At 71.2% G+C, this 57,432-nt stretch carries 46 protein-coding genes, 2 tRNA genes, 3 pseudogenes and 1 riboswitch (1 of these 52 cut by a window edge); of the genes and pseudogenes, 19 read left to right on the forward strand and 32 right to left on the reverse strand.

What is annotated here, in order from left to right:
• Both AB0O07_RS14720 and AB0O07_RS14725 read left to right on the forward strand, forming a co-directional pair.
• Positions 1-4,223 carry the 3' portion of a polymorphic toxin-type HINT domain-containing protein gene (locus AB0O07_RS14720; protein ID WP_365632041.1) on the forward strand. 2,314 nt of this gene lie to the left of the window's left edge, so 4,223 of the gene's 6,537 nt are visible here — the last part of the coding sequence; its start codon lies off the left edge, out of view; it ends in the stop codon at positions 4,221-4,223.
• Positions 4,220-4,573 carry a hypothetical protein gene (locus AB0O07_RS14725; RefSeq protein WP_365632044.1) on the forward strand — a complete coding sequence of 118 codons (354 nt, stop codon included), beginning with the start codon at positions 4,220-4,222 and terminating at the stop codon, positions 4,571-4,573. The genes AB0O07_RS14720 and AB0O07_RS14725 overlap by 4 nt, the downstream gene beginning before the upstream one ends.
• 98 nt (positions 4,574-4,671) lie before the next feature.
• Here the strand turns inward: AB0O07_RS14725 and AB0O07_RS14730 are convergent.
• The 5 genes and pseudogenes from AB0O07_RS14730 to AB0O07_RS14750 all read right to left on the reverse strand — a co-directional run.
• Positions 4,672-4,904 (reverse strand): annotated as a pseudogene (locus AB0O07_RS14730) (tyrosine-type recombinase/integrase); the annotation flags it as partial.
• A 211-nt stretch (positions 4,905-5,115) separates the two neighbouring features.
• Positions 5,116-6,729, reverse strand: coding sequence for a glycoside hydrolase family 3 protein (locus AB0O07_RS14735; RefSeq protein ID WP_365632046.1), 1,614 nt, complete (start codon positions 6,727-6,729; stop codon positions 5,116-5,118).
• Positions 6,730-6,735: 6 nt separating this feature from the next.
• The gene (locus AB0O07_RS14740; protein ID WP_365633039.1) at positions 6,736-7,539 is read right to left on the reverse strand and encodes a carbohydrate ABC transporter permease; all 804 of its coding nucleotides are present in this window, start codon (positions 7,537-7,539) and stop codon (positions 6,736-6,738) included.
• Positions 7,540-7,721: 182 nt separating this feature from the next.
• A complete protein-coding gene (locus AB0O07_RS14745) occupies positions 7,722-8,738 on the reverse strand; it encodes a sugar ABC transporter permease (RefSeq protein WP_365633042.1) in 1,017 nt (338 codons plus the stop codon).
• A 180-nt stretch (positions 8,739-8,918) separates the two neighbouring features.
• Positions 8,919-10,202 (reverse strand): extracellular solute-binding protein, encoded by a 1,284-nt coding sequence (locus AB0O07_RS14750; RefSeq protein ID WP_365632049.1) that lies wholly within the window; start codon positions 10,200-10,202, stop codon positions 8,919-8,921.
• Positions 10,203-10,451: 249 nt separating this feature from the next.
• Between AB0O07_RS14750 and AB0O07_RS14755 the strand changes: the two genes are divergently transcribed.
• The 3 genes from AB0O07_RS14755 to AB0O07_RS14765 all read left to right on the forward strand — a co-directional run bounded on the left by AB0O07_RS14755 (position 10,452) and on the right by AB0O07_RS14765 (position 13,927).
• Positions 10,452-11,216: a GntR family transcriptional regulator gene (locus AB0O07_RS14755; protein ID WP_365633045.1), complete on the forward strand. Its 765-nt coding sequence runs from the start codon at positions 10,452-10,454 to the stop codon at positions 11,214-11,216.
• Between the two features lie 294 nt (positions 11,217-11,510).
• Positions 11,511-13,715, forward strand: a complete 2,205-nt coding sequence (locus AB0O07_RS14760; protein WP_365632052.1) for a carbon starvation CstA family protein — start codon at positions 11,511-11,513, stop codon at positions 13,713-13,715.
• A complete protein-coding gene (locus tag AB0O07_RS14765) occupies positions 13,712-13,927 on the forward strand; it encodes a YbdD/YjiX family protein (RefSeq protein WP_365632055.1) in 216 nt (71 codons plus the stop codon). Before AB0O07_RS14760 ends, AB0O07_RS14765 begins: the two co-directional genes overlap by 4 nt.
• An 81-nt stretch (positions 13,928-14,008) precedes the next feature.
• Here the strand turns inward: AB0O07_RS14765 and AB0O07_RS14770 are convergent.
• A pseudogene (locus AB0O07_RS14770) lies at positions 14,009-14,604 on the reverse strand (Uma2 family endonuclease).
• A gap of 70 nt (positions 14,605-14,674) precedes the next feature.
• A riboswitch (cobalamin riboswitch) is annotated at positions 14,675-14,842 on the forward strand.
• A 148-nt stretch (positions 14,843-14,990) separates the two neighbouring features.
• On the opposite strand from AB0O07_RS14770, the gene AB0O07_RS14775 reads away from it, so the two are divergent.
• Positions 14,991-17,456 carry a ribonucleoside-diphosphate reductase subunit alpha gene (locus AB0O07_RS14775; RefSeq protein WP_365632058.1) on the forward strand — a complete coding sequence of 822 codons (2,466 nt, stop codon included), beginning with the start codon at positions 14,991-14,993 and terminating at the stop codon, positions 17,454-17,456.
• On the forward strand, positions 17,456-18,499 hold the full coding sequence (locus AB0O07_RS14780; RefSeq protein ID WP_365632061.1) for a ribonucleotide-diphosphate reductase subunit beta: 1,044 nt from the start codon (positions 17,456-17,458) through the stop codon (positions 18,497-18,499). Before AB0O07_RS14775 ends, AB0O07_RS14780 begins: the two co-directional genes overlap by 1 nt.
• Before the next feature lie 89 nt (positions 18,500-18,588).
• Here AB0O07_RS14780 and AB0O07_RS14785 read toward each other — a convergent pair whose 3' ends face one another.
• From AB0O07_RS14785 to prcB, 4 genes are all read right to left on the reverse strand, one after another.
• On the reverse strand, positions 18,589-19,338 hold the full coding sequence (locus AB0O07_RS14785; RefSeq protein ID WP_365632064.1) for an SDR family oxidoreductase: 750 nt from the start codon (positions 19,336-19,338) through the stop codon (positions 18,589-18,591).
• A gap of 92 nt (positions 19,339-19,430) precedes the next feature.
• Positions 19,431-20,036, reverse strand: a complete 606-nt coding sequence (locus AB0O07_RS14790; protein ID WP_365632067.1) for a TetR/AcrR family transcriptional regulator — start codon at positions 20,034-20,036, stop codon at positions 19,431-19,433.
• A 197-nt stretch (positions 20,037-20,233) separates the two neighbouring features.
• Positions 20,234-21,118 (reverse strand): alpha/beta hydrolase, encoded by an 885-nt coding sequence (locus AB0O07_RS14795; protein ID WP_365632070.1) that lies wholly within the window; start codon positions 21,116-21,118, stop codon positions 20,234-20,236.
• 164 nt (positions 21,119-21,282) lie between these two features.
• Entirely contained in the window at positions 21,283-22,158 is an 876-nt protein-coding gene (gene prcB / locus AB0O07_RS14800; protein WP_365632073.1) for a proteasome subunit beta, read from the reverse strand.
• 397 nt (positions 22,159-22,555) lie between these two features.
• Here prcB and AB0O07_RS14805 point away from each other — a divergent pair, with 397 nt between their 5' ends.
• Positions 22,556-23,521, forward strand: a complete 966-nt coding sequence (locus AB0O07_RS14805; protein WP_365632076.1) for a helix-turn-helix domain-containing protein — start codon at positions 22,556-22,558, stop codon at positions 23,519-23,521.
• 103 nt (positions 23,522-23,624) lie between these two features.
• Here the strand turns inward: AB0O07_RS14805 and def are convergent, their stop codons facing one another.
• From def to AB0O07_RS14845, 8 genes and pseudogenes are all read right to left on the reverse strand, one after another.
• Complete coding sequence (gene def / locus AB0O07_RS14810; RefSeq protein ID WP_365632079.1) at positions 23,625-24,287, reverse strand: peptide deformylase; 663 nt, start codon at positions 24,285-24,287, stop codon at positions 23,625-23,627.
• Between the two features lie 167 nt (positions 24,288-24,454).
• Positions 24,455-25,459, reverse strand: a complete 1,005-nt coding sequence (locus AB0O07_RS14815; protein ID WP_365632082.1) for a hypothetical protein — start codon at positions 25,457-25,459, stop codon at positions 24,455-24,457.
• Positions 25,460-25,554: 95 nt separating this feature from the next.
• Positions 25,555-26,850 carry an HD domain-containing protein gene (locus AB0O07_RS14820; RefSeq protein WP_365632085.1) on the reverse strand — a complete coding sequence of 432 codons (1,296 nt, stop codon included), beginning with the start codon at positions 26,848-26,850 and terminating at the stop codon, positions 25,555-25,557.
• 341 nt (positions 26,851-27,191) lie between these two features.
• Positions 27,192-28,505: pseudogene (locus tag AB0O07_RS14825) on the reverse strand (HD-GYP domain-containing protein); the annotation flags it as partial.
• 174 nt (positions 28,506-28,679) lie between these two features.
• Positions 28,680-28,979 (reverse strand): mycothiol system anti-sigma-R factor, encoded by a 300-nt coding sequence (rsrA, locus tag AB0O07_RS14830; RefSeq protein WP_365632088.1) that lies wholly within the window; start codon positions 28,977-28,979, stop codon positions 28,680-28,682.
• Positions 28,976-29,635 (reverse strand): sigma-70 family RNA polymerase sigma factor, encoded by a 660-nt coding sequence (locus tag AB0O07_RS14835; protein ID WP_365632091.1) that lies wholly within the window; start codon positions 29,633-29,635, stop codon positions 28,976-28,978. Before AB0O07_RS14835 ends, rsrA begins: the two co-directional genes overlap by 4 nt.
• A gap of 303 nt (positions 29,636-29,938) precedes the next feature.
• The gene (locus AB0O07_RS14840; protein WP_365633048.1) at positions 29,939-30,640 is read right to left on the reverse strand and encodes an alpha/beta family hydrolase; all 702 of its coding nucleotides are present in this window, start codon (positions 30,638-30,640) and stop codon (positions 29,939-29,941) included.
• A gap of 141 nt (positions 30,641-30,781) precedes the next feature.
• Positions 30,782-31,597: an SOS response-associated peptidase gene (locus tag AB0O07_RS14845; RefSeq protein WP_365633051.1), complete on the reverse strand. Its 816-nt coding sequence runs from the start codon at positions 31,595-31,597 to the stop codon at positions 30,782-30,784.
• Positions 31,598-31,786: 189 nt separating this feature from the next.
• On the opposite strand from AB0O07_RS14845, the gene AB0O07_RS14850 reads away from it, so the two are divergent.
• From AB0O07_RS14850 to AB0O07_RS14865, 4 genes are all read left to right on the forward strand, one after another.
• A complete protein-coding gene (locus AB0O07_RS14850) occupies positions 31,787-32,500 on the forward strand; it encodes a M50 family metallopeptidase (RefSeq protein WP_365633054.1) in 714 nt (237 codons plus the stop codon).
• A 141-nt stretch (positions 32,501-32,641) separates the two neighbouring features.
• Positions 32,642-33,994: a 3-phosphoshikimate 1-carboxyvinyltransferase gene (gene aroA / locus AB0O07_RS14855; RefSeq protein WP_365632094.1), complete on the forward strand. Its 1,353-nt coding sequence runs from the start codon at positions 32,642-32,644 to the stop codon at positions 33,992-33,994.
• A 4-nt stretch (positions 33,995-33,998) separates the two neighbouring features.
• On the forward strand, positions 33,999-35,009 hold the full coding sequence (rsgA, locus tag AB0O07_RS14860; RefSeq protein ID WP_365632097.1) for a ribosome small subunit-dependent GTPase A: 1,011 nt from the start codon (positions 33,999-34,001) through the stop codon (positions 35,007-35,009).
• 150 nt (positions 35,010-35,159) lie between these two features.
• Positions 35,160-35,483, forward strand: a complete 324-nt coding sequence (locus AB0O07_RS14865) for a multidrug efflux SMR transporter (protein ID WP_365632100.1) — start codon at positions 35,160-35,162, stop codon at positions 35,481-35,483.
• Here AB0O07_RS14865 and AB0O07_RS14870 read toward each other — a convergent pair.
• Positions 35,449-36,216 (reverse strand): TetR/AcrR family transcriptional regulator, encoded by a 768-nt coding sequence (locus AB0O07_RS14870; RefSeq protein ID WP_365632103.1) that lies wholly within the window; start codon positions 36,214-36,216, stop codon positions 35,449-35,451. The two genes, AB0O07_RS14865 and AB0O07_RS14870, sit on opposite strands and share 35 nt — an antisense overlap.
• 139 nt (positions 36,217-36,355) lie before the next feature.
• Between AB0O07_RS14870 and hisN the strand changes: the two genes are divergently transcribed.
• Together hisN and AB0O07_RS14880 are read left to right on the forward strand one after the other, a co-directional pair.
• Positions 36,356-37,156: a histidinol-phosphatase gene (gene hisN, locus AB0O07_RS14875; RefSeq protein ID WP_365632106.1), complete on the forward strand. Its 801-nt coding sequence runs from the start codon at positions 36,356-36,358 to the stop codon at positions 37,154-37,156.
• A gap of 251 nt (positions 37,157-37,407) precedes the next feature.
• Positions 37,408-37,809 carry a CBS domain-containing protein gene (locus AB0O07_RS14880; protein WP_365632109.1) on the forward strand — a complete coding sequence of 134 codons (402 nt, stop codon included), beginning with the start codon at positions 37,408-37,410 and terminating at the stop codon, positions 37,807-37,809.
• A 93-nt stretch (positions 37,810-37,902) separates the two neighbouring features.
• On the opposite strand, the gene AB0O07_RS14885 is transcribed toward AB0O07_RS14880, so the two are convergent.
• The 4 genes from AB0O07_RS14885 to AB0O07_RS14900 all read right to left on the reverse strand — a co-directional run bounded on the left by AB0O07_RS14885 (position 37,903) and on the right by AB0O07_RS14900 (position 43,544).
• Positions 37,903-37,976 (reverse strand) — tRNA-Met (locus AB0O07_RS14885).
• Between the two features lie 189 nt (positions 37,977-38,165).
• Complete coding sequence (locus AB0O07_RS14890; RefSeq protein ID WP_365632112.1) at positions 38,166-40,190, reverse strand: tetratricopeptide repeat protein; 2,025 nt, start codon at positions 40,188-40,190, stop codon at positions 38,166-38,168.
• Between the two features lie 193 nt (positions 40,191-40,383).
• A tRNA-Met gene (locus tag AB0O07_RS14895) sits at positions 40,384-40,457 on the reverse strand.
• A 42-nt stretch (positions 40,458-40,499) separates the two neighbouring features.
• Positions 40,500-43,544 carry a UPF0182 family protein gene (locus AB0O07_RS14900; RefSeq protein WP_365633057.1) on the reverse strand — a complete coding sequence of 1,015 codons (3,045 nt, stop codon included), beginning with the start codon at positions 43,542-43,544 and terminating at the stop codon, positions 40,500-40,502.
• Between the two features lie 135 nt (positions 43,545-43,679).
• On the opposite strand from AB0O07_RS14900, the gene AB0O07_RS14905 reads away from it, so the two are divergent.
• Entirely contained in the window at positions 43,680-44,240 is a 561-nt protein-coding gene (locus AB0O07_RS14905; protein WP_365632115.1) for a PPA1309 family protein, read from the forward strand.
• Positions 44,241-44,435: 195 nt separating this feature from the next.
• Here AB0O07_RS14905 and AB0O07_RS14910 read toward each other — a convergent pair whose 3' ends face one another.
• From AB0O07_RS14910 to AB0O07_RS14925, 4 genes are all read right to left on the reverse strand, one after another.
• The gene (locus tag AB0O07_RS14910) at positions 44,436-45,566 is read right to left on the reverse strand and encodes a PDZ domain-containing protein (RefSeq protein WP_365632118.1); all 1,131 of its coding nucleotides are present in this window, start codon (positions 45,564-45,566) and stop codon (positions 44,436-44,438) included.
• A 113-nt stretch (positions 45,567-45,679) separates the two neighbouring features.
• Positions 45,680-45,850 (reverse strand): hypothetical protein, encoded by a 171-nt coding sequence (locus AB0O07_RS14915; RefSeq protein WP_365632121.1) that lies wholly within the window; start codon positions 45,848-45,850, stop codon positions 45,680-45,682.
• Positions 45,851-46,091: 241 nt separating this feature from the next.
• Entirely contained in the window at positions 46,092-46,550 is a 459-nt protein-coding gene (locus AB0O07_RS14920) for a molybdenum cofactor biosynthesis protein MoaE (protein ID WP_365632123.1), read from the reverse strand.
• Positions 46,551-46,646: 96 nt separating this feature from the next.
• Complete coding sequence (locus AB0O07_RS14925; RefSeq protein ID WP_365632126.1) at positions 46,647-47,759, reverse strand: SDR family oxidoreductase; 1,113 nt, start codon at positions 47,757-47,759, stop codon at positions 46,647-46,649.
• Between the two features lie 252 nt (positions 47,760-48,011).
• Here AB0O07_RS14925 and AB0O07_RS14930 point away from each other — a divergent pair, with 252 nt between their 5' ends.
• Positions 48,012-49,475 carry a zinc-dependent metalloprotease gene (locus AB0O07_RS14930; protein WP_365632129.1) on the forward strand — a complete coding sequence of 488 codons (1,464 nt, stop codon included), beginning with the start codon at positions 48,012-48,014 and terminating at the stop codon, positions 49,473-49,475.
• Entirely contained in the window at positions 49,472-50,029 is a 558-nt protein-coding gene (locus AB0O07_RS14935; protein WP_365632132.1) for an NUDIX hydrolase, read from the forward strand. Before AB0O07_RS14930 ends, AB0O07_RS14935 begins: the two co-directional genes overlap by 4 nt.
• A gap of 7 nt (positions 50,030-50,036) precedes the next feature.
• On the opposite strand, the gene AB0O07_RS14940 is transcribed toward AB0O07_RS14935, so the two are convergent.
• Positions 50,037-50,687 (reverse strand): M48 family metallopeptidase, encoded by a 651-nt coding sequence (locus AB0O07_RS14940; protein WP_365632135.1) that lies wholly within the window; start codon positions 50,685-50,687, stop codon positions 50,037-50,039.
• A gap of 241 nt (positions 50,688-50,928) precedes the next feature.
• Here AB0O07_RS14940 and AB0O07_RS14945 point away from each other — a divergent pair, with 241 nt between their 5' ends.
• Positions 50,929-52,074: a ThiF family adenylyltransferase gene (locus tag AB0O07_RS14945; protein WP_365632138.1), complete on the forward strand. Its 1,146-nt coding sequence runs from the start codon at positions 50,929-50,931 to the stop codon at positions 52,072-52,074.
• An 87-nt stretch (positions 52,075-52,161) separates the two neighbouring features.
• Positions 52,162-53,547, forward strand: coding sequence for an AarF/ABC1/UbiB kinase family protein (locus AB0O07_RS14950; protein WP_365632141.1), 1,386 nt, complete (start codon positions 52,162-52,164; stop codon positions 53,545-53,547).
• Between the two features lie 68 nt (positions 53,548-53,615).
• Here the strand turns inward: AB0O07_RS14950 and AB0O07_RS14955 are convergent, their stop codons facing one another.
• From AB0O07_RS14955 to AB0O07_RS14970, 4 genes are all read right to left on the reverse strand, one after another.
• Complete coding sequence (locus tag AB0O07_RS14955) at positions 53,616-53,939, reverse strand: hypothetical protein (RefSeq protein WP_365632144.1); 324 nt, start codon at positions 53,937-53,939, stop codon at positions 53,616-53,618.
• Positions 53,936-54,304, reverse strand: a complete 369-nt coding sequence (locus tag AB0O07_RS14960) for a WhiB family transcriptional regulator (protein WP_365632147.1) — start codon at positions 54,302-54,304, stop codon at positions 53,936-53,938. Before AB0O07_RS14960 ends, AB0O07_RS14955 begins: the two co-directional genes overlap by 4 nt.
• A gap of 173 nt (positions 54,305-54,477) precedes the next feature.
• On the reverse strand, positions 54,478-54,831 hold the full coding sequence (locus AB0O07_RS14965) for a hypothetical protein (protein WP_365632150.1): 354 nt from the start codon (positions 54,829-54,831) through the stop codon (positions 54,478-54,480).
• A 209-nt stretch (positions 54,832-55,040) separates the two neighbouring features.
• Positions 55,041-57,272, reverse strand: coding sequence for an ATP-dependent DNA helicase UvrD2 (locus AB0O07_RS14970; RefSeq protein WP_365632153.1), 2,232 nt, complete (start codon positions 57,270-57,272; stop codon positions 55,041-55,043).
• Between the last annotated feature and the right edge of the window lie 160 nt (positions 57,273-57,432).

The raw sequence follows: 57,432 nt of genomic DNA on the forward strand, positions 1-57,432 counted from the left end.
CCGCCTCGTCGACCACGTACGACACCGTCGCGGGGCGCCCCGTCCGTACGGACGACTCCGGTGACCAGTCGACCCCCGCCGACGACCGGTGCACCACCATCGCGTACGCCACCAACACGGAAAAGAACATCCTGACTCTACCCTCTCGGGTGGAGGTGGTGGCCAAGCCGTGCACGGCGACGGCCGCCCGGCCCACCGATGTAATCTCCGATGTCAGGACCGCGTACGACGGTGGTGGCTACGACACGGCGCCGGCCAAGGGCGACGTGACGGCCACGGCCCAGTTGAAAACGTACGACGGCACCACCGCCGTCTACCTGGAGTCGGGCGCCACCTTCGACTCCTACGGCCGCGCGGCCACCAGCACCGATCTCACCGCGGACGTCTCCGTGACCGCGGCCGGCGTGGTGACGCGGACCACGCGCACCGATGGACGGACCACTGTCACCGCACGCACCCCCGCGACAGGCTTCGCCACCAGCGTCAAGGTGACGACCCCACCCGCCGTGGCCGGAGAAGCCTCGACGGCACAGACCTCGGTCACGGCCCATGAGATCCTGCGCGGTCAGCCGTTGTCCCAGACCGACACCAACGGTGGAGTGACGACCTTCGCCTACGACGCGCTGGGCCGCGCGACCAAGGTGTGGCTGGCCGACCAGCGTACGAGCCAGACGCCCGCCTACGAGTTCACGTACAGCATGGGCGAGGGTCAACCGGTCGTGGTCGGCACCAAACTGCTGGGCAACAGGGGCGTTCAGCGCACTTCCTACACGATCTTCGACGGGCTGCTGAGGGCACGACAGGCCCAGGAACCCGGCCCGGACGGCGGACGGGTCATCACGGACAACTTCTACGACGAGCGCGGACTGCTCGCCAAGACTTTCGCCCCCTATTACACGACCGGCAAACCTACCGCGGGAAAACCTTTCGAACCGGACAACGCGCTCTCCGTCGAGACACAGACCCGCACCACCTTCGACGGACTGGGGCGGCCGACCGAGACCCGTCAGATAGCCGGTAACGGCGACGGCGGCACTGTGCTGGCCACCACCAGGACGACGTACCGCGGCGACCGGGTCACAGTCGTCCCGCCGGTCGGGTCCGCCACCACGACCACTCTCCTGGACGCGCGGGGCAAGGCCACCGAGGTGCGCCGGCACCAGCAGCGGTCGGCGGACTCCGCCTATGACGCGCTGACCTACACCTATACCAACCGTGACGAACTGGCCCAGTTCACCGACGCCGCCGGCAACACGTGGACATACTCATACGACCTGCTCGGACGCCGGATCCAAAGCACCGACCCGGACACAGGTACCAGCAGCAGCACGTACGACGACCGCGGGCTGTTGACCTCCACCAAGGACGCGCGCAACACCACCCTGGCGTACGTGTACGACGGGCTGGGCCGCAAGACCGAACTGCGGGACGGGTCCGCCACCGGCGCCCTGCGCGCGAAGTGGACCTACGACACGGTCAGCGGCGCCAAGGGCCAGCCGTCGGAGTCGACCCGTTACGTCGGCGGCCAGGCGTACACCTCGAAGGTGGTCGCCTACGACCGGCTCTACCGGGTGCTCCGGTCCAGTACGACGATCCCCGCCTCGGAAGGGGTGCTGGGCGGCACGTATCTCTCGACGAGCTCGTACAACGTGGCCGGTGACATCGAAGGCATCGGCTATCCCAAGGCCGGAGCGCTGCCCGGGGCGACCGTCGCCTACACGTACGAGGACGACACTCAGCGGCCGGTCGCGACAACCGGCAGTCCTGAGGGCGTCAAGTCCGAGGTGAGTTACAGCTACACGGGAAAGCCGCTCCAGTACCGGTTCCCCGGTATCGCGGGCAAGCAGACTCAGGTGACCAACACGTACGAGTGGGGCACCCAGCGTCTGTCGACCGCCCGGGTGGACCGGCTGAACGTCGCAGGCGTCGATCAGTACAGCACCTTCCGCTACGACGAGGCGGGCAATGTCCTGTCCGTCTCCGACGTGGCCCGCGCGGGCAACGACACCCAGTGCTTCACCTATGACCATCTCCGGCGCATGACCGAGGCGTGGGCGCAGGGGAAGTCGGAGTGCGCCGTTCAGCCGAGCGGGAGTGGCCTCGGGGGGCCGTCGCCGTACTGGCACTCGTACAGCTACGACCAGGTGGGCAACCGCCGCACCGAAACCGTCCACGACACGACGGGAAACAGCGCCAAGGACATCAAGCGCGCCTACACCTACCCGGCTCCCGGAGCCGCGCAACCGCACACCCTGGCCTCCGTCACTTCCACCGGCCCCACAGGCACCGCCCAGGACACTTTCACCTACGACAAAGCAGGCAACACCGCCACCCGCACGCTCGGCGGTGACAAGCAGACCCTCACCTGGGACGCCGAAGGCAGGCTCACCAAGGTGACACAGCCGGTCGAGGGCGCTGCCGACAAGATCACCGAGTATCTCTACGACGCAGACGGCAACCGGCTCATCGGCCGCACCTCCGAGGGCACGACGCTCTACCTGGGCAATACCGAAGTTCTCCTGCCCAAGGGAGCCTCCACGGCCAAGGCCACGCGGTACTTCGACCTGGGCGGCGGCCACCAGGCCATCCAGGAGAACGACGGAAAGGTCACCCTCACCGTCGCGGACCATCACGGCACGGCGCAGCTCGCCATCGACGCGGCCTCCCACCAGCTCACCCAGCGCCGCACCCTGCCCTTCGGCGGAACCCGAGGCACCCAACCCACCGGCTGGCCCGGCACCAAGGGCTTCGTCGGTGGCACAGCCGACACCGCGACCGGTCTGACACACCTCGGCGCCCGCGAGTACGACCCCGCCACGGGCCGTTTCCTCTCCGCGGACCCGGTCATGGACCTCACCGACTCACAGCAGATCAACGGTTATGCCTACGCCGGCAACAACCCGCTGACCTGGTCGGACCCGACGGGCCTCTGCCCCGCGGACCTGTGCGGAATCGGCTATCCGATCGGCGGCACGGGGCAGGTGGAGGGCGACCCGACTCGCTATGTCACGGACGACTCGGGAGCCAAGGCCCGATACGAGGTCGGCAGTGGAGGTGGCGGCGGAAAGAAGAGCGGAGGTACCCGGGGCGGCGGCAAGAGTTCGACGAACAAGCAGGGCGCGGGCGGAGCGAAGACCCAGCAGCCGGTCATCGCCGGAGTACGGGTTCCCACACAGGAAGAACTCTTCGCCAGGGGCCATGGCCAGGCATATCCGGACACCTCGTACAGCGAATTGCTGGTGAGCTGGGCCGGAGAGCAGTGCCAGGACAAAATCGACAGCGCCCTCTGCTCCACGCTTCACGAACTGGGCTGGGTCAAGCCCACGGCGGACTTCCTCGAAGTCATCGGGGTCCGCGACGCACAGCGCTGCGCCAACGGCAGCGTCAGCGGATGCGTCTGGACCGTTGTCGGCCTCGTCCCGATCGGAAAAATCGGCAAGGCCGCCAAACTCCTCAAGCAGGGCGACCATGTCGCGGCGGCCAGACTTGGAACGTGCAACAGTTTCCTCCCTGAAACCGAGGTCCTACTGGCCGACGGGACACGAAAGAAGATCGCCGACATAAAAATCGGCGACCGAGTTCTGGCGACCGATCCCAGGACCGGAAAGACCGACGCGAAATCGGTGACAGCAGAAATCATCGGCACGGGACCCAAGAACCTCGTCAGAATCACCCTCGCCCTTGACGGGGAGAAGGAAAGCCGGACAGCCTCGATCACAGCAACATCCGGCCACCCCTTCTGGGTCTCGGAACTCGCCGAGTGGATCGACGCCACCGACCTCCGCGCGGGACAGCAGCTCCGTACGAGCGCGGGACGCGAGGTCCGGATCACGGAGATCGAGCGCTGGACCGAGTACAAGACGGTCCACAACCTCACCGTGTCGGATCTCCACACGTACTATGTGCTGGCGGAGGCGACGCCGGTCCTGGTTCACAATTCTGGCTCTTGCGATCCGCCTCTGAAGTCGTTGCACCCTGACAGCTCGCTCGATAAGAGTTCGCTGGACTTCTGGGGCAAGCAAGACACGGAAGATATCCTCTTTTCCTTGAGGCCAGGGGCGAAGGAGGCTCTGAGAGTGAAGCCGGACGGGACGATCGCGAATGGAAACACTCGGATCAAGGTCCTGCGGGATCGCGGATACGATGTCGATTCCTTGCCTCGCGAACCCTATGGCAGTAGCCGACCAATGACGGACGAGGATTTCTGGGACATGGATCAATGAATATTCGAGATCGAGTTCTTGCGGTCCTGGAGTCGGAGTCCAAGGAAGTGTTCCTGCTGGCCTTGGGGCACCGGCTGGGGATATCGGCGCGCTTCATTTTCTCGGAAGGAAGTTCGGATGCACTGCAACAAGCCCGAGCTTGCAACGAGATAATGATCGCCATCTGGCTGCAAGTGTGGGCTATGAAGGATGCTGAGGGAGATGGCTACCCGGATTCAGAATTCCTTCCGATCCTGCTGGGAAAGGCTGATGCAGGAAACGCGCGTCCGCATCTTCGTAATGCGATTGAGAGCGCCCTGTTTTCGGTCCACGACAATGGGGAATCAGGCCAGGGAGCTATAAGACCGTAAAGCGTCCCAATAAGAGATCTGAGGGAATCGAGGAGCCCCGTCGGAAGGAAATTCCGGCGGGGCTCCTGTGGCGTTTGACTGCAACGCTGACGGCAACGTCAGCGGACGACTGCTGCGGTGGGTGGGTCGTCACGGTCGCCGTCGGTCGGGCTGAGGGCGTTGCCCAGGACGTCGATGGCTTGGCGTTGCAGGCGGAGCCGTACGTGGGCATAGACGCCGCGGTGACGCCGATGTGGGCGTGGCCGAGGAATTCCTTGATCACGACGAGGTCAACGCCCTGTTCCAGGAGCAGGGTCGCAGTCGAGTGCCGAAGGTCATGGAAGCGGATGCGGCCTTGAACAGCGAGGATGACCACCGATCCTATACCTGGAGCCCCGTCAGATGTCTGACGGGGCTCCAGCGCGTTCTGGAGGAAATGGTTGATGAAGGGCCATCCGAGGGGGCCACAGCGGTCGGGGCGTCGTCGCCAGGCCGGCCGAATGGCCCACTCGCCGTGGTGCTCCTGGGCGCGGCCAGGCCCGGTCGGAGGCCCCGGCCGTGGATCACCCCCGGCCTGCGATGACCTCTGCGGCGGCCTGGGCGCAGACTCGGGCTGCGCCGTGGGTGGCGATGTGGAGGGGGCCCTGGGGCGGGGATTCGTTGAGGCCCATTTCTACGATCACCGTGTCGGGGCGTGCCGTCAGGAGGGTGTTGACGGTGGTGGCCATCCAGGGGTGGCGGTGGAGGTCTCGGACCACTGTGATCAGGGGGTGGGGGCCGGCCGCCGCCAGGATGCGGGAGGGCAGGTCCGGGGCGTCCTGGTAGGTGGCGGACTCCGTGCCCGGGAGGAGGCGGTCCAGTTCGGTGGCGAGGCCCCAGGGGGTTTCGGTGCCGACCGCGATGTTGGCGACCGGGGTCAGGGTCGCCACGTACGGGGGGCGGGTGAGGGGGGTGGGGGTGCCGGTGACCCGCAGGGCCCTGCGGGCCGCCAGCAGGCCGATCGGGGTGGCGGAATCCGGGCTCCCGGCGGGGCCCGCCGCCGCGCCGGGGCCTGCCGCCGCGCCAGAGCTCGTCGCCGGGTCCGTCGGGGGGGTGGGTGCGGTTCCGTTCTGTGTGGCCGTGGCCGGTGTCCCGGCCGGGTCGGGGGGTGCGGAGGACCGCCTGGCCCGGCGGGCCCAGTCGGCCAGGCCGCGCACCCGCGCGGCGGCGTCGGCCAGGCGTTCCTCGGGCAGTTCACCGGTGCGTACGGCGGTGACCAGGGCGTCCCGGAGCCGTCGTACGGTGTCCTCGTCCGCCAGGCCGCCGCCCACGCAGATGGCGTCGGCGCCCGCCGCGATCGCGAGGACGGAGCCGCGCTCGATCCCGTACACCGCGGCGATGGCCTGCATCTCCATGCCGTCGGTGACGATCGGGCCCTGGAAGCCGAGTTCCTCGCGGAGGAGCCCGGTCAGGATCCGCCTGCTCAGGGTCGCCGGGCGGGCCGGATCGAGCGCGGGGAGCAGGATATGCGCGCTCATGACCGACTGGGCACCCGCCGCGATGGCCGCGCGGAATGGCAGCAGCTCGCGGGCGTGCACGGTGTCCAGGTCCACATCGATACGGGGCAGCGCGTGGTGCGAGTCGACGGCCGTGTCGCCATGGCCCGGGAAGTGCTTGACGCAGGCGGCGACCCCGGCGGCCTGGAGCCCTTCGACGTACGCGACGGTGTGCCGCGCCACCAGCTCCGGGTCGGCGCCGAAGGACCGTACCCCGATGACTGGATTGTCCAGATTGGAGTTGACGTCGGCGGAGGGCGCCCAGTTGAGGTTGACCCCGCACGCGGCGAGCCGCCGCCCCAGCTCGTGGGCGACGTCGCGGGTCAGGCCGGGGTCGTCCACGGCGCCGAGCGCATGGTTGCCGGGGAAGGACGACCCCTCCCGGACTTCGAGGCGGGTGACGTCGCCGCCCTCCTCGTCGATCGCGACGAGGATGTCGTCCCGCTCGCGCCGCAGCGCGCCGGTGAGCGCGGCGAGCTGGCCGGGGCCGGCGACGTTACGGCCGAAGAGCCCGACCGAGGCGAGCCCTTCGCCGATTGTCCGCAGCAGCCAGTCGGGGGGCGTGGTCCCCACGAAGCCGGGCTGGAGGACGGCGAGGGCGTCGCGGGTGAGGGTGTCCGTCCCGGATACGGTGGTCGTCATCTGCTGCTAACCCTTCACTGCGCCGGCCGTCAGACCCGCTGCCATCTTGCGCTGGACGAGCAGGAACAGGATCACGATGGGGACGGCCATCATCGTGGAGCCGGCCATCATCGGTGCGAACTCGGTCCCGTGCTTGGTGGAGAAGTTCGAGAGCCAGACGGTCGCGGTCTGGTTCTGCTGGCTCATCAGCATGAGCGCGTACAGGTACTCGTTCCACGCCTGGATGAAGCCGTACACCGAGGTGGCCACCAGGCCGGGCGCGAGCAGCGGGAAGACCACCCGGACGAAGGCGCCGGTCCGGCCACAGCCGTCGACCATGGCCGCCTCCTCCAGCTCCTTCGGGATGTTGACGATGAAGCCGCGCAGCGTCCACACGGTGAAGGGGAGGATGAAGGTGAGGTACGTGATGACCAGGCCGGAGAGCTTGTCGTACTGCCCGAGGTCGTTGAGGAGCAGGAAGACAGGGATGATCATGGCGACGAGCGGGACCATCTGGACGGCGAGGATCCCGACGATCACGATCTTGCGCCCCCGAAACGCGAACCGTGAGATGGCGAGCGCCGCGAGCAGCCCGACCGCGATGCCGATGAGGACGACGACACCGGAGACGACCAACGAGCGCCCGACCGGGCCCCAGAAGTCGGCGATGTCCAGCGCCCGGCGGAAGTTGTCCAGGGTGACGGTACGGGGGATGAAGTGCGGGTCGGGGTCGATGGCGTCGCCGGCCGGCTTGAACGCCGTGTTCAGCATCCAGTAGACGGGGAAGCCGAGGACGACGAAGACCAGCAGGCCGAGGGCGTTCCAGCCGATACGCCCGCCGCGCCCCCGGTATCCCCTAGGGGTCTTACGGGCCCTAGGGGGTGTCGGGGTCTCAGGGGGCTTGGGTGACCTAGGGGCCTTACGGGCCTTACGGGCCGTACGGGACCCGAGGGCGCCAGGGGCCCCATCGGCTCCCCCCGTAGGGGGCGGCTCCGGGGCGGTCGCTGTCGCGGTCACTCCACCTCTCCGATCTTCAGCATCTGGCGCATGTAGACCGCGATCACGCCCAGCAGCAGCACGACCGTGAGCAGCGCGATCGCCGACCCCTGGGAGTAGTCGTTGACGACGAACGCCTTGTCGTACGAGTAGGTGGTCAGGAGCTGGAACTCCGCCTCGGGATGGCCGTTGCGCATCACGAACACCTGGGGGAAGACCCCCATGTCCCAGATGACCGAGAGCGTCGCGAGCATCACGATGACGGGCTTGAGAACCGGCACCGTGACATGGCGGAAGACCCCCCAGGAGCCCGCCCCGTCGAGCCGCGCGGCCTCCTCCAGCTCGGCGGGGACCTGGGTGAGCCCGGCGGAGAGGGTGATCGCGACGAACGGCACGGCGCCCCAGACCACCAGCAGCATGATCACGGAGAGCCCCTGGGGGCCGCTGGCGAACCAGTTGTGGCCCATGACGTCGACGCCGGGGATCCGGCTGAGCACCCAGTTGAGGACCCCGTAGTCGGTGTCGAACATCCACTTGAAGATGGTCACGGCGACCAGCACCGGCATGCCCCAGCTCGCCACCAGCGCGATGTTGATCAGGGTCTTCACCCAGCCCGAGACGCGCTGCTGGAGCAGGGCGATGAGCATGCCGAGCACCATGGTGAGGACGACCGCCCCGGCCGCGAAGACGATCGTACGGAGCACGACCGCCCAGAACTCCCCGTCGCCGAGGATCGCGGTGAAGTTGTCGAACCCGGCGGACTCGGGGGCCTGGAACCCCCAGAGCTGGGGCTGGCCGAACTTCTGGAAGGAGAGGGTGACCAGCCGCGTCAGCGGATACCCGAGCACCAGCGCGAGCACACCGAGACAGGGCGCGAGCAGCAGCCACGGCAGCGATCCCGCGCCCGCGCCCGCACCGGCGCCCGCTCTCTTCGCGGCCCCGCCGGCCCCCGGACCCCCGCCGCCCCGGGACCCGTCCGCCGGGCCCCCGGCCCCCGGGGACCCCGCCCCCGGCTCCGCTGCCCCCGGCCGCATCCCCGCGCCGCCGGGTGCGTCCGCCCGTACCACCGCATCGGCCATGGCCGGCGCCTTCCTACTCTCTCTGGCTCTGTGGCACTTTCCGTGCCCCGGACCGGCAGTCGCACCGCCCGCCCCGTCCGCACCGCCCGCCCCGTCGGACCGGACAGGGCGGGCGGACCAAGCGGCCCGCACAGGTCACTTGGTGTTGATGACCTTGTCGATGGCGGTGTCCGCCGCCTTCGCGGCCTCCTCCACCGACGCCTTCCCGGTCGCGATCGACTGGAGCATCGTCTGGAGCACCTGGGCCTTCTCGACCTGGCCCCACCCGGGCGCCATCGGGACGAACCAGCTCGACTCCGCCGCCGTCGCCGGGACCGCGGTCGCCGGATCGGCCTTCAGCGTGGCGAGGTCGGTCTTGTTGTTGGGCAGATTGCCCTTCTCCATCAGGCCCTTCTGCCCCTTGGCCCCGGTGAAGGCATCGATCCACTCGGCCGCCGCTGCCTGCTCCTTCGACTTGACCGGTACGGCGAGATCGGAGCCGCCGAGGAAGACCGGCATGGTGCCGCCGGAGGGACCCGGCATCACGAAGTTCTCCAGGTTGCCCTTGAGCTTGCCGGTCTTGTCGCTCTTCGGGTCCTCGGCGGTGGCGCCCTCCCACGCGGCGGCGAAGATCATGCCGGACTGGCCCTGGCCGTAGACGATGTAGCGGTCGGACTCGTCCTTGGTCTTGTCCGCGTGCATGTACGTGTCGAGGACCCTCTTGTACTCCTTGAGCCCCTTGAGGGACTCGGGCGAGGAGAGGTTCGCCGTGAACTTCCCGCCGCTCTCCTTCGCGATGGAGCCGCCCGCGTCGTACACGAAGGACATCGCCGCGTACCAGTCGCGCGAGGGCTGGTACCAGGCGGAGAACTTCTCGCCCTGCTTCTTCTGGATCTTGTCGAGCCCCGCGGTCAGTTCGGTGTACGTCTTCGGTACGGCGGTGACCCCGGCGTCCTTGGCCACGTCCTTGCGCCAGTTGGCGACGCGGCCCCCGGCGTAGTACGGGACGCCGTACGTCTTGCCGTCGTACGTGACCGATTCCTTGAGCCCGTCGAGCCAGGTGTCCGACTGCTCGAACTTCGCGGGGTCCAGCTCGGCGAAGGCGCCCTTGACGGTGTAGCCGAGCATCTCGGTGTTGCCCATCTCGACGACGTCGGGGGCCTTGTCGGTGGCGAGTACGGCGTCGAGCTTGGCGTTCTTGTCGGGCCAGCCGTAGTACTCGTGCTTGATCTTGATGCCCGGGTGCTTGGCGACCAGCGCGTCGTCCGCGGCCTTGACCAGCTCCGGCCAGTTGTTCTGGGCGTCGACCGTCAGCCAGACGGTGAGCTCCTTCGCCGAACCGCCCCCGGCGGAACCGCCGTCCGAGTCGCCGGAACCGCAGGCCGTGAGGCCGATCACCATGCCCGCGGCACCGATCGCCGCGATGAGCTTCCGCTTCACGCCACCCTCCTCAGGGACACTGCAACCCCCCTGGCCCGTTTAATGGTGTAGACCATTAGACCAGTTGAGGAGTGAGCTTGGCCTAGACCTTTAGGGGTGTCAAGGGTGTATAAGAAGGGCAGTGGTGTCCGTTATCGGACCGACACCTGAGAGAGGGCGACGCCCCATGGCCGGGCCGTGCCACCATGTGAGCCGCGACAGACGGAGGAGCCGGTGACGGCAGCAGCGCAGGAGTCGGGAAGGCAGGCCATGGCCACGGACGGGGGCAGCACGGAGACCGAGGGCGGGCCGACCACCCGTACCGCCCGCGTGCCCAAGTACTACCGTTTGAAACGTCATCTGCTGGACATGACGGAAACCCTGCCCCCCGGCACACCCGTCCCGCCGGAGCGCACCCTCGCCACCGAGTTCGACACCTCCCGTACCACCGTGCGCCAGGCGCTCCAGGAGCTGGTGGTCGAGGGGCGGCTGGAACGGATCCAGGGCAAGGGGACCTTCGTCGCCAAGCCCAAGGTCTCCCAGGCCCTCCAACTCACCTCGTACACCGAGGACATGCGCGCCCAGGGGCTCGAACCCACCTCCCAGCTCCTCGACATCGGCTATGTCACGGCCGATGACACCCTCGCCGGGCTGCTCGACATCACGGCCGGCGGGCGGGTGCTCCGCATCGAGCGGCTCCGGCTCGCCAGCGGGGAGCCGATGGCGATCGAGACCACGCATCTTTCGGCCAAGCGCTTCCCCGCGCTGCGCCGTTCGCTTGTCAAGTACACGTCCCTCTACACCGCGCTGGCCGAGGTGTACGACGTCCATCTCGCCGAGGCCGAGGAGACCATCGAGACCTCGCTCGCCACCCCGCGCGAGGCCGGGCTGCTCGGTACGGACGTGGGGCTGCCGATGCTGATGCTCTCGCGCCACTCGCTCGACGCGGCGGGGGAACCGGTCGAGTGGGTACGGTCCGTCTACCGCGGCGACCGGTACAAGTTCGTCGCCCGCCTCCAGCGCCCGCGCCCCTGACGCACGCCTCTGACGTACGCCCCTGAGCACGCCTCTGACGTACGCCCCCGACGCGCCCCCGAGCCCCCGAGCCCCGAACAGCCCCCTGGGGAACCCGTTCGGGGGCGGGGAAAACCCCACCACGCCGCCATAAACCCACCGTGTACGGGCAGTTGACGTACCGATATATGGCCTGGTGGTAGCGCGTCCCGGAAAGGTCCCCTAGATTTCCTGCGCGTGACGCATCAGGTAATGCGCGGGTGACCGGCGGCGGCCGACGGTGACCCGCGGCGACCAGTAAGGGGACGACTCACCATGCCAGAGCCCGCACCGACCGGCACCCCGAAGAGAACCCTGGGCGGCCTCACCCCGAAATCCGTCCTGATATGGACGGTGGTCGCCCTCGTGGGCGCGGCGGGGTGGGCGGTGCTCGCCCTCTCCCGGGGCGAGGAGGTCTCGGCGGCCTGGATGCTGGCCGCGGCCCTCGGATCGTACGCCATCGGCTACCGCTTCTACTCGCGCTTCATCGCGCACCGCGTCCTCAAGGTCGACAAGACGCGCGCCACCCCGGCCGAACGCCTCGACAACGGCGTCGACTTCCACCCCACCGACCGGCGGGTGCTCTTCGGCCACCACTTCGCGGCGATCGCGGGCGCGGGCCCGCTGGTCGGCCCCGTACTCGCCGCCCAGATGGGGTATCTGCCGGGCACCATCTGGATCGTCGCGGGCGTCATCTTCGCGGGCGCGGTCCAGGACATGGTGACGCTCTTCTTCTCCACGCGCCGCGACGGCCGTTCGCTCGGCCAGATCGCCCGTGAGGAGATCGGCCCGTTCGGCGGCGCCGCCGCGCTGATTGCCGTCTTCATGATCATGATCATCCTGCTGGCGGTGCTGGCGCTGGTCATCGTCAACGCGCTGGCGCACTCGCCGTGGGGCGTCTTCTCCATCGCCATGACCATCCCGATCGCCCTCTTCATGGGCGTCTACCTGCGGGTGCTGCGCCCGGGCCGGGTCACCGAGGTCTCGCTGATCGGGGTGGCGCTGCTGCTGCTCGCCATCGTGGCGGGCGGCTGGGTCGCCGACTCCTCGCTCGCCGACACCTTCACGCTGGAGGCCGGCACCCTGGTCATCTGGATGGTGGCGTACGGCTTCCTCGCCTCCGTGCTCCCGGTGTGGATGCTGCTGGCGCCGCGCGACTACCTGTCGACGTTCATGAAGGTCGGCACGATCGTGCTGCTCGCGCTGGGCGTGGCCGTCGCGCTGCCGACGCTGAAGATGGACGCGGTCACGGAGTTCGCGAGCCGGGGCGACGGGCCGGTCTTCGCCGGCTCCATGTTCCCGTTCGTCTTCATCACCATCGCGTGCGGCGCGCTCTCGGGTTTCCACTCGCTGATCTCCTCGGGCACGACGCCGAAGATGGTCCAGAAGGAGACCCAGATCCGGATGATCGGGTACGGCGCGATGCTGACCGAGTCGTTCGTCGCCATCATGGCGCTGATCGCCGCCTGCATCATCGACCCGGGCCTCTACTTCGCGGTCAACTCGCCGGCCGGCCTCATGGGCGGAACGGTCGATTCCGCGTCCCAGGCCGTCGCCAACCTGGGCTTCACCATCTCGCCCGACCAACTGGCGCAGGCCGCCAAGGATGTCGAGGAGACCAGCCTGCTCTCGCGGACCGGCGGCGCGCCGACCTTCGCGCTCGGCATGTCGGAGATCTTCTCGTCGGTCGTCGGCGGCACCGCGATGAAGGCGTTCTGGTATCACTTCGCGATCATGTTCGAGGCGCTCTTCATCCTGACCACGGTGGACGCGGGCACCCGTGTCGGGCGCTTCATGCTCCAGGACACGCTGGGCAACCTCTACAAGCCGATGCGCCAGGTGAGCTGGAAGCCGGGCGTCTGGTTCGCCAGCGCGGTCGTGGTCGGCGGCTGGGGGTACTTCCTCTGGGTCGGCGTGCACGACCCGCTGGGCGGCATCAACCAGCTCTTCCCGCTCTTCGGCATCGCCAACCAGCTCCTGGCCGCGGTGGCGCTCGCCGTCTGCACCACGCTGCTGGTCAAGTCCGGCCGGCTGAAGTGGGCGTGGGTGACGGGTGTCCCGCTCGCCTGGGACGCCGCCGTCACGCTCACCGCGAGCTGGCAGAAGATCTTCTCGGGCGATCCGCGCGTGGGATTCTTCACCCAGCGCGACGTCTACCAGTCGGCGATCGACCGGGGCGAGGTGCTGGCCCCGGCGAAGACGATGGACGACATGCACACGGTGGTGACCAACTCCACGGTGGACGGGGTGCTCTCGGCGGTCTTCGCCCTCCTGATCCTCGTCGTCATCGCGGACGCGGGCCGGGTCTGCCTCAAGGCGATCCGCGCCCCCGAGAGCGTCACGCTGTCGGAGACGCCCTACGTCGAGTCGAAGATCGTCGCCCCGGCCGGCCTGATCCCCACCCGCGAGGAGAAGGAGGAGCTGGCCGCCGCCGAGGCCGCCGCACGCGACTCCGTCCCCGCGGGAACGGCGACGTCATGACCGGGGCGGCCCCGGCAGCCCGGGTGCGCCATCTGGCCGGCCGGATCCGGTGGTACGTACGGGAACTGACCGGCGAGTCCGCGTACGAACGGTACGTCGCCCACACCCGGGCCTGCGACCCCGCCCGGGAGGTCATGACCCGGCGGGCCTTCGAACGGAGCCGTACGGACGCCCGCGAGGCCGACCCGCGCGAGGGCTTCCGCTGCTGCTGAGCCGCCATCGAGCCGGCCTGGACGCGGCACGGGCCGCCGGGCCTTCCCACGGGGAGGCCCGGCGGCCCGCCCGTTCTCACATCAGCGCACCCAGTCCTTGAGCTGCCCGGTCTCCAGCGTGATCCCGACCGGTGCGGGGAGAGTGATCTCCTTGCCGAACGGCACGGTGTGAATGATCTCGTACCGCCCCCCGTCCGGCTCGCTGTAGACGGTCACCTGGCAGTTCTCCCGGTCGATGAGCAGATAGACCGGGATGTCGGTCTGGGCGTAGGCGCGTGGCTTCTCCACCCGGTCACGGTCGTCGGTGTCTGAGTCGGTGTCGGAGTCGTACGAGGTGACCTCGACGACCATCAGGACCGGGGCCGGATCGGCCCACTCCCCTTGGCCGACGAAGGCGCCGCTCAGCGCGAGCGAGCCGTCCGGACGGGCTCGGCCCCTCCGGAACCCTGCACATGGATCCCCTGGTCGGGATGGAGCCAGAGCTCCGGACGGGACTGCATACAGATACGTGTCAGCCACTCGACGATGCGTCCGTGGTCCCCGTCCGGCACGACCCTGCTCCTGATCTTCCCGTCGATGAGTTCGAGCCGGATGCTCTGTATCGTCCGGGCGAGTATCCGGGCGGCCTCGTCGAACTCCTCGGGATGGATCTGGGACTCGTAGTCGATGGCCGTCATGGGCGTACCTCCTCCGTGTCCTCACGACGATAGCGGAGGGGTCCGACAAGACCGCCCGAAGCGACCCACGACACAACATCTGGGGGGTGGCGCGCCGCGCGCCCCCCAGATGTATGCTCGACCTCGCTGCCGACGCAGGGGAATCCGGTGTGAATCCGGAACTGTCCCGCAACGGTGTACTGTGGCGCGCTTTGTCGCGCCCTCAGTCCGAACACCTGCCGGCGGTGCGCCTGGTTCGACCGAACCCGGCGCCAGACGTCCGGGCCTCGTGGATGGGCCGGTGGACGCCGTACGGAGCGCTGCCCCGCCGACCGGGGCCGGGCGCCCCGTCCGTGCGCTTCCCCGTGCCTCCTCGCGGCCCCGAGCCGAGCGAGGGAGAGCACAGCGTGACCATCGCGCCAGCGGATCCGGTGACAGAGACGGCCGAGCGGCAGCCGGGAGCCGAGCGGAATCCGGGGACCGCCCAGCCCCCTGGACCCACCGCCCCCGGAACGGACGCGCCCGGCACCGACGCGCCCGGCACCGCGCTGCTGCGCACCCTGACCGAGCTCACCGCCGACCTGCCCGACGCCGACCCGGGCCGGATCGCCGCCGCCGCGCTGCGCGGCCGTAACGCGGCCTCGGACGAGGCGGAGCTGCGCGAACTCGCGACCGAGGCGGCGGCCGGGCAGATCTCCGAGGACCCGGCCTACTCCCGCCTCGCCGCCCGGCTCCTCACCCGTACGATCGCCGAAGAGGCGGCCTCGCAGGGCGCCGTGTCGTTCTCCGCGTCCATCGCCGCCGGCCACCGCGAGGGGCTGATCGCGGACCGTACGGCCGCCTTCGCCGCCCTCCACGCGGCCCGCCTGGACAGCCTGATCGACCCGGCCGCCGACGACCGCTTCGGCTACTTCGGGCTCCGCACCCTCTACAGCCGCTATCTCCTGCGCCACCCGCTGACCCGCAAGGTGATCGAGACCCCGCAGTTCTTCCTGCTGCGCGTGGCCGCCGGGCTCGCCGAGAACGACAGCGCCCAGGCGCTCGACGAGGTCGCCGCGCTCTACGGCCTGATGAGCCGGCTGGACTACCTCCCCTCCTCCCCCACGCTCTTCAACTCCGGCACCCGCCACCCGCAGATGTCCTCCTGCTACCTGCTGGACTCGCCGCTGGACGAGCTGGACTCCATCTACGACCGCTACCACCAGGTGGCGCGGCTCTCCAAGCACGCGGGCGGCATCGGCCTCTCGTACTCGCGCATCCGCTCGCGCGGTTCGCTGATCCGGGGCACCAACGGCCACTCCAACGGCATCGTCCCGTTCCTGCGGACCCTCGACTCCTCGGTCGCCGCCGTCAACCAGGGCGGCCGGCGCAAGGGAGCCGCCTGTGTCTACCTGGAGACCTGGCACGCGGACCTGGAGGAGTTCCTGGAGCTGCGCGACAACACCGGTGAGGAGGCCCGCCGTACGCACAACCTGAACCTCGCGCACTGGATCCCCGACGAGTTCATGCGCCGGGTCGAGGCGGACGGCGAGTGGTCGCTCTTCTCCCCCGCCGATGTGCCGGACCTGGTCGACCTCTGGGGCGACGCGTTCGACACCGCGTACCGCAAGGCGGAGGCCGACGGCCTCGCGCGCAAGACCATCAAGGCCAGGGAGCTGTACGGCCGGATGATGCGCACCCTCGCGCAGACCGGCAACGGCTGGATGACCTTCAAGGACGCGTCGAACCGTACGGCCAACCAGACCGCCGAGCCCGGCCACACCGTCCACTCCTCCAACCTCTGCACGGAGATCCTGGAGGTCACGGACGACGGCGAGACGGCCGTCTGCAACCTGGGCTCGGTCAACCTGGGCGCCTTCGTGGACGAGGCGACCGGCGAGATCGACTGGGAGCGGCTGGACCGCACCGTCGTCACCGCCGTGACCTTCCTCGACCGCGTCGTGGACATCAACTTCTACCCGACCGAGCAGGCGGGCCGCTCCAACGCCAAGTGGCGTCCGGTGGGCCTGGGCGCGATGGGCCTCCAGGACGTCTTCTTCAAGCTGCGCCTGCCCTTCGACTCCCCCGAGGCGGCGGCGCTCTCCACCCGGATCGCCGAAAGAATCATGCTGGCGGCGTACGAGGCCTCCTGCGACCTCGCCGAGCGGAACGGTCCGCTCCCCGCCTGGTCGAAGACGCGCGCCGCGCGCGGGGTGCTCCACCCCGACCACTACGACGTGGACCTGCACTGGCCCGAGCGGTGGGCGGCGCTGCGCGCCCGGGTCGCCGGGACCGGTATGCGGAACTCTCTCCTCCTCGCCATCGCGCCGACGGCGACCATCGCGTCCATCGCGGGCGTGTACGAGTGCATCGAGCCGCAGGTCTCGAACCTGTTCAAGCGCGAGACGCTCTCCGGGGAGTTCCTCCAGGTCAACTCGTACCTGGTGGACGAGTTGAAGCGGCTCGGCGTCTGGGACGCGCAGACCCGCGAGGCGCTGCGCGAGTCCAGCGGCTCGGTGGCGGGCTTCACCTGGATCCCGGCCGAGGTGCGCGAGCTGTTCCGTACGGCGTGGGAGATCCCGCAGCGCGGCCTGATCGACATGGCCGCCGCCCGTACGCCGTTCCTCGACCAGAGCCAGTCGCTCAACCTCTTCCTGGAGACGCCGACCATCGGGAAGCTCAGCTCGATGTACGCGTACGCCTGGAAGAAGGGCCTGAAGACCACGTACTACCTGCGCTCACGCCCGGCCACAAGGATCGCCCGCGCGGCCGGCTCGACCCCGTCCGCCGTCTCCGTCCCGGCCCCCTCCTCCGTACCGCCCCAGTCCACCCCCATGGAAGAGGCCATCGCCTGCTCCCTGGAGAACCCCGAGTCCTGCGAGGCCTGCCAGTAATGCCCACCTACGAACCCACCCCGTCCGGCTCCGTGTCCCAGGAGAAGAACCTCCTGGACCCGGGTTTCGAACTGACCCTCCGCCCGATGCGCTACCCGGACTTCTACGAGCGCTACCGGGACGCCATCAAGAACACGTGGACGGTGGAGGAGGTCGACCTCCACTCCGACGTGGCCGACCTCGCCAAGCTCTCGCCGGGCGAGCAGCACATGATCGGCCGGCTGGTCGCGTTCTTCGCGACGGGCGACTCGATCGTCTCCAACAACCTGGTGCTGACGCTCTACAAGCACATCAACTCCCCGGAGGCGCGGCTCTACCTCTCGCGCCAGCTCTTCGAGGAGGCCGTGCACGTCCAGTTCTATCTGACCCTGCTCGACACCTACCTGCCGGACCCCGAGGACCGCGCGGCGGCCTTCGACGCGGTCGAGGAGATCCCGTCGATCCGCGAGAAGGCGCAGTTCTGCTTCCGCTGGATGGACTCGGTCGAGAAGATCGAACGCCTGGAGACCCAGGCCGACCGCCGCCGCTTCCTCCTCAACCTGATCTGCTTCGCTGCCTGTATCGAGGGCCTGTTCTTCTACGGTGCCTTCGCCTACGTCTACTGGTTCCGCTCGCGCGGCCTGCTGCACGGCCTGGCCACCGGCACGAACTGGGTCTTCCGCGACGAGACGATGCACATGAACTTCGCCTTCGACGTCGTGGACACGGTCCGCAAGGAGGAGCCGGAGCTCTTCGACGACGCACTCCAGCAGCAGGTCACCGACATGCTGAAGGAGGCGGTGGCGGCCGAGTTGCAGTTCGCCCGCGACCTCTGCGGCGACGGCCTGCCCGGTATGAACACCGAGTCGATGCGTGCCTACCTGGAGTGCGTGGCGGACCAGCGCCTCCAGCGCCTCGGCTTCCCGCCGGTCTACGGCTCGGAGAACCCGTTCCCCTTCATGGAACTCCAGGGCGTCCAGGAGCTGACCAACTTCTTCGAACGCCGCCCCTCGGCCTACCAGGTCGCGGTGGAGGGCACGGTCGGCTTCGACGACGACTTCTGAGCCACTGCGCCGACCGCCGCCCCGTTGAACGTGAGAGCGGGGCCGGGCACGTGAGGTTCCCGGTGGGGGATCAGGGCCCGGCCCCGTGCTCACCAGGGGAGGCGGTGATGGGTCAGGTCCTCGTCGGCGGTGACGGCCGTGCCGGTGGGGCCGTCGGAGGGGAGGGTGGCCATGCGGATGGGGAGCAGGGCTCCCTGCTCCGCGGTCAGGACGCCTCCATGGCCGTTCTGGTCGGTGGCCACGGAGCCCGGGGAGACCGCGTTGACGAGGATGCCGGCGTTGCGCAGCTCGTTCGCGTAGGTGACCGTGATGGCGTTCAGCGAGGCCTTGGAGGAGTTGTACGCCAGCAGTTGGGGGAAGCCCCGGCTGGAGGCGGCGAGGGAGACCGAGCCCAGGTTGCTCGTGATGTTCACGATGCGGGCGGCGGCGGAGCGCCGGAGCAGGGGCAGCATCGCGTTGGTCACCGCCACGACGCCGAACACGTTGATCTCGTACGTCTCGCGCATCTCGTCGACCGAGGTGGCGCTCGGTGCGTGGATGGGCGTGGCGAGCACACCGGCGTTGTTGACGAGGATGTCGAGTTCACCGGCGTCCTGGGCGATCGTCATCGCGGCCGCATCGACCGACGCCTGGTCCGTGACGTCGAGTTGGACGAAGCGCGCGTCGTATCCCCGCGCGACCAGGGCCGATACGGCCGAGGTGCCGCGGTAGGTGTCGCGGGCGCCGAGGTAGACCGTCATCCCCCGGCCGAGGAGCCCTTCGGCGACGGCGTATCCGATGCCCTTGTTGGCGCCGGTGACCAGTGCCAGCCGCTGAGTGGGACTGATATGAGTATTCATGATCTGCCCATACTGGCCGACCGGACCGGCGCTGGTGGTTCGGTTCTGTCATCACGGCCGGTCCTTGTCGCACGTCAACGCCTTGTGGCCGGCTAGGAGTCCGGGCCGGTGGCGGCGGCGCGGGTGAGGGTCTTCGCGGTGTGGACGATGCTGGCGATGGCGTCGTCGGGGCCCAGGCCGTGCAGATCGGTCAGGCCGAAGAGGGCTTCGGCGCTGACGACCACCGCGAGGTCTCTCTTGAGCTGGGCGAACTCGGCGGGGTCGGTGGTGAGGGGCTCGGCCGGCGGGGCCAGGGCGTGCTCTATCAGGCCGAACCGCAGCCCTGGTCGGGCGGACGCCTCGGTGGGGTGGGTCACCGTGGCCGCGATCATGGCCCGGACCACGCCCTGCCGGGCGAGGACATGGCGCAGCAGGAATTCGGTCACCGTGGCCACGCGCTCCACCGGGTCGGTGGAGTCGGCGACCGGGGAGAGCGCCTCGTCCGGGGTGGGGAGCTGGCCGACGATCGCCTCGCGCAACAGGCTGACCAGGTCGGGGAAGTACCGGTAGGCGGTGGCCTCGGAGACCAGGGCCGCCTTGGCGACCTCCGGCATGGTCACTTCCCTTCCGGTACGGCTGAGTTCGGCCGCGGCCCGCACGATCGCCGTGCGGGTGCGCAGCTTCTGGTTGGCACGGCCCGTCGTGCTCTGTGCTGTCATCGGTCCACCTCTCGTCGCCCTTGCCGTCCTCGCGCCGCCCGCCCCGCGCCGTCATCACCGCCCGGCGGTCGGCTCGGCTGCTGCTCGGAGGGGCGGCTCCCCCGCTGTACGGAGGAGGCTCGCGGCCTGTACGGAGAAGGCTCGCACCCGGTGAAGCGAGCGCGCCGCCCTCATGAGGGCATACTCTCACAAAGGGGTCATCCGTGGATCGCGTCCCTCCCGCGGACTGTGCCGGCGAAGTCGCCGATGGCGGCGAGGACCGTCCCGAGCTGCTCGATCTGGGGGAAGTGGCCGGCGTCGGCGACGGGGACGAAGCGGCTGTCGGGGAAGGAGGCCGCGTAACCACGCCCGTACGGGAGCGAGGCTATGCCGTCCGACTCCCCCCAGACGACGAGGACGGGGAGCGTGACCCGGTGGAGCCGGCCGCGCAGCTTCGGGTCGTAGCTGAACTCGGGGCCGCCGTAGACCCCCAGGGTCCGCTGGTTCGCCGCCGCGTTGGCGCGCTGCTCGTCGGTGAAGGCGGAGAAGTCCGGGCGGAAGGCCGGATCGGCGAAGGAGAGCTTGCCGATCTCGGCCGGGGCCATCCCGCGCGGGTCCACGACCTGGTGGGCCTTCATACGGGGCCGCACACCGACGGCGTTGAGGAGGGTGAGCGAGCCGATCCGGCCCTTGGTGTCGCGCAGCGCCATCTCGGAGGCGATCCAGCCGCCGACGGAGCTGCCGATCACCAGGACATCGGTCAGCTCCAGGGCGTCCAGCAGATCCAGATAGGCCACGGCCAGGTCGGCGATGGAGTCGCACCATTCGGGGCGCGGTGTGCCGTCGAAGCCCGGGTGGACGGGGGCGATCGCGTACGCGTGCTCCGAGAGCGCGGCGGCGAGGCCGGTCATGGTGCCGGGACCGGCACCGCCGTGCAGGAGCAGCACGCCGGTGCCGTCGGTGGGGGAACCGTATGCGGCGAGGGTGACGGAGAGACCGTGCGGCAGGTCGACGGTACGGGTGGTCGCGGGCGCGGGCGTCACGGGCTTCGCGGACGCGGCGGGAGCGGCGGACGCGGCGGGCGTGGTGGCAGGAGCAGGCATGGCGGCCATCCCTTTTCTTCGTGAGAGCTGACTCTTAAGAAGGTAGAGCACCCCCCACCCTTCATGCAAGTCCACTCTCATAACTGGGGACAGTGCGCGTTATGCGGGTTCGCCCGGGCCTCCGCTCCTCACACCGCCCCGTCGCGCCGCCCCCCTCGCGCCCCTCACACCGCCGCGATCGGCCCGTCCGGCCGGTCGTGTCGCGCGGCGACCACCTCGCGGCTCAGGGCCTCCGTCTCCGCCTCCGGAAGCCGCTCGAAGCCGTCCTCCGTGATCACCGCGACGACCGGGTAGATACGCCGCGTCAGATCCGGGCCGCCCGTCGCCGCGTCGTCGTCCGCCGCATCGTACAGCGCCTGCAACGCGGCGAGCGCCGCCTCGCGCCGGGTCATGTCCTGGCGGTACAGCTTCTTCAACGCGCCCCCGGCGTAGGGCGATCCCGACCCCTCCGCCGTGAAGTCGGGCTTCTCGTACGGGCCTCCGGTGATGTCGAAGGCGAAGATGCGCCCGCGCCCGCCGCCGGGCGCGGTGGCGTCGTACCCCACCAGCAGCGGGACCACGGCGAAACCCCGCATGGCCTGGTCCAGGTTGTCCCGGACCAGGCCGGCCAGCCGGTTCGCCTTCGCGTTGAGGGTCATGGGGATGCCCTCCATCTTCTCGAAGTGCGTCAACTCGACCTGGAAGAGCTTCACCATGTCCTTGGCCGTCCCGACCGTGCCCGCGAACGCGACGGCGGTGTAGTCGTCGGTGGGCTGCACCTTCTCCAGGTCGCGCTGGGCGATCAGATTCCCCATCGTCGCCCTGCGGTCCCCCGCGATCAGGACGCCGTCCCGGTAGGTGAGCGCCAGCACCGTGGTGCCGTGCGGGAGTTGAGGGAGTTGAGGGAGTTGCGGAAGCTGCGAGAGCTGGAGGATTCGGTCCGGCGGCCGGGGCGCGCTCCGCGCCTCCGGCCGGTGGGCCTTCAGGAACGCGCTGAAGGACGAGTTCCCCGGGCGGAAGAACTCCTCGCCCAGGATGCCGTCATGCTCGCCGCCCGCCATCTGTCCTCCCCCTGAACCCCGGATTCCGGATCCGGCGCCCCACCGTGGTCCCGCCCCCCGCCGTACCGCAGACTCCTACCATGCGTGCGCGGCACGGAAACCCCCCGCCACATCACGGGCGACGACGAGGACGGCGCAGCAGACGGTGCCGAAGCCCCCGCGGGCGGCGGGTCCGGGTGTTCAGCGCGGTGCAGTTGCCGGTCGATCGCCCGGTCCTTGAGGTGCCAGTAGAGGGGCGGCGCGAGCAGCACTCCGAAGAGGCCGACCAGGGCGAGAACCGTCAGGAAGATGTCGAAGATGTCCATGGCTCCACTGTCGTGGCCCCGCTCCGGGGACGGCAGTGGCAGGACCGTCATGGACCATCGAATTACTGCCAACGCGGTGGCACACTGGCAGCATGATGCAGAACGTGGCCGCCGTCCTCCTCGACGGCGTGCACCCCTTCGAGCTGGGCGTGGTCTGCGAGGTCTTCGGCCTCGACCGCAGCGACCAGGGCCTCCCCGTGCACGACTTCGCCGTGGTCTCCGCCGAGGGGCCGGTCCTCCGCACCCACGCCGGGTTCACCATCGGCGGCCTGCACGGCCTCGACCGGCTGGAGGAGGCCGATCTGATCGCCGTGCCCGCCTCGGACGAGAACGTCACCCGCACCTACCCGCCCGAGCTGCTGGAGGCGCTGCGCCGCGCCGTGGCGCGCGGCTGCCGGGTCCTCAGCGTCTGCTCCGGGGTCTTCGCGCTCGGCGCCGCCGGGCTGCTGGACGGCCGGCGCTGCACCGTCCACTGGCGCCATGTCGACGCCCTGACCCGCGCCTACCCCCGGGCGATCGTCGAACCGGACGTGCTGTACGTGGACGAGGGCCCGGTGATCACCTCGGCGGGCAGCGCGGCCGGTATCGACGCCTGTCTCCACCTCGTACGGCAGGAGTACGGGACCGAGGTCGCCAACATGGTGGCCCGCCGGATGGTGGTCCCCCCGCACCGGGACGGCGGGCAGGCGCAGTTCATCGAGCGCCCGCTGCCCGCCTCCCCCTGCGACACGGTCGGCGAGGTCCTGGAGTGGATGGAGCGCCACCTCGACCGGGAGATGACGGTCGAACAGCTCGCGGCGCGGGCGCACATGTCGCCGCGTACGTTCGCCCGCCGCTTCCAGCAGGAGACCGGGACGACCCCGTACCGCTGGCTGCTGCGCCAGCGCGTCCTGCTGGCACAGGAGTTGCTGGAGGGGACGGACGAGACGGTGGAGAGCGTCGCGGGGCGCGCCGGGTTCGGGAACGCGGCCGGGCTGCGCCACCACTTCCTGCGGACCCTGGGGACGACGCCGCACAGCTACCGGCGTACGTTCCGGGGCCCCACCCCCGTCCTCTGACCCGGGACGGGCCGGGCCGGGCCGCCCGGCCCGCACCCGGCGGCCTGCCCCGGCCCCCCGCACACCGGGCCGCGCACACCGGGCCCCGGCCACAGCCCTCCGCTCAGGCGTTGGGCACGGTCTCGTAGCGCGGCGTGTTCTCCTCCATCTGCCGCAGCGCGTCCTTCCGGTCGCGCTTCGACAGCCGGTCGATGTACAGGTAGCCGTACAGATGGTCCGTCTCGTGCTGGAGGCAGCGCGCGAAGTAGCCGGTGCCCGCGACCCGGATCGGGTTGCCCTGGGCGTCCTGGCCGCGCACCACGGCGTAGTCGGGGCGCGCGAGCGCGGCGTACGCGGTGGGTACGGAGAGGCACCCCTCGTTGGAGTCGTCCAGCCGGCGCCGCGCCGGGGGCAGTTCCTCCAGCACCGGGTTGCAGACGGCGCCCACGTGCCGTACGCCGTCGTCGTCCGGGCAGTCGTAGACGAAGACCTTGAGGTCCACACCGATCTGGTTGGCCGCCAGGCCCACGCCCTCGGCGGTGTGCTGGCTGGCGAACATGTCGTCGATCAGTGCGGCGAGTTCGTCGCCGAACTCCGTGACGTCCTGGCACTCCTTGTGGAGGACCGGGTTCCCGACCACGGTGATCGGACGCGACGTGCCGCGCTCGCGGTGCGCCAGCTCGCGCGCCGCCGCGTCCTGCGTGTCGTCCGCGAAGCCGTCCCCCGGCTCCGCCTCGGCCACCGAGGTCGCGCCCTCGTACCCCTGGTCCGTCTCCTGCTGCGCCATGTCCGCCGTATGCCTTCCTCGGTCCCGATGCTGCCTGCGCGCCCCCGCACACTCCCCGCGCCCCTCGCGCGCTCCGTGCGCGGTGCCGGGGGTGGTGTGGACGCTGCCCGTACAGCCTAAGGGCAGCTCGCGGACCAGGCGGCAGTAAGGAAGCGACGCACCGCGCCTCAGCACACCTCTTCGAGGTCGCGCCACTCCCGGGTGTCCGGACTGTCCGCCACCCACCCGTCCAGCAGCCCCCGCACCAGCCCCGGCGGCGCCGCGATCCCGCACTCGCGCTCCGGCGCCCACAGCTCGCCCGCCGTACGGTGCCCCAGCGGCCCGGGATGGCCCGGTTCGCTGTGGTCGTGCGGGTCGAGGTGCTCGCCGTCGCCCTCGGCGGTCGGCATGGTCGACTCCGAACAGGCCCGGCAGAGCAGCCGTACCGACGACGACCAGTCCTCCGCCGCGAACCCCGCGTCGGCCGCCAGCCGTTCCAGGGCGTCCCGGTCCGCCTCCGTGGCCGCTTCGAGGAGCACCACCCAGGTCGGCACCGGGGAGGGCGCCCACAGTTCGATCTCGTCGAAGACGGGGTACGAGCGGACAGTGCCGCCAGGGCCCGCCGTGGTCGTACGCTCGCCGTTCGGGACCCCGTCGTGCAGCACGACCTCGCCCCAGCGGCGCCCGGACGAGGGCAGCGGGATCGACAGCACCTCGATCCGCGCCGGGTCGAGCCGCCGCCCCCAGACCACCTCGGCCTCGCCCTCCGGGGAGAGCCGTACGGTCGCGCTGCCCAGCTCCATGCCGTCGGGCTCGGCGTTCGCCTCCGCGCTGTGCGGCTGGCCGGGCACCCGCAGGCCGTACGCCTGCCAGGCGCGGCGGGCCAGCGGCCAGTCCTGGAGGGCGGTGGCGGCGATCCCGACGTTCCACCAGTCCGGGGCGCCGGTCTCCTTGTCGAGCAGGGCCACGGCGCGCAGTCCAGCGGCGCGGGCCTGCTCCCAGTCGTGCCGGAACTTGTGCAGCAGCGCCAGATTGAACCAGGACTCGGAGAGCCACGGTTCCAGATCGGCGGCCCGTGTCAGCAGCGCGCCCGCGTCCTCGTACCGGCCGTCGCCGATCAGCGTGAACGCGCGGTCGGTGGCCTGCCGCCACGAGGCGGAGGGCCGATGCCGTACCTTCCCGAAGATCCTCACGATTCCCGCCTGCCGGTCGTTCGGGCAGTGCCCCCTGACATCCTCTTCTTCGCATCCAACCATGCCGGGTCGGACGCCCGCTCATTACCCATCGGTTACCCCGTCCCACCAGGCACCGAGCAGCCCCGGGAGAGGACGCGCGCCAGGGATTCGACCACCTCGGGCTGGTAGTCGCGCCCCGTTCCGAGCCGCAGCCGCTCCAGCGCGCTGAGCGGCCCGCTCGCAGGGGCACTTCCCCCCGTGAGGTCGTCGTACGCATTCACGGCCCGGACGATCCGCGCGGAGAGCGGTTGCTCGCGGTACGGGTCGGCCTGCCGCTCCACCACCATGGCGACGGCGGCGGGCACCCCGGTCTGGCGGACCACGGCGCCGCCGAGCAGCGCGATACGGCGCTGTTCCGCGACCGGGAGGAGGGCGGTGGCGCCCTCGGGCACCGGGTCGACGAGGGAGAGCTGTCCGATGTCGTGCATGAGCGCGGCGTACTCCAGGACGGTCAGTTCGGGCCCCGAGAGCCCCAGTTCGCGGCCGACGGCCCGGCTGAGGTCGGCGACCCTGCGGGCGTGGCCGTGCCGGGTGTACCCGGCGATCTCGGTGGCGCGCGCGAGCGAGGCGATGGTCTGCCGGTACGTGGCGCGCACGGCGGCGTACCGGCGGAAGGAGAGCTGGGTGAGGAGCAGGGGTACGCAGAAGACGGGCAGCGCCCAGAGGCCCGCGACGGCGACCCCGAGGGCGATGACCGCGCCGGTGGCGCAGACGGCCGAGCCGATGTGGAGCAGGGCGCGCAGTTCGTCGCGGAGCAGCGGCCCGAAGGGGTGGCGGGTACGGGCGCGGAGCACGAGGGCGGCGAGTACGGCGTCGCAGAGCGCGGTGAGGGCGAGCAGCAGGATCAGGAGGAGGGCGTAGCCGGGTCCCGAGCCGATATGGGCGCGGAGTTCGCCGGAGTGGTAGAGCGGCTGGAAGCAGACGGCGGCGAAGGCGACCGTCAGGACCCGTCTGACCAGGTGGTCCAGGGCGGGCCCGGCGCCGCGCACGACATGCGGGACGGCGCCGGCGAGCGTGGCGGTGACGACGACGGCGACGGTCTGGAGCACCCCGTGGCTGGTCCCCTGTCCGGCGTTCTCGCCGAGCAGGGCGTAGCCGAGCGCACCGGCGGCGCCGAGCGGGGCGGGTTCGCGCTCGCCGGGGAGCGCGCCCCAGCGGGCGAGTTCGCCGACGGCGATGAGGACGCCGAAGGCGAGCGCGATCCGGGGCTGCGCCAGGCCGTACCAGAGGGCCGAGGCGAGCCCGGCGGCGGTGAGCGCCCCGGCGGCGCCGTAGACGGCGGCGACGGGGAACGGGACGGTACGGCGCGACCGGCCGGCCGGGGCGCGCACGGTGGTGGCGGCGCTCATCGGCGGCCGCCCTGGGGTGCGGAGTGGGAGGCGCGGCCCCCGGGTCCCGAGGTGCCGGTGTGGTTACGGGGGGCTCGTGGGCCGGAGGGGGCGGCGTCGGCCCGTGCCCCGGGAGCGGCGGGCGCGCCGCTCGTGGCTCGTGGGCCGCTGGTGGCCGGTGTGCCGCCCGCGACTGGTGCCCCGCTTGTGGCCGGTGGGCTGCTCGCGGCCCGGGGGCCGGCCGCCGCCGTACGGGCCGAAGGGACGTTTCCGCGCCGCCCTGGGGCGGCCGGGGCCCCTGCGTCCGGTGTGCCGGACCAGCCCCCGGGACGGCCCGGACCCCCCGCTCCGCCCGGCCCGTCCGGTTCGTCCGCCGTGACGGCCGTGCTCCAGCCGTGCCGGTCCAGGGCGCGCACCAGGGCCCGTACCATCGCCGGGTCGAACTGCGTCCCCGCGCACCGTTCCAGCTCGGCCACCGCCGCCGGGACCGGCCTGCCGCGCCGGTACGAGCGGGTCGAGGTCATCGCGTCGAAGGCGTCGGCCACCGCCACCACCCGGGCGAACTCCGGGATCCGCTCCCCCGCGAGCCCGTACGGGTAGCCGCTGCCGTCCAGCCGTTCGTGGTGGTGCAGGATGGCGCCGCGCGCCTCGCCCAGGAAGGCGATGCCGCGCACCATCTCGTGGCCGTACTCGGGGTGCAGTTCGATGACGCGGCGCTCCTCGGGCGTCAGCGGGCCGTCCTTGCGCAGCACGCGCGTCGGCACACCGAGCTTGCCGACGTCGTGGAGGATCCCGGCGAAGCGGAGGACTTCGATCCGCTCCCGCTCCATGCCCAGCTCCTGGGCGATCAGCACGGAGGCGTGACCTACCCGCTCGCTGTGCCCCCGGGTGTAGGTGTCCTTGATGTCGACGGCCTGGACGAGCGCCCTGATGGTGGCCTGGTGGGCGGCGCGCTCCCGGTGGTACTGGGCGAAGACCCAGCAGGAGATGTACATCGGCAGCAGCACCAGCAGCGCGGAGAGCGGACCGTACGGGCTGCGCCACAGGACCGCCATCATCAGCCCGGCCAGGCCGTGCGCGGCGTGCGGGGCGAGCGAGCGGCCGAGCAGTCCGCGCCAGGCGGTGCGCGGGTCCATCCGCTCGGCGACGACCAGGATGGAGCCGTCCAGCGCCGTCAGGACCAGGCAGAAGGCGAGCGCGGCGGCGCCGGCCGGGAGCAGGACGTACGGGAAGTCGGGCACCGTCAGCCCGTACCCCCCGCCGCCGAGCGCGACCGGGCCGCCGAAGAGCACCTGGGCGCGGGAGGCCGCCCAGGTGGCGAGGGCGAGCTGGGCCGCGCGCCAGACCCGCCGGGGACCGCGCGGGCGCTGTTCGACCCGGCCGAGCAGCGCGCCGGGGACGGCGACCAGGGCAGCGGCGGCGGGCGGCAGCAGCAGGGCGGCGGCGAGCAGGACGGGGAAGAACGATCCGGCGGCGACGGGGGCGGAGCCGTTGAGCGAGCGCCCGAGGACCCGGCAGCGGGCGGGCAGCTCACAGAGCGCGTACACCACGGCGAGCAGCGCGCAGGCCCGCCAGGGTGTGGCACCGGGGTCCTCGACGGCGGGCTGGACGCAGGCGGCGGCGCAGATCGCGGCCACCAGAACGTACGCGCGCGCCGCACCCGGTATGGACCTCACGCGTCTCCCCCCATCCCACGGACCCGCCCAAACAGAGGGTCAGGCTAGCGAGTTGGGGGGCGATCATCGGGTAATTGGCGCCGATTAGCACCTTCGGGTGAAAAAGGTGCTAGAGACAGTGACGGGGGCGCACCGCACATCGTGCGATACGCCCCCGCTCCGGTCCGTCCCGGTTCATCCCGATGGCGTCGTGGACACGTCATCATCGGGCACCACCTCGCCCGAGCGGATCAGATCGATCCGCCCCAGCACCTTGGCGCGCAGGTCCGCCGGCACGTCGTCATGGCCGCAGCACCGTTTCACCAGCTTCTTGACGGCGCGCTCCAGCCCGTACTTCTCCAGGCACGGGGAGCACTCCTCGAAGTGCACCTCGAACTTGGTGCACTCGCTGTCGGACATCTCCCGGTCGAGGAATTCGTAAAGGTGGTCGAGCACCTCCGCGCAATCCGTCTCATGCGGCTTCCCGCAGCTCATGAGCCCGAACCTTTCCGATCGTCCGACGACTCCCCGGCACCGGCCGGAACGAGCCCGCGATCACGGGCGTAGTCCTCCAGCATGCCGCGCAACTGGCGGCGCCCACGGTGGAGCCGCGACATCACCGTACCGATGGGTGTCCCCATGATGTCCGCGATCTCCTTGTACGCAAAGCCCTCGACGTCCGCGAGATAGACCGCGATGCGGAACTCCTCGGGAATCGCCTGGAGGGCAGCCTTCACATCGGAGTCCGGCAGATGGTCCAGCGCCTGGGACTCGGCGGAGCGCAGCCCGGTCGACATGTGCGACTCGGCCCGCGCGAGCTGCCAGTCCTCGATCTCCTCGGCGGCGCTGCGCTGCGGCTCGCGCTGCTTCTTGCGGTACGAGTTGATGAAGGTGTTCGTGAGGATGCGGTACATCCAGGCCTTGAGGTTGGTCCCCTCACGGAACTGGTGGAAGGAGGCGTACGCCTTGGCATAGGTCTCCTGCACCAGGTCCTCGGCATCGGCCGGATTGCGCGTCATGCGCAGGGCGGCCGAGTACATCTGATCGAGGTAGCCGAGGGCGTCACGCTCGAAGCGGGCGTTGCGCTCGGCGGTGGTCTCTTCGATGTGGCCGTCGTCGGTCGCTCCGTCGGTCCCAGTGACCGGACCCACCTCCTCCAACGCTGTGGCGGATCCGAAGCCGGACCCACTCGAATCGGAGAATAGTCGACCTTGCTGGGACGGGGCCTGTCGGTCCACCACGGCACCGGCCCGACCAGGGGCGTTCTTGGCCGCGGAAAGCACAGTCCACTCCAGTTCGGTGGTGTCTGGGCGGCGCGGGCAGATGGTCGAACCCATACGACGGACTCCCTCTCGATGCTCGACGTGCGGTGTGCCGGTGTTCCTGACAACAGCGACCCCGCCCGCATCATTCCCGCCCGGAACCCCCGGCTCCGGAGGCTTCGGGCCCACCCGTCACCCGCCCGTCACCCCGGCCAGCCAGCCGGCCACGCCCCCGGTGATCACCTCCAGCGCCTCGTCCGGCCCGAACGGCGCGCTCTTGGGTACGGCGAAGGAGTGATCCGCACAGGGGACTTCGACCAGCGTGTACGGGTCTACAGCGGCGTCCGCCGAGGAAGCGCCCGAGGGCCCGGCAGACGACCCGGCAGACGGCGTACCCGAGGCGGCCGGGAACTCCTCGGGCCTCCCGAAGGGGTCACGCGCTCCCTGTACGACCAGGGTGGGCACCCCGGAGCCCAGCAGTTCGGCCGCCCGTGACCGCTCGGGCCGGCCCGGCGGGTGGAGCGGGAAGCTCAGCGCGAGGACGGCCACGGCGCCCAGTTCGCGCGCCGTACGGCAGGCCACCCGCGCCCCGGCGCTCCGCCCGCCCGCGACGACGCCGGGCCCCCGCTCCGCCAGCGCGGGCCACACCGCGCGCCAGCCGGTGTCCAGGGTCGCGGGCGCGGGGGCCACCTTCTTCCCGGCCACCCGCCAGGGCTGCTCCACCAGGGCGACGCTCACCCCGAGCGGCGGCAGCGCCCCGGCGAGAGCGCGCAGGTCGCGCGCCTCGATCCCGCCGCCCGCGCCATGGCCGAGGGCGAGGACGAGCCGGGCGTCCTCCGCGTGGTGCCAGGTGATCCGGGCGTCCCCGGCCGGGGTTTCCACGATCTTGCTCACTGCGTCGCTCACTCCGTCCATCCGGCCATCCTGCCGCCCCCGGCCACGCTTTCCGGACGACACGGCCCTGGAACGACCCGCCCCTGAGGCAGCCTCGGCGCGACGCGCCCTCAGACGCGCCCTCAGAAGAGGGCGGACTCCTCAGAACAGGGTGGACTCCTCCGGCGCCTCCAGCTCCGCCAGCAGCTCGGGCCCGTTGTTCCGCACCTTGCTGACCGCCGTCGTGACCGGGTACGCCCGCATCAGCCCGGCCGGCGGCGGCGTGAGCAGCCCCCGCAGGTCCTCCAGGTCGGTACGGGCCGGGTCGAGCCAGGCGTCCCAGCGGTCCGGGGTGAGCATCAGCGGCATCCGGGGGTGGATGTCGGCGAGCGCGGCGGGGCCTTCGGCGGGCGCCACACCGAGCGGGGTCGTCTCGGCCTCCGTGGTGATCACGGAGCAGGTCGCCCACCACGCCCGGGGGTGGTCCGGCGGCAGGGTCGGGTCGCGCCAGAACTCGTACACCCCGGCCATCGCCATCACCGACCCGTCGGCGGGGGTGACGAAGTACGGCTGCTTCCGCGTCCGCTTCTTCCTGCCCTGCTCCTCCAACTGCCGTTCGTCGGAGCCGGTGACCCACTCGTAGTAGCCGTCGGCGGGCACGATGCACCGCCGCGAGGCGAAGGGCCCCCGGAACGACGGCTTCTCGTGGACGGTCTCGGCCCGCGCGTTGATCATCCGGGCGGCGCCCTCGGGCGTCTTCGACCAGGACGGCACGAGGCCCCAGCGGAGCCGCCGCAACTGGCGCACCGGGCGCGGCGTCGAAGCGCCCTTCAGAGGGCGTTCGAGGACCGCGTAGACCTCCTTGGTGGGGGCCACGTTCCAGTCCGGGGCGAGCGTCTCCTCCGGCTCCCACTTCTCGATGCCGAAGATCCCCTGAAGGTCCTCGGGCCGGCGGCTCGCCGCGTACCTGCCGCACATCTGCTTGTCGACCACCTTATGAGCCCGCCGTAAGGACACGCCTTATGGGGCGGCTCTTATGAACTCGCTGTGCGTTCCCGTGCTCCGGAACGGCGGGCGGCGCGTGAGCGTCTTTCCCCCGTACCCCGTATGAGTGCCAGACTGCCACGATCCACCCCCAGGTGAGGAGCCTTCCAAGCAATGGCCACCATCGACCCGACCCCGCTCGGCGATCTGTGGGACCGCGTCGCCGGCACGCAGTCCGCCCCGGACGAGTGGCTCGTGTTCGCCACCGCGGCCGTCGCGCTCGCCGCCGTCCTCCCGCGTGTGCTGTGGCGGCTCTCCCGCAACGCGATCACCATCGCCCACGAGGGCGGCCACGGGCTCATAGCCCTGGTCACGGGGCGTCGGCTGGACGGGATACGGCTGCACTCGGACACCTCGGGGCTCACGGTCAGCCGGGGCAGGCCCACCGGGATCGGGATGATCCTCACGGCCGCCGCCGGGTACACCGCCCCGCCGCTGCTGGGGCTCGGCGGCGCGTGGCTGCTCGCCGCCGACCACATCACGCTGCTGCTCTGGCTGACGACGGCTCTTCTGCTCGCCATGCTCGTGATGATCAGGAACGCCTATGGGGCACTCACTGTGATCATCACAGGCGCCGCCTTCTTCCTCATCTCCTGGATGACCGGCCCTGACATACAAGCGGCGTTCGCCTATACGGCCGTCTGGTTCCTGCTCCTCGGCGGTGTGCGCCCGGCCTTCGAACTCCAGGCCAAGCGGCGGTACGAGGGAGGCGGGGACTCCGACGCGGACCAGCTCGGCCGGCTCACCCACACGCCGCCGCTGGTGTGGCTGCTCTTCTTCCACGCCGTCTCGATCTGTTCGCTGATCGGCGGCGCCCGCTGGCTGCTGGACCTGTGAGCGCCGGGCACGCCGTGCGCGTACCGACACCCAGAGGACATCCAGGTGTCGCCCATGGGGCCTACCACGCTCATATTTCGCCCGGGTTGCCGCGCTTTTGATCAGGATCAGGCTCCGTCAAGAGCCACTAAAGTGTGGGGCATGACCGAAAGCTCCGTGCACTCCGCCCTCTGGCCCGCCCCCTGCGCAAGCGGGGCCGTCGAAGCGACGGTCACCGTGCCCGGATCAAAATCGGTCACCAACCGCGGCCTCGTCCTCGCCGCGCTGGCCGCCGAACCCGGCTGGCTGCGCCGCCCGCTGCGCTCCCGCGACACCCTGCTGATGGCCGAGGCGCTGCGCGCGATGGGCGTCGGCATCGAGGAGACCGTCTCCTCCGCCTCCGCGGGGGCCGCCACCACCGGTGAGGCCTGGCGGGTGATCCCGGCCGGACTCCACGGCCCGGCCTCGGTGGACGTCGGCAACGCCGGTACGGTGATGCGCTTCCTGCCGCCCGTGGCGACCCTCGCCGACGGCCCCGTACGGTTCGACGGCGATCCCCGGTCGTACGAGCGTCCCCTGCACAGCGTGATCGACGCGCTCCGCGTGCTCGGCGCCCGGATCGACGACGACGAGCGCGGCGCGCTCCCGCTGACCGTGCACGGCGGCGGCGCCCTGGAGGGCGGCACCGTCGAGATCGACGCCTCCGCCTCCTCCCAGTTCGTCTCGGCGCTGCTGCTCTCGGGGCCGCGCTTCAACCAGGGCGTGGAGGTACGGCACACCGGCCCCCGGCTGCCCTCGATGCCGCACATCCGGATGACCGTCGACATGCTGCGCGGGGTCGGCGCACAGGTGGACGAGCCCGAGACGGGCGGCGAGCCGAATGTCTGGCGGGTCGTCCCCAGCGCGCTGCTGGGCCGCGATCTGACGGTCGAGCCGGATCTGTCCAACGCCCAGCCGTTCCTCGCCGCCGCACTGGTCACCGGCGGCCGGGTGACCATCCCCGACTGGCCCGCGCGGACCACCCAGCCGGGTGACGCGCTGCGCGAGATCTTCACCGCGATGGGCGGCTCCTGCGAGTTCACCGAGACCGCCGAGGGCACCAGCCTCACCCTCACGGGCTCCGGCCGGATCCACGGTGTCGATCTCGACCTGGGCGAGGTCGGCGAGCTGACGCCCGGCATCGCCGCCGTCGCCGCGCTCGCCGACTCGCCGTCCACCCTGCGCGGCGTCGCCCATCTGCGGCTCCACGAGACGGACCGGCTGGCCGCGCTCACCAAGGAGATCAACGAGCTGGGCGGGGACGTCACCGAGACCGCGGACGGGCTGCACATCCGCCCGCGCCCGCTGCACGGCGGCGTGTTCCACACGTACGACGACCACCGCATGGCCACCGCCGGGTCGATCATCGGCCTGGTCGTGGACGGCGTGGAGATCGAGAACGTCGGCACGACCGCCAAGACCCTGCCCGACTTCCCGCGGATGTGGACAGAGATGCTCGCGGGAGCAGGAGCCTGACGGCATGCGGCGCTACGGCAAGAACCCCGACGAGGACGACATCCGCTCCCGCCCCAACCCCAAGGGCAACCGGCCGCGCACCAACATCAGGCCCAAGCACGAGGACGCGTCCGAGGGCATGGTCCTCACCGTCGACCGGGGGCGGCTGACCTGCCTGGTCGAGGACCGGACCGTCGTGGCGATGAAGGCGCGCGAGCTGGGCCGCAAGGCCGCCGTCGTCGGGGACCAGGTCTTCCTGGTGGGGGACTTGTCCGGCAAGAAGGACACCCTCGCGCGGATCGTCCGGATCGAGAAGCGCCGTTCCGTGCTCCGCCGCACAGCGGACGACGACGACCCGTACGAGCGGGTCGTCGTCGCCAACGCCGACCAGCTCGCCATCGTCACCGCGCTCGCCGACCCGGAGCCGCGCCCGCGCCTCGTCGACCGCTGTCTGGTCGCGGCGTTCGACGGCGGCCTCGAACCGCTCCTCGTGCTCACCAAGTCCGATCTCGCGTCGCCGGACGAGCTGCTGGAGACGTACCGGGCGCTCGGCATCCGCCATGTCGTCACCCGCCGGGACGAGCTGGCGAGCGGCCACGCGGCCGATCTCGTACGGGAGTACCTCGACGGCCGGGTCACGGCCTTCGTCGGCCACTCCGGGGTCGGCAAGACGACTCTGGTCAACGCCCTCGTCCCGGACGACCGGCAGCGCGTCACCGGCGACGTCAACGCGGTGACGGGGCGCGGCAGGCACACCACCACCTCGGCGCTGGCGCTGCCGCTGGCCAAGGCGGAGGGGTGGGTGATCGACACCCCGGGCATCCGCTCCTTCGGCCTCCACCACGTCGACCCCTCACGAGTCGTCCTCGCCTTCCCCGATCTGGTGCCGGGGACGGAGGGGTGCCCCCGCGCGTGCAGCCACGACGAGCCGGAGTGCGCGCTGGACGCCTGGGTCGCGGAGGGGCACGCGGACCCGGCCCGGCTGTACTCGCTGCGGCGGCTGCTCGCCACGCGGGAGCGGCGCGAGGGCGACTGATCCGCTGACGCGAGGACGGCCGATACGCACGTTTGCGGACCTGGACGCCTGGTAAGGGCATAATCACACCAGGTGGGACAGGTGGTCACAGATGGTCCGCGGCGCGGCCCGCGGGGCCGCGGCCGTCGCTGACGTGGGGAGATCTCTGACATGGCGTGGCTGCTTGTGGTGGTGGCGGGCATCCTCGAAACGGGCTTCGCGGTCTGTCTCAAGCTGTCCCACGGCTTCACCCGGCTCTGGCCGACGGTCGCCTTCGCCGCGTTCGCGCTGGGGAGTTTCGGGCTGCTGACGCTCGCGCTGAAGCGGCTGGACGTGGGCCCGGCGTACGCGGTGTGGACGGGGATCGGCGCCGCCGGTACGGCGATCTACGGAATGGTCTTCCTCGGCGACATCGTCTCCGTGCTCAAGCTGGTCTCGATCTCCCTGGTGATCGTCGGCGTCATCGGGCTCCAGCTCTCGGGCTCGGCGCACTGAGCAGCGCGGACGGCGAGGCGGTGACGGCGGTGCGGACCAGCGGACCGATGGGTTCCGCCCCCGGCGCGACCAGATGGGCGAGCGCGAGCCGCATGGCGAGTTCGCACCGGTAGAGCAGTTCGGTACGGCCGTACGCGGCGAACCTGCTGTGGCCGACGGGGCTCAGGTGCCCCGGGTGACCGTGCTCGCCCCGCCCGTGCTCCCCCCGCGCCCCGTCCGTACGCCCCGGTTCCGCCCGGCCGTGCTCCGGCCGCCCGTGGTCCTTCCTGCTGGGGTCCAGCGCCGCCGCCGACCGGTCCCGTACGAGCGCCACCAGCTCGGTGGTGGCGGGCGGCCCCGCGTCGGCGCGGCGCTGGGCGGGGATCCCGGACTGCGGGGCGCCGGCCTTCACCGGGCGCGGGGCGGGCAGCCACTCGCCCCAGCAGCCGGTGAGCAGGGCCCGCAGCAGCGGCCGGGCGCGCGCCTCCCCCACGGTCCACTCGGCGACCGCCACCAGCCGGTCGGCGGCGTCGGCGCGTTCGCGCAGCAGCCGTTCCACTCCGTGCAGATACCGGTCCGCCTCGCGCCGTACGAGGGCGCGGGCCAGACCGTCCTTGCTGCCGAACTCGTTGTACAGGGTCTGCCGGGAGACCCCGCCCGCCGCCGCGACGTCGACCATCCGCACCGCCGACCAGGGCTGGTCGGCGAGGGCTGACTGGGCGGCACTGAGTAGGGCTTCACGCGCGCTGGGCATCGTCGCCTCCGGGGCCGTGCGGATCTGCGCACAGAGTTGACGTACCGTCGCTCACTGTCAAGACCGTCGTCCGGTTCCGGCCGCGCGGCGACGAGGGGCCCGTGGCCGTGGTGACAGCACGGTGGATACTGTGGCGCCCATGCCCGACTACCACGATGACCTGCGCCTCGCCCATGTACTGGCGGACGCCGCCGACGCCGCGACGATGGACCGGTTCAAGGCTCTGGACCTCAAGGTCGAGACAAAACCGGACATGACTCCGGTGAGCGAGGCCGACAAAGCGGCCGAGGAGCTGATCCGTGGCCATCTCCAGCGGGCGAGACCGCGCGACGCGATCCTCGGGGAGGAGTACGGCGTCGAGGGCACGGGTCCACGCCGGTGGGTCGTCGATCCGATCGACGGTACGAAGAACTATGTACGCGGGGTGCCCGTCTGGGCGACGCTGATCGCGCTGATGGTGGCGGGTGAGGGCGGTTACGAACCGGTGGTCGGCGTAGTCTCGGCCCCCGCGCTGGGCCGCCGCTGGTGGGCCGCGAAGGGGAGCGGGGCGTACACGGGGCGGAGTCTGTCGTCCGCGACGCGGCTGGGCGTCTCGGAGGTCTCCCGGGTGCAGGACGCGTCGTTCGCGTACTCCTCGCTGACCGGCTGGGAGGAGCAAGGTCGTCTTGACGGGTTCCTGGATCTGTCGCGGGCATGTTGGCGGACGCGCGGTTATGGCGATTTCTGGCCCTACATGATGGTCGCCGAGGGCTCCGTGGACATGTGCGCGGAGCCGGAACTGTCGCTCTGGGACATGGCGGCGCCCGCGATCGTGGTTCAGGAGGCGGGCGGCGCCTTCACCGGCCTCGACGGCCGGCCGGGACCGCACAGCGGCAACGCGGCGGCGTCCAACGGCATCCTCCACGAGGAGCTTCTCGGGTATCTGAACCAGCGCTACTGACGTCGACGGCGTACGTGCGGCGCGCCGTCGACGTACGCCGGACTCCTTCACGGGTTGACCCGCCGGCCCCTTCACGGACGGGGGCTGTTTGTCGGTTTTACGCGCGCCCCCGCCCGTGCTCTTCCCGCCCCCTTGTTGACCCAGGGCAGCCGTGCCACTCTGAAAGTCCCCCCACTTGTGAATTTGTGAATCGTTTCTCCAAGGCTCTCCGCTCCCCGGGAGGCGGTTCACCAAGGAGGTGGCTCGTCCCCATGCTTGTCCGCGACGCCATGAGCTCGGTGGTCCTGACCATCGGCCCCACCCACACCCTCCGCCAGGCCGCCGGACTGATGGCGGCCCGGCGGGTCGGCGCCGCCGTCGTGCTCGACACCGACCACTGCGGCATCGGCATCCTCACCGAACGTGACATCCTCAACTCGCTCGGCGCCGGCCAGAGCCCCGATGTCGAGACGGCCTGCTCGCACACGACGAACGATGTCGTCTTCGCCTCGCCCGCGTGGACGCTGGAGGAGGCCGCGGCGGCCATGTCGACCGGCGGTTTCCGTCATCTGATCGTGCTCGACGAACACGAACCCGTCGGGATCGTCTCCGTGCGGGACATCCTCCGCTGCTGGGCGCCGTCCCGGCACGAGGCGGCGCTCCTGGCCGGCTGACCCGGTGTCCGACCCGGCGCCTGCCTCGGCGCACTGTGGCCCCATACGCCTGAGGCCCGGATCTCGTCGGAGATCCGGGCCTCAGGTCTTCAGTAGCGGGGACAGGATTTGAACCTGCGACCTCTGGGTTATGAGCCCAGCGAGCTACCGAGCTGCTCCACCCCGCGCCGTTGAATGAAACATTACGGCACGGTGCCGGGCGGGTGCAAATCCGTTTCCCGGCGGTGGAACCGGCCGTCACCGCTGGTCGGCGCGGGGCGGCCGGGGGCAGCGGGGGCCGACCGGCCGGGGCCCGGCGGCTCAGGCAGTCAGGCGGGCGGCGGTCAGGCGGCTCAGCCGGTCAGGCGGGGCGGCGGTCAGGCGGTCAGCTCCTGGTGCAGCGCCTCGCGCAGCCGCCCCGCGCGCTCCGCGACCTCCGCGGGGCCGAGCTCGACGGCGCGCGCGCACCAGCGCTGCCCCTCGGTCAGCTCGCCCCGGCGAGCGGCCAGCAGCGCGAGCCGGAGCGCGGCCCTGCCGTGCCCGGCCTGGGCGGCCCGGGTCCACCAGAGCGCGGCCTCCCGCTCGGCCCCCTCGCGGGCCAGCAGCAGCCCGAGGTTGAAGGCGCCGTTGCGGCTGCCCGCCTCGGCGGCCTCCCGGTACCAGTGGGCGGCCTCGCCGTTGTCGCCCCGGGCCGAGGCGAGCATGCCGACGCGCACCTGGGCCCGGCGGTGGCCCTGCTCGGCGGCGCGCTCGTACCACTGCTCGCACTCGCTCTTGACGCCGTACGGTTCGCCGAGCGCGGGCGGTCCGGGCGGCGGCTCGCGCGAGTCGAGCACCGTGGCCAGCCGGAAGGCGGCCTCCGCGCTGCCGCCGCCGGCCGCGCACCGCAGATGGCGCTCGGCCGTCCGGTCGTCGCCGTCGCGCAGGCAGGCGATGCCGACCTGGAGGGCCGCCTCGGTGTGCCCGGCGGCGGCGGCGCGCTCGTACCAGCGCAGGGCGGCGCCGTCGTCGTCGCGCCCCGCGTACAGGATGCCGAGGTTGAAGGCGGCGTCCACGCTGCCCGCCTCGGCGGCCTTGGAGAACCAGGGCTCGGCGCCGGTCGGGTCGTCGGCCTGGAGGAGCAGCACGGCGAGCGCGTTGGCGGCCTCGCGGTGGCCCGCGTAGGCGGCGCGGCGGTACCACTGCTCGGCCTGGACCGTACGGTCCTGGGCGGCGCAGAGCAGCCCGAGGTTGTACGCGCCGTTGACGTCGCCCGCGTCCATGGCGGCCCGGTACCAGCGCTCGGCGGTCTGCGACTCGCCCCGCGCCGCGTGCAGGGCGCCCAGCGCGTTGGCGGCGTTCCCGTCGCCGTCCTGGGCGGCGCGCAGCCACCAGACGGCGGCGCTCTCCTCGTCCCCGGCGTCGCGCAGCAGGAAGCCGAGGGCGCAGGCGGCCCGCGACTCGCCGTCCTTGGCGGCGCTGAGGTACCAGCGGCCGGCCTCCTTGAGCTCGCCGCGCCGCTCCAGGATCGCCCCGAGGTGGAGGGCGGCCCTGCGGTGGCCGCGCGCGGCGGCCTGCTGGTACCACTGGGCGGCCTCGGTGACGAGCGCGGCGGCCGGCGCGGAGCCGTTGGTCCCGGTGGCACGCCCGGTGGCCGGCGCCCCGGCGTACGCGGGCAGCCGGGGGTCGGTGCTGGTGACCGGGTCGAGGGAGAGCAGCGGCTCCTGGCCGGTACGGCCGCCACGCGGCGCCAGGGCGCCGGGCCCGGTCCGGTACCCCGGCTCGGCGCCGGCGCGTACCGACTCGCGCGCCCGGCGCTCCAGCATCCGCGCCAGCCGGTACGAGGCCTCGCGGTGGCCCTGCTCGGCGGCGGCGCGCAGCCAGCGCTCGGCCCCGACGTCGCTGCGGTGCTCCAGCAGGTCGGCGAGGGCGTACGCGCCCAGCGCGTGGCCCTGCTCGGCGGACTGGCGCAGCCAGTACTCGGCGGCCGGCTCGTCGCCGAGTTCGCGGTAGTGGCGGCCGAGCGCGTGGGCCGCGGGGGCGGATCCGGCGACGGCGGCGATCCGCCACCAGCCGGCCGCCTCGTCGACGTAGCCGCGCTGGTGCAGCAGCACGCCCAGGTTGTTCGCGGCGGCGCGCTCGCCCTCGGCGGTCGCCGCGCGCAGATACGGCTCGGCGCCGTCGAGGTCACCACGGCGCAGCAGCATCGCGCCGAGCAGGCTCATCGACGCGGTGTCCCCCGCGTCGGCGGCCTTGCGGTATCCGGCCTCCGCCGCGGTGTCCGCCCCGTCAACGGCACCGACGGCGCCGGCGACGCGCCCCGCACCGCCTGCGCCGGTCGTCCCACCGGTCGCCTCGTTCACGTGTGGCTGCACATACCGCCCTGTCTCCAACAGAGTTGCCCTATCCCCCATATTTTCCATCGTCGCACCACCCGCCGGCCGCGTACAGCCGGTATACCGCGCCCCACAAGGTCACTACAGCGTTTTGTCGACATGCCCACAGAGAGACACATCAAACCCGCCATGGACCAACTGGGCCGACCTGAGACCCAGTTGGGACGGGCACATGCGAAAGGCCCGGATCCTAGAAGGATCCGGGCCTTTCACTTCGCCGTAGCGGGGACAGGATTTGAACCTGCGACCTCTGGGTTATGAGCCCAGCGAGCTACCGAGCTGCTCCACCCCGCGTCGTTGTGTACCAACCGTACCACGGGGTGGAGGTCGCGCAGGTCAGCTCGTCCCGCCACCGCCTTCCGCACCACGGGAGCCGCCGCCCAGCGCCGTGTTGGCGGTGTCACCCGAGGCGTCACCGGACGGTTCGCCCGACGGTTCGCCCGACGGCTTGTCGTCCGGCTGCTCCGTCGCCTTGTCGGACGGCTTGTCCGAGGAGCCGGAGCCGGACTTGGCGGCGGACTCGGCCGAAGCGGCCCGCTCCAGGGCGCTCTGAAGCTCCTTCTGGGCCTTGCCGTACGCGGTCCAGTCCTGCTTCTTCAGCGCCTCCTGGCCGTCCTCGTACGCCTTCTGGGCGTCCGAGATGGCCTTCTCCAGCGACGTGTCACCGGAGGCCGGCGGCGTGGTGGTGTCGCCCGGCTCGCTGGTGGACGGTGGCTCCGTGCCCTCCGCGCCGAACACCGCGTTCAGCGCCTCGCCCAGGCTGTCCTTGAAGACCGGCTTGCCTCCGTAGGAGACGGCCACCTTCTTCAGCAGCGGGTAGTTGGCGCTGCCACCGCGCGCGTACACCGGCTCGATGTACAGGAAGCCGCCGTCGAGCGGCACCGTCAGGAGGTTGCCGTACTCGATGTCCGAGTCCGTACCTCTCAGGTTCCTGACGAACTCGGCGACCTCGGGCACACCGTTCAGCTCGCTCTGCACCTGCTGCGGGCCCTGGACCGTGGAGGTCACCCGCAGCACTCTGATCTTGCCGTAGTCCGGGCTGACGGCATCGGCGTCCACCGCCATGAACGCCCCCAGGTTGGGGCGCCCGTTGGGCGTGAACGTGGTGGTCAGCGAGAACTTCTGGTCGTCCTGTCCCGGCATCTTCAGGCTCAGGTAGTACGGCGGGACCGAGTTGCTGTTCTTGGTGGTCGGGTCGTCCGGCACCTGCCAGGCGTCACTGCCGCTGTAGAACTGGGCGGGGTCCGTGACGTGGTAGCGAGTGAGCAGTTCCCGCTGCACCTTGAACATGTCCTGCGGGTAGCGCAGATGGGCCTTGAGGTCCGCGTCGATGGCGGACTTCGGCTTCACCGTGCCCGGGAACGCCTTCATCCACGTCTTGAGCACCGGGTCCTCGGTGTCCCACTGGTACAGCTCGACCGAACCGTCGTAGGCGTCGACCGTGGCCTTCACCGAGTTACGGATGTAGTTGACCTGATTCTGCTGGGCGACCACCGCGCGCTGGCTGTCGGTCAGCGAGTCGGCCGTCGTGTCACCGAGGGTGGTACGGGACGCGTACGGGTAGCCGTTGGAGGTCGTGTACGTGTCCACGATCCACTTGATGCGCCCGTCGACCACGGCGGGGTACGCGTCCCCGTCGATGGTCAGCCAGGGAGCCACGGCCTCGACGCGCTCCTTGGGCGTGCGGTTGTAGAGAATCCGCGAACCCTCGCCGATGGCGCCGGAGTAGAGCATCTGGGGCTCGCTGAAGGCCACGGCGTACGCCGCCCGGTTCAGCGGGCTGGAGAGGTCGACCCCGCTCTTGCCCCGGTAGCTCGTGGTCTGCTCACCGTTCTTCTCGTAGTCCAGCTCCTTCTGGGGGCCGCCCACGATCGAGTACTGCTCGGTCTTCTCGCCGTAGTAGATCCGCTGCTCGTACTTCTGGTCCTTGCTGATCTCACCGGTGGTCGGCAGCCCGGACTCGGTGAAGTCGGGGGCGCCGACGGTGCCCTCGTTCTCGTCCGTCACCGTGTTCGTGCCCTTGGACGCGATCGCCCCGTACCCATGGGTGTACGTGAAGTGGTCGTTGATCCAGTTGCGCTTCGGGATACCGGTGATGTTCAGCTCGCGCAGACCGATGACGGTGTCCTGCGGCTTGCCGTCGGGGCCGGTGTACCGGTCGACGTCCAGCGTGGAGGGGAACTGGTAGTACTTACGCTCCTGCTGGAGCTGCTGGAAGGCGGGCGAGACGACATTCGGGTCGACGAGGCGGTAACTGGCCGCCGTGTCGGCCGCCTTGCGCTGCTCGGCCTTCCGCTCCGGGTCGCCCTTGCCGCCGTAATCCTGCACGTCGGCGGTGTCGATGCCGTACGCCTCACGCGTGGCGTCGATGTTCTTCTTTATGTACGGCGACTCCTTGGCCTGCTCGTTCGGCTCGACCTGGAACTTCTGGACGATCCCCGGGTAGAGGCCGCCGATCAGGATCGCCGAGAGCACCATCAGGCCGAAGCCGATCACCGGCAGCTGCCAGGTGCGGCGCCAGAGCGTCGCGAAGAACAGCAGCGCGCAGATGACCGCGATGCAGAAGAGGATCGTCTTGGCGGGCAGGAACGCGTTGGCGTCCGTGTACCGCAGGCCGGTCCAGTTGCCCGCGGCCTTGAAGTCGCTGGACTTCACGGCCAGACCGTACCGGTCGAGCCAGTAGGCGACCGCCTTGAGCGAGACGAAGACACCGAGCAGCACCGAGAGATGGCCGGTGGCCGCGCCGGTGGCCCGCGCGCCGGGGCTGGTGAGCCGGAGCCCGCCGTACAGGTAGTGGGTGAGCGCGGCGGCGATCAGCGACAGCACGGTGGCCGCGAAGCCGAACGCGAGCAGGAAGCGGTACCAGGGCAGGTCGAACGCGTAGAACGCCACGTCCAGCTTGAACTGCGGGTCCTTCTCGCCGAACGGCACCCCGTTGACCCACATCAGCCAGGTACGCCACTGGCCGGCCGCGGAGGCCCCGGAGATCAGCCCGATCAGCGCGGTGATCGCGAGGAGCACCCACTTCTTGTACGGGGCGATCCCCATCCGGTACCGGTCGAGGTTCTGCTGCTCCAGCGACATCGCGGAGAGCGGCGGCCGGAGCCGGTGCGCCAGCCAGATGTTGACGCCGACCGCGAGAGCCATCAGCAGTCCGAAGACCGCGAACAGGCCGATCTTGGTCCAGAGGGTGGTGGTGAACACCGATGAGTACTTCACCGAGCGGTACCAGAGCCAGTCCGTCCAGAACCCGGCGAACATGACGAAGAGCATGGCCAGAACGGCCAGTACGCCCAAGGTCATGAGCAGGGTCCGGGACCGACGGGACGGGCGGCCCACTCTGATCCGTGGCCCGGTCGGGCCTCCGCCGCGGTCCGGCATCTGGAAAGCCAACGTGCGCACCTCAAAGTTCGCGGTCGTGTGAGTGTGACTAATTACGTGTGGTTCAGCCTGTTCAACTTACTGAGGCTTTACCTAGTTCCCGTATCCGGGTCCGAAGGAGGCAGGATATTGACCATGTCCACTGTTTCTCCCTCAGGCACCCCCATGGCCGCCGGCCCCCTGACCCGCGCCGTGCTCGAAATCGACGAGTACGCCTCGACCCTCGGCTGGGACCAGCCGGCCCGGCTCTTCGCCCTGGTCGACACGGAGCGGCTGCGCGCCGACGAACCCCAGCTCGCGGCCCAGTTGGGCCTCGAAGAGGAGGGCGGCGCCGTCGCTCCCCTCACCCCCGTGGAACAGGACGAGATCCCGGCGGGCACCCCGCTGGACGAGTTCCTGGGCACCATCGCCTGGCCCGGGGCGGTGGCGGGATGCGCGCTGACCGTCGAGCGGCTGATGCTGCCGCCGTCGGCGGAGGCGTCCGTACCGGACCACCTCGACGAGGCGGCACTCGCCTCCTGGGTGGCCGGCCACCCGGAGCGCCAGGAGGTACGGATGACCGTGGCCGTCCTGCGGGACGGCGCCCGGGAGTCCGCGCTGCGGCTGCGCGAGAAGGACGCCGCCGGCGAGGTCCTCACGGGCTCAGGGCTCGTCCCGGGACTCGCGGAGGCCCTGGCGGCCACCTTCGAGGCGTAACGGCGCTCCAGGGGCCTCTGGAGGCCCCTGGAGGGGCCTTTACGGTCCCGTCGGGTCCCGGGGTCCCGGGCGGGGCGGTCTGCGGGCGTACGGTCCCGGGCGGGGCGGCCTACGGTCGTACGGTGCCGGGCGCGGGCCCCGGACCGTACGCCCGGACGCGGTCGGACGCGGTCTGACGCGGTCGGACGCGGTCGGTCAGCTCGCCGAGCAGCTCGGCAGGCCGGCCGCGTCCCCGCCGCGGATCTTCTCCAGCGACGACACCGCGTCCTTGATCGTCTTGACCCGGACCAGGGTGAGCCCGTCGGGGATGTCGCCCGCCGCGGCGGCGCAGTTCTGGTCGGGCGTGAGGAAGTACCGCGCGCCCGCGTTCCGCGCGCCGACCAGCTTCATCCCGATGCCGCCGATCGGGCCGACCTCGCCCTTGTCGTTGATCGTTCCGGTGCCCGCGATGAACTTTCCGCCGGTCAGCGACTCGGGCGAGAGCTTGTCCACGATGCCCAGGGAGAACATCAGCCCGGCGCTCGGACCGCCCACGTCGGCCAGCTTGATGTTGACGGTGAACGGGAACGTGTGGTCCGTGCCCGCCTGGATGCCGACGATGGCCCGGTCGCCCTCGTCCGATTTCCGGGTCTTGATCGTGACCTGCTCGGTGGCCGTGGACTCCGTACCGTCGTCGACGTCCCCGGCGTCCTTGCCGCTCTTGCCGCTCTTCGCGTCCTCGGCGGCCTTCGCCTCCTTGGCGGGCACGATCGTGAAGACGACGTTCTCCCCCGGCTTGTGCCGGGTGACGAGCTTGGCGACATCCTCGGGCGCCTTGACCTCGGCGCCGTCCACGGCCTTGATCACATCGCCCGCGTGCAGAATGCCCTCCGACGGGCTGTTCTTGATCACCGACGACACGATGGTGCGGGACGGGACCGGGATGCCCAGCTCCCCCAGGGCGGCGACCTTGGCGCTCTCCTGGGACTGGCTGAACTCCTCGGCGTTCTCCTGGGTGGACTGCTCTTCCGTCTTGCCGTCCGGGTACAGGGTGTCGTGCGGCACCACGATGCTGTCGTGGGCGAGCCACCCGTAGACGGCCTCGACGATGTTCATGTTGTAGTCCGCGCCGGTGACCCTGACCGTGGTCATGTTGAGATGCCCCGACGTCGGGTATGTCTTCCGGCCCGAGATCTGGAGCACGGGCTCGCCATTGGCCTCACCCAGGGTGTTCACCGTCGGCCCGGGGCTCATCTCCGAGTACGGGACCTTGATGAGCACACCCGCGCAGAGGAGCGCGATCAGGACGAGGGTGGAAGCGAGCATCGTCGCAGTGCGGCGTGGCATGGAACGACAGTACGGGAAGGGTCTGTCCGTGCACCCCCGGGGCCGGTCCGTACGAGGTCACGAAGTGCGTGACCGCGGACCGACGCGGCCCTCGGGCCACGTACCCCGCGGAGTCAGACCGGATCGGACCGGGTCTCCGCCTTCTCCATAGCGTCACGGAACCGCGCATAACCGTTCAACTCGGCTATGTCCCCGACCGTGCGGTCCCTCGCCACCCAGCTTCCCCATATCGCCGCGCCGATGGCGGCGAAGAGCGGGATCAACAACCAGGCAAGTACGGCCATTCCGACCTCCCGACCAATGAGTGTCTGCCATGCCAACTGACCGATCAGCAGATAACCATCTGCTGCATCAACGCTGCTGGCAGGGGGCCGGTTACGCAAATCGGCACGTATGAGTGGAACGGCCCGGAGAAGGCGCTGCACACCAACCCGCCCACCCGTCGCCCGACCACCGCCCCTCAACGAAGGCGCTACACGCCAACCCGCCCACCCGTCGCCCGACCACCACCCCTCTAACGAGGGGCTACGCCCCCACCCATTCCTCTGTGCCGTCCGAGAACTTCTGGTGTTTCCAGATGGGCACCTCGTGCTTGAGGTCGTCGATCAGCTCCCGGCACGCCTCGAACGCCGCCGCCCGGTGCGGGCAGGAGACCGCGACGACCACCGCCAGATCCCCCACCGCCAGATCCCCCACACGGTGGACGGCGGCGAGCGCGCGCACCGGATGGCGGGCGGCGACCTTCTCCGCGACGCGGCGCAGCTCGGCCTCGGCCGAAGGGTGGCAGGAGTAGCCGAGGGAGTCGACGTCGGTACCGCCGTCGTGGTTGCGCACCGTCCCCACGAAGAGGGCGGTGCCGCCCGCCGCATCGTCCCCCACCGCCCGGAAGACCTCGTCGACGGTGAGGGGGGTGTCACGGATCGCGAGCAGCCTGATGGGATCCTGCGCCGCCTGCTCGCCCGGGTGGGAACGCGTACTGACCATGGCGCCCATGGTGCCGTACCGCGGACGCGGCAGGGAACAGCCGTTCCCCGGGCCGGAGCGGACCGGCCGGGGCCGGAGCGGGGCGCTCCGGGCGGGTCAGATCCGGCGGCGTGCCTTGCGGGCCCGGCGTACCAGGGCGGCCGTACCGAGCAGGGCGACCGTCGCGCCCGCGGCGCCCGCGGCGGTGGCGTCCTTGCGGCCCAGCCGGCGGCCCGCGAGCGTGTGGCGGCCCTCGACCTCCTCCAGGAGGGCCGCGAGCACCTCCTCGTTGGTCCAGCGGGGCCGCCACCCCGCGTCGTGCAGCCGGCTCACGCTGACCACCCACGGGTGCATGGTGTACGCGAGGTCGCCCGCCGGGGACGGGGTCAGGCCGATGCGGTGCAGCCGGGCCGCCGCGCCCAGGGCGACCGCCGAGGGCAGCTCCATGCGGCGGATCCCGCTCAGCTCCTCGACCTCGCTCTGTTCCAGCCAGCCGTCGCAGCCGACCGCGAACTCGCCGTCGACCTTTTCGAGGGCGGCGTACTCCAGCGCGCTCACCAGGTCATCGACATGGCAGAACTGCCAGGTCGGACGGGATCCGGCGACCACGAGCAGCCGGGGCGACTCGAAGTAGCGGGTGAGGGCCGTGTCCGTACCGCCGACGAGGACGGCGGGCCGTACGACCGTCACATTCAGGCCGGGGTGCGCGCGGGGCGCGCGGCGGCTGAGGCGTTCGATCTCCAGGAGGTCGCCGACGCCGGTGGCCTCGGCGGTCGCCCGCAGTTCGGCATCCTCGGAGAGCGGGATGTCGTTGTCGGGGAGCGCGCCGTAGACCATGGCCGAGGTGCAGAGCACGACGCGGTGCACGCCGGCCGCGGCGGCGGCCGTGAGGACCGTCTGTGTGCCGCGCACGTTGTACGCCGTGCGCGCCGCGGCGTCGCTCTCCAGGTCGAGGTCGAGCGCGAGGTGGACCACGACGTCCGCGCCGCGCAGCTTCTCGGCGATGGCCGGGTCGCGGATGTCCAGGACGTGCCACTGCGCCTCTGAGACCTCCCCTCTGCGCTCGTCCAGGGCGATGACCTGCTTGATCTCCTCGGAGGCCGCCAACCGCCTGGTGAGGAGGTCGCCGACGCCTGAGGCGGCGCCGGTGACCGCGACGACGGGGCCGCGGGACGGGGTCGGGGTTGAGCGGTTTCGCGCTGCGCGAACCTGCGGATCTGGGGAACTCACCGGGCGTCTCCAGCGGTTGTCTTCAATACGTACGTGCATGACGACGTACGTGAAACGCGTACGTACCAGGTGATGTCCATCCTGCCGCAGGCCATCGGCCGACGGAGCACCGAGCCCGGAAGCCACCGGGGTGTCGGGCCCGTCCCGGCCAGCGGCACCATCCCCGTACCCCCTGTGCCGCTTAGGCTGGGAGGTGCAGTCGGGCAGCCGCCGCCGGCAGGAAGCCGGTGGCCCTACGAGCCGAGGAACCCCGTGAGCGACACACCATTCGGATTCGGTCTTCCGCCGGAGGAGCCGGAGGACGGCGACGGCAAGAAGAAGGACTCCGCCGGCGGTGGTCAGGGTGCCGGTGGCCAGGGCAACCCGTTCGCCGGCTTCGGCGTGCCCGGGGGCGGTGGCGCGGGCGGCGCGGACAATCCGTTCGCGGCCATGTTCGGTTCGCTGAACCCCAACGACCTGGGGGCCGCGTTCCAGCAGCTCGGCCAGATGCTGAGCTACGAGGGCGGTCCCGTGAACTGGGACATGGCCAAGCAGATCGCCCGGCAGACGGTCGCCCAGGGCACCCCGGACGGCACGAAGGACGCGAGCGTCGGTGCCTCGGAGCGTGCGCAGGTGGACGAGGCGGTACGGCTCGCCGACATCTGGCTGGATGGCGTGACCTCGCTGCCCTCCGGTTCCAACGCCTCGGTGGCGTGGAGCCGCGCCGAGTGGGTCGAGGCGACGCTGCCCGCGTGGCAGCAGCTCGTCGACCCGGTGGCGGAGCGGGTGGGCACCGCGATGGGCGAGGTGCTGCCCGAGGAGATGCAGTCGGTGGCGGGCCCGCTGATCGGGATGATGCGGTCCATGGGCGGCGCCATGTTCGGCCAGCAGATCGGGCAGGCCGTGGGGGTGCTGGCGGGCGAGGTGGTCGGGTCCACGGACATCGGGCTGCCGCTGGGCCCGGCCGGGCGCGCCGCGCTGCTTCCGCTGAACATCGAGGCGTTCAGCAAGGACCTGGGGGTCCCCAAGGACGAGATCCGGCTCTATCTGGCCCTGCGGGAGGCCGCCCACCAGCGGCTCTTCGCCCATGTGCCGTGGCTGAGGTCACATATGTTCGGTGCGGTCGAGGGGTACGCGCGCGGCATCAAGGTGGACACCTCGAAGCTGGAGGACGTGGTCGGCCAGTTCGACCCCAGCCATCCCGAGGAGATCCAGCAGGCGCTCCAGCAGGGCATGTTCCAGCCGGAGGACACCCCGGAGCAGAAGGCCGCGCTGGCCCGGCTCGAAACGGCGCTGGCGCTGGTCGAGGGGTGGGTGGACGCGGTGGTCCACGAGGCCGCGAAGAACCGGCTGACGGCGGCGGACGCGCTCCGCGAGACCCTCCGCAGGCGGCGGGCGTCCGGCGGGCCCGCCGAGCAGACCTTCGCCACGCTCATCGGGCTCCAGCTCCGGCCGCGCAGGCTGCGGGACGCCTCCCGGCTCTGGGCCTCCCTCACGGACGCGCGGGGCGTCGACGGGCGGGACCGGCTCTGGGAGCACCCGGACATGCTGCCGACCGCCTCGGACCTGGACGACCCGGACGGGTTTGTCCACCACGAGCAGCTCGACTTCTCCGAACTGGACAGGATGCTCGGCGAGGCGGCCGGGAGCACGCAGGAGAAGCAGGAGAAGCAGGACGCCGAGGGCAAGCCCTCCGATGGCAAGCACTCCGAGGGCAAGGACGACACCGACAAGTGAGCCTGCACGACGAGGCAGTCCGGACGCTGAAGGGGTACGAGGGCCTGCCGGGGCACGAGGGCGCCGACGCGGCGCAGCGGGAGCTGCGCGGGGTCTATCTGGACCATCTGGCGGCCCACCCGGACGGCCTGTGGAAGGCGTGCGGGGCCGGGCATCTGACGGCGTCCGCGCTGGTGGTCGACGCCGAGCGGGGCAGGGTTCTGCTGACCCTGCACAAGAAGCTCGGGATGTGGCTCCAGATGGGCGGCCACTGCGAGCCCGGTGACGAGACGCTGGAGCGCGCGGCGCTGCGGGAGGCCAGGGAGGAGTCCGGGATCGCGGAGCTGACCCCGGTGCCGGGCGGACCTGTACAGCTGGACCGGCATCCCATCCCGGCGCCCTGTCACTGGCATCTCGATGTCCAGTACGCGGTGGTGGCGGGCCCCGGGGCGGTCGAGTCGATCAGCGAGGAGTCGCTGGACCTGAGGTGGTTCGGGTACGACGAGGTGGCAGCGGTGGCCGACGGCTCGGTGGTCCGGCTGCTGGAGCGTACGCGTAGGGTCCTGGACGCCTGAGACGCCTTCAGACGCCCAGGTCCTCGCCCAGGCCGTCACCGTCGAGATCGTCCACGCCGTCCGGGCCGTGTTCACCGTGGCCGCCGTGGTCGTCGCCGTGGTCGCCTCGTGAGGGCAGGTGCGGGAGGCGTTCGGCCGCGACGACACCTTCGAGATACCCCCGGGCCCGCTCGGTGCGGGGGTACGCGTCCAGCAGCCGCCAGAAGCGCGGGCCGTGTCCCGGCACCAGCAGATGGGCCAGTTCGTGGACGAGGACGTAGTCCACGACGTACTCCGGCATGCCCTGGAGCCGGTGCGAGAGCCGGATGCTGCCCTCGGCGGGGGTGCAGGAGCCCCAGCGGGTGTTCTGGTTGGTGACCCAGCGGACGGAGGCGGGCCGGGCCCGTCCGTCGAAGTACTGGGCGGAGAGGCGTTCCGCGCGTTCGGTCAGCGCGCCGTCGCCGAGGACCCGTCTGCTCTCCTGCGCGGCGAGTTTGTCGAGCATGACCGAGACCCAGCGGCGCTCCTCCGCCTCGGACATCCGGGCCGGGATGAGCACGATGGTGCGGTCGCCCTCACGGTAGGCCGAGACCGTTCTGCTGCGTCGGGCGCTTCTTCGGACCTCGACAGCGCTGGTCCCCGAGGTGAGCGGGCGACTGCGGGAGGGGTCGGCGGGCACGCCCCGACGTTACCCGCTCAGTAGGGCGGAAGTCCCGCCTCCAGGAGGGTTCCCCCATCTTCCCCGCGATAGGGGCACTAATTTGAACGACTTGCACGACTGAACGCTTGAAAGCTTGAACGACTTACGCCCTCGCCTGTGGATAACTTTCCGCGCGATCGGCCACGACCCCCCATTCTGAGATCACCGGCCGGGGGAACGGGCCGGCGGAGACGGGACCGGCGGAAACGGGGAGGGTGAAATGCGTCCGATGATGAAGCCCGCGCTGCGGCGCGCCTGGCGGGACCGGCACACGGTGCAGTTCGGGGTGACGCCCGCGCACGCGGTGCTGATGGGCCCGGTCGACACGGCGACGGGCAGTTTTCTGGAGCTGCTGGACGGGACCCGGGGGCTGGCGCTGCTGCGGGAGGAGGCGCGCGGCATGGGGCTGCCGGAGGGGCATGTCGACGGGCTGGTACGGCGGCTGGCGGCGGCCGGGGTGCTGGACGACCCGGGGGCGGGCGGCCCGGCGGCCGACGCGCTGCGTGCCAGGACGGCGGAGGCGGAGCGGCTGCGCCCGGATCTGGCGTCGCTCTCCGTCCTCCATCCGGAGCCGGGTGCGGGCGCGGCGCGGCTGGCCGCCAGGCGGCTGGCGCGGGTGCAGGTCAGGGGTGCGGGCCGGGTCGGGGCGACCGTGGCGGGGGTGCTCGCGGCCTCGGGCGTGGGACGGGTCGATGTGCTGGACGGCGGGTGTGCGACGGCGGGGGACGTGGCGCCCGGCGGGCTGTCGGAACACGCCGTCGGGGAGCGCAGGGACCGGGCGGCCCGGCAGCTCGTCCGGCGCTGCGCACCGGGCCGGCCGCCACGGCCCGGCCGCCCGGAGGAGCCCCCGGGGCAGGAGCCGCCGCTCTCGCTGGTGATCGTGGTGCCACGGGACGGGCTCGCGGTGTACGCGCCGGAGCCGGTGACCGCCGAGCCGTGGATGGCCTCCGGAACGCCCCATCTGTACGCGGGGGTGATCGAGGCCACAGGGGTGGTGGGGCCGCTGGTGCTGCCCGGGGGCACGGCGTGTGCGGGGTGTGTCGCGCGGCTGCGGGCCGACCATGACCCCGGGTGGCCGAGGATGATGGCGCAGTGGCGTTCGGGGCGCGCGGCGGGCGCGGCCCCGGCGTGCGATCTGGCGCTGGCGACGACGGTCGCCGGGCTGGCGGCGGCGCACGCGCTCTCGTTCCTCGACGGGGAGCTTCCGGCGAGTACGGGTGCGCGATGGGAGGCGGCGCTGCCGCTGCTGGACTGGCGGGCGGAGCGGATCGCCCCGCATCAGGAGTGCCCGTGCGGGGCGGCCGGGCGAAGCGGAGGGGAGCGTCGGGGCGCAACCGGGGCGCCGCACGACACAATGGCCGGGTAACCGCCGCACGCGGCACGGCTCTCCAGGACGGGCGTCGGGGACGAGCTGCCTGGAAATGGCGAGCAGTCTGGGATTTGGAGGGGCTTCATGTCTGATCTTCCCCGGAAGGCGGTCACCCGCACCGCGAAGCTGGCCACGCTGCCGCTGGGCTTGGCGGGCCGGGCCACCTGGGGGCTGGGCAAGCGGATCGGCGGCAAGTCGGCCGAGATCGTCACCCGGGAGCTGCAACAGCGCACGGCGGACCAGCTCTTCAAGGTGCTCGGGGAGTTGAAGGGCGGTGCCATGAAGTTCGGGCAGGCCCTCTCGGTCTTCGAGTCGGCGCTGCCCGAGGAGATCGCCGGGCCCTACCGTGCGGCGCTCACCAAGCTCCAGGAGGCGGCGCCGCCGATGCCGACGGCCACGGTGCGGGCGGTGCTGGCGGAGCGGCTGGGCGAGGAGTGGCGGGGGCTGTTCCTGGAGTTCGAGGAGAAGCCCGCGGCCGCCGCGTCGATCGGCCAGGTGCACCGGGCGGTCTGGCACGACGGGCGGCAGGTCGCGGTGAAGGTGCAGTACCCGGGGGCCGGGGAGGCGCTGCTCTCCGACCTCACCCAGCTCAGCCGCTTCGCCAGGCTGCTGGGCCCGCTGATTCCGGGCATGGACATCAAGCCGCTGATCACGGAGTTGCGTGACCGGGTCTCCGAGGAGCTGGACTACGGATTGGAGGCGGCGGCGCAGCGTGCGCACGCAACGGAGTTCGCGGACGATCCGGATGTGGTGGTGCCGGAGGTGGTGCACCAGGGCGAACAGGTCCTGGTGACCGAGTGGATGGACGGGGTTCCGCTGTCGGAGGTGATCGCTGAGGGTACTCCGGAGCAGCAGGACCGCGCGGGGCAGCTCCTGGCCAGGTTTCTCTTCTCGGGCCCGGCCCGGACCGGGCTGCTGCACGCGGACCCGCACCCCGGAAACTTCCGTCTGCTGCCGCCGGCGGCGGAGGGCGGCGCGCACCGCCTGGGGGTGCTGGACTTCGGAACGGTGGACCGGCTGCCCGGCGGACTGCCCCCCATCATCGGCGAGGCCCTGCGCCTGGCCCTGGCGGGCGACGCCGACACGGTCTACGGCACCCTGCGCGAGGAGGGGTTCGTCAAGGAGTCCATCGTCCTCGACCCGGACGCGGTCCTGGAGTATCTGCTGCCCATCATCGAACCGGCGGCCGTGGAGGAGTTCACCTTCACCCGGAGCTGGCTGCGGACCCAGGCGGCCCGTATCGCCGACCCCCGCTCCCCCGCCCACCAGCTCGGCAAGCAGCTCAACCTGCCCCCGTCCTATCTGCTGATCCACCGCGTCACCCTGAGCACCATCGGCGTGCTCTGCCAACTGGACGCGACCGTACGCCTGCGGGAGGAACTCTCCGCCTGGCTCCCCGGCTTCGCCGTGCGGAAGCCGGAGAGGATAAGCCTGCGCAAGACCGCCGAGCCGGTCGAGACGGCCGGCTGACGGCTGACGCGGTGAGGGCCGGCCCCTTCTGGGGCCGGCCCTCGCTGTCCTGCCGGTGGTGCGTGGTCTTACTGCATGACGGCCATGGCCAGGGCACGGCGGGCGCGCAGGGAGACGCGTTCCGCTCGGCGCTGCATGCGGCGGGCGGCCACCAGGCGGGCGGCCCGGCGTTCCGTGTCGGCCTCACGCATGCGCTCGTTCATATGCGCGCGAGCCAGGGCTTCTGGGATGAGTTGCATCTCGCGGGTCCTGTTCTGGCGCGAGTGGTTCGCGCCCATGGTGGAGACAAGCGGGGTGGCGGAGCCGGTGGGCTCGCTCAGGGAAGAGGTCATCGGGGCCTGCTTCTGGGGATCGTGCGTGGAGGGGTGGTCGATGGTTCCGGCGGCGTTCATGCCGTGACCGGGTTCTTGCGCGGACGGCCACGCGGCCGCTTCCGGGCTACGACGACCCCCTGGACGAAGAGCTCGCCGCCCCAGACACCCCACGGCTCACGCCGCTCCTTGGCGCCGGCGAGGCAGGCCTCGACCAGCGGGCAGGTGCGGCAGAGCGCCTTGGCGTACTCGACATCGGCCGGGGACTCGGCGAAGAAGACCTCCGGGTCGTAGGCACGGCAGGGAACGGGTACGCCGAGGTTCTCGATGGCGTCGTCGAGCGCGGTGAGCGCGGTGAGCGGGGTCAAGGTGGAGTCCTCCGTGGGGACGGGCGGGGCGATCGGTTCCGAAGGCGGTACGGACGGGGCGTGCGCTTCGAGTTGCACGGTTTCTGTTCCTCGTCTGGTCGGTCCTGGCCTGGTGGGCCAGTGGTCGGCTGGTACCGGGTGGTGCGTGTCCCGAGGCCCCTTCGTTCCGGCTGTCCCGTTCGGGACAAACAGAAGGGCCGCGGATCCCGGGTGGGGTTCCGCGGCCCTGAAGGCGCCGGCCTGATCGTCGATCAGGCTGGATCACTCCAGGGTTCGAGCCCACGGAAGGCCCACTTCGTGTGATGCTGCGTCTGCTTCGTCTCGGCACCGGCTGCCGCTGCGGCATAGGTGTTGCTCATAGCCGCTACCTCTGCCAGTGCCTTGGTCGGTCGCTCATCGTTGATCAGGGCGACACGCTCACGGGTCACCGGACCCGAGAAGACGGGGCGGTCGGCAGCGCGCTCGGCGGCAGAGGAGCCGGGCATGCCACTGTCGATGCGTCCGTCGATGAGACCGGTGCCGGAGAAGCCGAGCGGGCAGGCGGAGGCGACCGGGAGACCGGTCATTTTGACGGTGCTGATGAAGCTGTACTCGATGCTGGCCACTGGAATCGCCTCCTCTCGGCGTCTCAAGGACGGGTCCGAAGATCCGTCACGCGTATGTTGGACAAGTGCCACTTCTCGGCAGGTACCGAAGGTACTGCTTGACAAGTAGAGCATGGGGACCGGGCTTCGGAGAAGCCCGCCGTTCCCGTGGATAAGAACCTATGGGGATTCCCCGGGCGCGCGCAAACTATTTTTTCGACGAGTTCGCATCAGTCCTCGTCCTCTTCTCCCACACCCTCCTCACCTGCGCAGATGGCCAGGACATCGGTTCCGAAGCGGTTCAGTTTCCGGATGCCGACACCGGGGATGACCGTCAGCTCGGCCGCGCTGTCGGGGACCGCCTCCGCGATCGCCATCAGCGTCTTGTCGGTGAACACGCAGTACGCGGGCTGACCGATCCGTCCCGCCTGCACCGCCCGCCACTCCCGCAGCCGCTCGTACAGCCCCTCGTCCATGTCGGAGGGGCACTCCTCGCAGCGCATGAGCTTCATCTCACCGGCGTCGGTGAGGGTCCTGCCGCACACCCGGCAGCGGGCGGGGCCGCGCCGGGTGCGCCGTGGGGTGGTCCCCGACGGAGCGCCGGGGGCGGTGCCGCGTTCGACGGAGCCGCCCGCGCCGGGGCCGGCGTCCCGCTGTCCGGGGGCCGTGGTGCCCGGACGGAGCCCGTTCAGGAAGCGGGTGACCCGTCGGTTGGCCCGGCCGCCCGGGGAGCGCGAGAGCGCCCAGGAGAGGTGGAGATGGAGCCGCGCCCGGGTGACCCCGACGTAGAGCAGCCGGCGCTCCTCCTCGATCTGTTCGTCCGTCTTGGCGTAGGTGATCGGCATCGTCCCCTCGGTGAGACCGACCAGGAAGACCGCGTCCCACTCCAGGCCCTTGGCGGCATGGAGCGAGGCGAGGGTGACGCCCTGCACGGTGGGGGCGTGCTGGGCGGCGGCGCGCTCGTCCAGCTCGGTGACGAGGTCGGCGAGGGTCGCGGACGGCTTGGCCCGGACGAAGTCCTCGGCGAGCCGGACGAGCGCCGCCAGCGACTCCCAGCGGCCCCGGGCGGCGCCGGAGCCGGCCGGCGGCTCGGTGGTCCACCCCTTGGTGGAGAGCACGGCCCGGACCTGCGAGGGCAGCTCCACCACATCGTCCAGCAGCGTGTCGTTGCCCCCGAAGCGGGCCGCGCCCCGGAGCGCGGCGCCCGCCTCCCGTACCTCCTGGCGCTCGAAGAACCGCTCGGCGCCCCGGAGCTGGTAGGGCACGCCGATGTCGGCGAGGGCCTGTTCGTAGACCTCCGACTGCGCGTTGACGCGGTAGAGCACCGCGATCTCACCGGCCGGGACGCCCGCGGCGATCAGGTCGCGGACCTTCCGGGCGGTGCCCTCGGCCTCGGTCGGTTCGTCCGCGTACTCCGTACAGGCCGGCTCGGGGCCCGGGTCGCGCTGGGAGATCAGCTCCAGGCGGTGTTCGGCGGCCCGGCCGCGCGCCTGCTGGAGGACGCCGTTGGCGAGGCGGACGACCTGGGGGGTGGAGCGGTAGTCGCGTACCAGCTTGACCACGGTGGCGCCGGGGTGCCGGGCGCGGAAATTGAGCAGGTGGTCGGGGGTGGCTCCGGTGAAGGAGTAGATGGTCTGGCTGGCGTCCCCGACGACACAGAGGTCGTCGCGGTCGCCGAGCCAGAGGTCGAGCAGCCGCTGCTGGAGCGGGCTCACGTCCTGGTACTCGTCCACCACGAAGTGCTGGTACTGGCGGCGGACCTGGTCGGCGATGTCGTGCCGGTCCTGGAGGACACCGACCGTCAGGAGCAGTACGTCCTCGAAGTCGATCACCGTGCGCTCGCGCTTGAGCTGCTCGTACATCGCGTAGACCTGGCTGATCTCGGCCGTGTCGCGCGGGGCGTCGCGGTGCGACCGCGCGACGGCGGCCGGGTAGTCGGCGGGCACGGTCTGGGTGACCTTGGCCCACTCGATCTCGCTGGTGACATCGCGGAGTTCGTTGCGGTCGAGCCGGACCCGGCAGCGCGCCGCGGCCTCCGCGACGAGCGGGACCTTGCGGTCGAGGAGGCGGGGCAGGGCGCCGCCGACGGCCTTGGGCCAGAAGAACTGGAGCTGCCGGAGGGCCGCCGCGTGGAACGTCCTGGCCTGCACCCCGCCCGCGCCGAGCTGCCGCAGCCGGCCGCGCATCTCCCCCGCCGCGCGGTTGGTGAAGGTGACGGCGAGCACGCTGGCGGGCTGGAGTATGCCCGCGCGCACCCCGTACGCGATCCGGTGGGTGATCGCGCGCGTCTTGCCCGTGCCGGCCCCGGCCAGCACGCACACCGGGCCGCGCAGGGCCGTCGCGACCTCGCGCTGCTCGGGGTCGAGCCCGTCGAGCACCGCGTCGGCGTCGCGCGGCGGTGCCACGATCTGGCCGCCGTCGGAGTCCCACGGGAAGAGCGAGGAGTGCGTTGCTGCTGTCACCCCGCCATGCTGCCAGGTCCCCCGGGACGGGTGCGGCGGTTGTCCACAGGGGCGCCGCACCGGTCGTATCAGTCGTATCGGTCCGACGGGTACGACCCGACCAGCCGGGAATGGCCGACCAGTCGGTTACGTTCAGCAGATACGTTCAGCCGAGAGCGGG

The organism is Streptomyces sp. NPDC093085 (genome assembly GCF_040683935.1).
Lineage (GTDB): Bacteria > Actinomycetota > Actinomycetes > Streptomycetales > Streptomycetaceae > Streptomyces.

Bases quoted from the DNA above. Each gene is read 5' to 3' on its own strand.
- AB0O07_RS14725 (WP_365632044.1), top strand. From the start codon at position 4,220: ATGAATATTCGAGATCGAGTTCTTGCGGTCCTGGAGTCGGAGTCCAAG.
- AB0O07_RS14735 (WP_365632046.1), bottom strand. From the start codon at position 6,729: ATGACGACCACCGTATCCGGGACGGACACCCTCACCCGCGACGCCCTC.
- AB0O07_RS14745 (WP_365633042.1), bottom strand. From the start codon at position 8,738: ATGCGGCCGGGGGCAGCGGAGCCGGGGGCGGGGTCCCCGGGGGCCGGG.
- AB0O07_RS14755 (WP_365633045.1), top strand. From the start codon at position 10,452: ATGGCCACGGACGGGGGCAGCACGGAGACCGAGGGCGGGCCGACCACC.
- AB0O07_RS14760 (WP_365632052.1), top strand. From the start codon at position 11,511: ATGCCAGAGCCCGCACCGACCGGCACCCCGAAGAGAACCCTGGGCGGC.
- AB0O07_RS14765 (WP_365632055.1), top strand. From the start codon at position 13,712: ATGACCGGGGCGGCCCCGGCAGCCCGGGTGCGCCATCTGGCCGGCCGG.
- AB0O07_RS14780 (WP_365632061.1), top strand. From the start codon at position 17,456: ATGCCCACCTACGAACCCACCCCGTCCGGCTCCGTGTCCCAGGAGAAG.
- AB0O07_RS14785 (WP_365632064.1), bottom strand. From the start codon at position 19,338: ATGAATACTCATATCAGTCCCACTCAGCGGCTGGCACTGGTCACCGGC.
- AB0O07_RS14790 (WP_365632067.1), bottom strand. From the start codon at position 20,036: ATGACAGCACAGAGCACGACGGGCCGTGCCAACCAGAAGCTGCGCACC.
- AB0O07_RS14795 (WP_365632070.1), bottom strand. From the start codon at position 21,118: ATGCCTGCTCCTGCCACCACGCCCGCCGCGTCCGCCGCTCCCGCCGCG.
- prcB (WP_365632073.1), bottom strand. From the start codon at position 22,158: ATGGCGGGCGGCGAGCATGACGGCATCCTGGGCGAGGAGTTCTTCCGC.
- AB0O07_RS14805 (WP_365632076.1), top strand. From the start codon at position 22,556: ATGATGCAGAACGTGGCCGCCGTCCTCCTCGACGGCGTGCACCCCTTC.
- def (WP_365632079.1), bottom strand. From the start codon at position 24,287: ATGGCGCAGCAGGAGACGGACCAGGGGTACGAGGGCGCGACCTCGGTG.
- AB0O07_RS14820 (WP_365632085.1), bottom strand. From the start codon at position 26,850: ATGAGCGCCGCCACCACCGTGCGCGCCCCGGCCGGCCGGTCGCGCCGT.
- rsrA (WP_365632088.1), bottom strand. From the start codon at position 28,979: ATGAGCTGCGGGAAGCCGCATGAGACGGATTGCGCGGAGGTGCTCGAC.
- AB0O07_RS14845 (WP_365633051.1), bottom strand. From the start codon at position 31,597: ATGTGCGGCAGGTACGCGGCGAGCCGCCGGCCCGAGGACCTTCAGGGG.
- aroA (WP_365632094.1), top strand. From the start codon at position 32,642: ATGACCGAAAGCTCCGTGCACTCCGCCCTCTGGCCCGCCCCCTGCGCA.
- rsgA (WP_365632097.1), top strand. From the start codon at position 33,999: ATGCGGCGCTACGGCAAGAACCCCGACGAGGACGACATCCGCTCCCGC.
- AB0O07_RS14865 (WP_365632100.1), top strand. From the start codon at position 35,160: ATGGCGTGGCTGCTTGTGGTGGTGGCGGGCATCCTCGAAACGGGCTTC.
- AB0O07_RS14870 (WP_365632103.1), bottom strand. From the start codon at position 36,216: ATGCCCAGCGCGCGTGAAGCCCTACTCAGTGCCGCCCAGTCAGCCCTC.
- hisN (WP_365632106.1), top strand. From the start codon at position 36,356: ATGCCCGACTACCACGATGACCTGCGCCTCGCCCATGTACTGGCGGAC.
- AB0O07_RS14880 (WP_365632109.1), top strand. From the start codon at position 37,408: ATGCTTGTCCGCGACGCCATGAGCTCGGTGGTCCTGACCATCGGCCCC.
- AB0O07_RS14890 (WP_365632112.1), bottom strand. From the start codon at position 40,190: ATGGAAAATATGGGGGATAGGGCAACTCTGTTGGAGACAGGGCGGTAT.
- AB0O07_RS14900 (WP_365633057.1), bottom strand. From the start codon at position 43,544: ATGCCGGACCGCGGCGGAGGCCCGACCGGGCCACGGATCAGAGTGGGC.
- AB0O07_RS14905 (WP_365632115.1), top strand. From the start codon at position 43,680: ATGTCCACTGTTTCTCCCTCAGGCACCCCCATGGCCGCCGGCCCCCTG.
- AB0O07_RS14910 (WP_365632118.1), bottom strand. From the start codon at position 45,566: ATGCCACGCCGCACTGCGACGATGCTCGCTTCCACCCTCGTCCTGATC.
- AB0O07_RS14915 (WP_365632121.1), bottom strand. From the start codon at position 45,850: ATGGCCGTACTTGCCTGGTTGTTGATCCCGCTCTTCGCCGCCATCGGC.
- AB0O07_RS14920 (WP_365632123.1), bottom strand. From the start codon at position 46,550: ATGGTCAGTACGCGTTCCCACCCGGGCGAGCAGGCGGCGCAGGATCCC.
- AB0O07_RS14945 (WP_365632138.1), top strand. From the start codon at position 50,929: ATGCGTCCGATGATGAAGCCCGCGCTGCGGCGCGCCTGGCGGGACCGG.
- AB0O07_RS14950 (WP_365632141.1), top strand. From the start codon at position 52,162: ATGTCTGATCTTCCCCGGAAGGCGGTCACCCGCACCGCGAAGCTGGCC.
- AB0O07_RS14955 (WP_365632144.1), bottom strand. From the start codon at position 53,939: ATGAACGCCGCCGGAACCATCGACCACCCCTCCACGCACGATCCCCAG.